Below are 56467 nucleotides of genomic sequence, written 5' to 3'. Positions count from 1 at the left end.
CGCTGCTCTCGGCAACTACGACCGGGACGCCGAAGCCTTCCCTCTCAATATCGAGACGGGCCAGAACCGCAATGCGGTCGTTCTGCGGGGCATGCTGCCGTTCGCCGCTCCGCTGCCCTTTGCCGAATGGCCCCGCCAGCTTGCCATGAGCTTCGATGACGCCCGCGCCTACCTCGACAAAAGAAACAGCGACCGCCATGGCTATATCGCCACCCGCATGACGCTGACCAAAGCGGAAATCGCATCGAAAAGACTGGAATTGTCCTTCATTTACAAAGGCGCCGCTTACTATCGCGACCTGGCTCTTTCCCGGAAGGATATCGATCTGCCGGCCTTCGAGGGGGCCTATGAGGGGCCGGATCGCGCTCCTTCCGCCGACGAGCGGATACCGTTCGTCGCTCTCGCGCCGGATGCCCCCTTCGTCATGTATGTGAAGCAAAATCCGGGCGCGGCGATTCCCGACGAGGTCTGGAGCAGCGTCGCCGCCTCGCGGTTCGGCTATGAGCAATCGTTGCTCGGCAACACCTTGCGCTATGCTTCGGTGCCCGACAAACGCTTTCCCTATACCAAACTGCGCCTGCTGAAAGAGCCGGATGAAAGCCTTGTACAAGCGTACAAAGCCGCGGTAATCGCCGACACGGCGCCGGTTGCGAAGCGGGTTTCGTGCCCGATCGCGCTCAAAGGAGACAATTCGGATGCGCCCGTCACGGAGTTGAGCAGCACTTGTCAGCTTACGCCCGCCCGCTCCATCAGCAATGATGTACGGTCCGACATCGGCGAGCTTCTGAAGAAGGCCGGTTATTTTTCCCTGCTTGAGCACAAGGGGTCATATACATCCATATTGTGGTTTCAGCTCGATGATGATCCCTCAAAATATGAAAGAAAGCTTGAAAAAGACGAGATCACGGCGGCGCCCTATCGCATCTCCTATGAATTCGAGGTGGATCAGGTGGCCGCGAACATCGGGAAAAGGCTCTTTGCGGTGGAAGCCCGTCTGGCCGGGATGCAGATCGGCGACAAGTTCGTCCCTGTCGACAAACCTGCGAATGCGGCGGAAACGAAGAGCCTGCCGGAATTCGCCGATATCGTCGGCCTTCGTCTCGGCATGAAGGAAAGCGACGCGGATGCGTTGCTTGCAGTTCACGCCCAGTCATTGGAGAACCCGGAAACGTTCAAATATCGTCTGTCCATCGATGAGGCCAACCGGAAAGACGATTTCAACCTGGATCAGTTCCATCCATCGGGACTGATTCTCGAGAGCGAACATCATTCAACGCCGGTGACGCCGTCCAACGACGGCACCTCCAGCGGCAGGCCACCCGGAAGGCTCGTCGACCAGACAGGGGTATATTATTCGGAAGAAGGCACGATCGTAGCCGTCACGCGCTATCAGGCGTTTCCAGAACAGGCGAACATCGAGGATATCCGCAAGCTCATCGTCGCCAAATATGGCGATCCCGTCTGGCAGGACGCGCCTTATGCGTGGCATGGTATCTGGGCGCAAGCACCTGCCGCTCAACGGAGTTTTCTCTCCGGGGGAGACCTGGAGAGCATCTGCGGCATCAACATGGGCCGAAGCGTCAGCGATGTGACGCGAAGGGTATCGGGCAACCGCTGGCACGACGATCAGGGCGCGGTCAGACCGGACAACAGAGCTTACTGGAGCATCCCGGTCACCCGGCATCATCGCGCCTGCGGCGGAATTTTGATGGCTTCGGTCGATGCCGATGGCTTCTGGCTCGGCCTCATCGATACCGACTGGTTCACCAAACGGACGCAGGACGTGGCCGCCCATGCCCGGCAGCGCGCCGAAGAGCAAAGCCGGAAAGCCGTGGCCCCGGCACGGTTCTGAAATCATCGACGAGGCACGGGCAGTCGGATGAACATCAACGGTGGTGCGCCTTTCCGGCGCATCATCGACGTTCCGAAAACACGCAACAGCCGGCCAACACACCATCACGGGAGTGACAGGACATGGGCCGGCGACGGAACACCGAGAATATACCAGACAGGAAGAAAGAAGCCCGGATCACGGACAAGGGCAACACCCCGTCACCTTCTCGACACACTCTCCGCAATGATCTGCGGCAGAACGAAAATATCAAGAAGGGAAGGGTGGTGCGGCCGAGAGGACTCGAACCTCCACTGGTTGCCCAACTAGCACCTCAAGCTAGCGCGTCTACCAATTCCGCCACGGCCGCAGCGTGTTCAGAAGGAACATGTCTTCCTGAAGTGAGGTTGGATGTAACAGAACGTTTCAGCGTCCACAAGCCCCTTCCTGCCCGGCCATCACGCAACTTTCACATTATCTGTGGGAAACTTTGCCGGCAGGGGATATGCCGCCACGGGCGGACGGCCCGTCACGGCGGCGGCGGTTGCGTCAAAGTACCGAAGTATTATGGCGATGGCCGCCGCATGAGCCTACATATGGGAAAGAAACGACGACGACACGGCGCCGTCCGCGCGATTCGCACCCGGGACTCCTGTTGTGAGCGCTTGTAAAGTGCGATCAAATCGCTACCGCTTCGGTTGCGGCGCGGGCGGCGCGACTATTTTCAAGAGCAGGTCATGATGAACGAGTTTTCCGACGACAGGCCGCGTCTCCCCCGGCTGGTGGTGTTTTCGGGAGCAGGCATAAGCGCGGAGTCCGGCATCGCGACTTTTCGCGACGCCGACGGGCTGTGGCACGGGCACGATCCGCGCGACGTCGCCAACTACGATACCTGGCGCGACAATCATGCGCTGGTGCATGCGTTCTACAATCACCGGCGCACGGAACTCGGCAAGGTCCTGCCCAATGCCGCCCATGCGGCGGTCGCGGCGTGGGAAAGGGCTTTTCCCGGCCGCGTGCTGAACATCACGCAGAACATCGACGACCTGTTCGAGCGCGCCGGCGTCGAACACACGCTGCATCTGCACGGCTTTCTGCGCAACATCCGCAACATGCGCACGGGAGAGCTGCGCGATATCGGCTACACGACATTCGACCCCGCCGCCGACCCGCAGCGGGTCATCAAGCCGGATGTCGTGTTTTTCGGCGAGATGGCGCCGAACTATCGCGTGCTCGGCGAACTCGCCACCGATCTCGATGAACGGGATACCGTGATCAGCATCGGCAGCTCCGGCGCGGTCGTCAACATTGACGGCCTCGTGGAAGCGACCGGCGCGTTCGGCATCCTGAACGTGCTGGACAACATCGTCGGCGCCATCGACGAAAATGCCTGGCAGGAGCGCATCTTCGAGCCCGCGACGCGCGCCGTGGCGCATATCGACACGATCGTTCGCGCCCGCATGGACGTCGCCGCATGACCGCGCCGCTCTCTTCCGCCACACGCGGCGATCTCGCGGACCGGCTGCCGTCCCGGCCGGGCTGCCCGCCCGTGGAATGGATCGTCAGCGACGCGCCGGTGCCCTATGACACGGCGCTTGCGTTCATGGAGGCCCGCGCGGGGGCGATCGCGGACGGCGCCGCCGCCGAATGCGTTTGGCTGCTGGAGCATCCGCCGCTTTACACGGCGGGCACCTCGGCGCGGCCGGAGGATCTCGTGGAGCAGCGCTTTCCGGTCTTCCAGACCGGCCGGGGCGGGCAGTTCACCTATCACGGCCCCGGCCAGCGCGTGGCCTATGTGCTGCTCGACCTGCACCGGCGCACGCCGGAAGGGCGGACGCCGGACCTGCGCCGTTTCGTGGCCTGCCTCGAAAGCTGGCTGATTGCAACACTCGCGGCCTTCAACGTGCGCGGCGAGCGGCGCGAGGACCGCGTGGGCGTATGGGTGCGCCGCCCGGAGAAAGGCGATGGCGTCGAGGACAAGATCGCCGCCATCGGCATCCGCGTGCGCCGCTGGGTGACTTTCCACGGCATCAGCCTGAATGTGGAGCCGGACCTGTCGCATTATCTCGGCATCGTTCCCTGCGGCATTCGCGGGCATGGCGTCACCAGCCTCGTCGACCTCGGACTGCCGGTCACGCTGGCCGACGCGGACCTGGCGCTGCGCGCCGCTTTCGAGGACGTGTTCGGCGAGACGGCGGCGGGGAGCATGCCTGCATGAGCCGGCTGCATCTCGTCAAGCTGTGCGTAGGTGTCGATTCGGTAGCGGAACTCGTGGCGTGGAACGCGCAACACGAAAGCGGCGAGGGCGGGCACACCACGCGCATGACGCCCCGGCGCGGCGACGAACTGCTGGACGGAGGGTCGCTCTATTGGGTCATCCGGGGCCAGATCGCCTGTCGGCAGCGCCTGTTGGCGCTCCGCCCGGTCACGGACGGCGACGGCATTTCGCGCTGCCGGCTCGTGCTGGACAGCACGGTGGTGCCGGTAGCGCCCCGCCCCTACCGCGCCTTTCAGGGCTGGCGCTATCTCGCCGACAAGGATGCGCCGCCCGATCTGGCGGACGCGCCGGGCAATGCCGCCATGCCGGAGGAGATGAAACGGGAACTCGCGGCGCTCGGCCTCATCTGACGGCGCGATCAGCGTCCGATGCAGACGCGGCGCTTCGGATGCTTTATGATGTGCTGCACACGGGAGCGAAATCCGATCCGGTTGAATCGGATCTTGCTCCGTGATTCTTTCTTTTGAGCGCTTTCCGATCGAATGATTCCGTCCGATCGACAAGCGTTCCAGGAGGATCGCTTGAACAGCCTGACAACCTTGCTGGCCGGTGTATCGGCGCTAACGGCCCTGACTGTCGCTCCCGTTCTCGCGCAAGGCGGCGCGGAAGGGAACTGCATCGCGGTGGAGGGTGCGGCTTCGTCACGCCCCGTCAGCGGCGATTGCCGCGGCGGGCCGTTGAAACCGGGCGATTCGCGGCTTGGCAAGGCGCAGGTGCCGCGCCCCGCCGACCGTCAGGAGCGGCCGGGACACACCTTCCGGATCGGTGGCAGCACCGTGACGATTTCCGGCTCCGTCCGGGTGGAAGGCATCTATTCACAATGACGGACGCGACACCGGGAATGCGCGGGTGGCGCGTCTCCGTCTACCGATGGCGTGACGCATGATCTATTTTCTGGGCGGCATCCTTGTGGTCGGACTGCTCTGGTGGCTGGGAAGAAACTACGCCGACGCCGATCCGAAACAACTGGCGGCTCTGTTGCGCAAGATCGGCGGCTGGAGCGCCATCGGCCTCGCCGGCCTGTTGCTGCTGCGCGGCCGGATCGACATCGCGCTGCTCGTGGGCGGCGCCGGCTGGTGGATGGTGCAGGGGCGCCGTCTAGACGCGTATGTGAACAGCCGTTTTGCCTTCGGGCGAAAAGACGCTCAGGGAAATCCGCACGCGGGGCCTGTCGACCGGGCGCGACCGGGCGAGATGTCCGAGGAGGAAGCTCTTGAGGTGCTCGGCCTTCACGCGGGGGCGAGCGAGGCGCAGATTCGCGAGGCCCACCGGGGCCTGATGAAGAAACTGCATCCCGACCAGGGGGGCACGAACTACCTTGCCATGCGGGTCAATCAGGCCAAGGATGTCTTGTTGAACCGTCATCGCTGATGGCTCCGTAGCGTTGACAACTCCGGCGCGCGGCAGCGCGCTTCCGTTTGAACATCCGTTGCTTCAGAATATCGTCCGTTCGGATTGAAACAGGACATATTCTAGCCACGCGTTGCGAAGCAATCGAACCCGCTGCGCTTGAGCGTCTTGCAGGCGGCCTGCGCCTCTTCAGGCTCGAAGCCGGAGAAGCGCGCCCGAAACAGCGTCACGTTCCCGCGCACGACCTTCTCCGTAAACGGCGATGCGTTGGCGAGCAGACCGCGCGATTTGTTCCTGGCCTGTTGCAGGATGTCGTGGGCCTTGCCTTCGTCCTCCGACGCCCCGAGCTGGATCACCCAACCCACGGAACGAACGACCGGCGCCGCCACCGGCCGAACCGGGATTTGTTCCGACGCGGCGGCGAGCTTCGCCAACGCCTTCTTCTCCAGCGCCTGACCGGGTTGCATCGATGCAAGCGTCACACCGAGGCCCTCCCCGACATCCGCCGGACGCGGCGCGGGCACCGGCGCCTGCTGCGTATAGGCGAGCGCACCGCCGGTCGTCGATTGCACCGCCGGGCCAGACGAGGGCGTGGCGGTCGACCCCGACGCCGATGCGACGACGGGGCGAACGTTCGACAGGTCGATGGGCTTGCCGATCTGCAACGGCACGGTTTCGGACAACGGCTGCGACGGGGGAACATAAGCCGGCTCGGCGTTCGTCACGGCCGCCTTGGCGAACAGGGTTCGCGGAGCGGGAGCCGCCGCCGTCCGCGCGCTCGGCGCCTCGACGACCAGCGCCGTCCGCCGGCGGCCGGCATGAGCGTCGGGCAGGGTTCGCGCCAGCAGCGACTCCATGCGCTGATCGCGCTGCGCGCCGGAGCGCCCGCCCAGCACGGCGGCGACGACATGGCGGTTGTCCGCCCGCAAGGACGTCAGCAGGTTGAAGCCCGATGCGCGCGTATAGCCTGTCTTGATGCCGTCCACGCCCTCGACACGCCCGAGCAGACGATTGTGATTGCCGATCGTCTTGCCGGCATAGATGAAGTTTCTTGTGCCGAAATAGGCGTAGTGGCGCGGAAAACGGTCCTGAATGGCGCGCCCCAGTATCGTCAGATCCCGCGCGGTGGTGATGTTGGGCGGATTGGCCGGCAGGCCGTGCGGATTGCGGAACGTCGTCCTGCTCATGCCGAGCGCACGCGCCTTGGCCGTCATCATGCGGGCGAAATCGTCCTCGGTGCCGGCGATGTTTTCCGCGATCACCACGGCGACATCGTTGGCGGAACGCGTCACCAGCGCCTTGATGGCATCCTCGACGCGGATGGTGGAACCCGCGGAGACGCCAAGTTTGGAAGGGGGCTGCGATGCGGCGTATTTCGTCACCCGCAGACGCGTATCGAGCGTGAAATTGCCGCTCTCGATCTGCTCGAACAGCAGATAAAGCGTCATGACCTTGGTGATGGAAGCGGGAATGCGGGGAGCGTCCTCATTCTCGGCGAACAATGTCCGGCCGGTGTTGACGTCGACGACCATGGCGGCGGAAGGCGGGGCATAAGCCGGGGCAGCGCTTTTTCGCTGGGCTGCCTCCACGGGACCGAGAGCCCCCAGCGCCAAAGCCGCCGCAAGACCGGTTACGCCCGAGATTTCCAGAACGCGATGATGATTCCTGCCAACGCAACCCCAGATCATAGCCGCCGCCCCCTGTAACACCCGACTTTTCCGCGCCTTGTGGCCGATGCGCTCCCACCGCGCGTCGCCCGGCCGGCACAGTCAACAAACCTATAGGGACGCGGTTACGGAGGCGTTAATTCCACGACGGTTCCCGGCGGAACTATTTTGCATTGCACAATGGCGCTTGACAGATTTTGTGCGTCGCACATATATTGTCGGCGATTGACGTGCGGGCAGCGGATCGCCGCGCTGCGAGATTCAGCATATTGTCGCATGTCATGGCGGAAACGCGCGCGGGCACTCGGTTCGGCGGCGTTCTCGTGCATAATTGAAAATCGGGCGGAAATTGATCCGCGTTCAAGGAGAGATGTCATGGCCGCGCAGTACGAAGACCTTCAGAAGGTCGGCAGGGAGCAGATCGAGAGCTCGCTCAAGGTGTTTGGTGCGTTCTCCAAGGGTTTGCAGGGTATCGCCGCCGAACTCGCCGACTATACCAAGAGATCTTTCGAGGAAGGCACGAGCGCTCTTGAGAAGCTCGCCGCCGCCAAGTCGTTCGACAAGGTGATCGAGGTCCAGACGGAATACGCGCGGTCCTCGTATGAGAATTTCATTGCCGAGAGCACCCGGATCGGCGAACTCTACACCGATCTGACGCGCGAAGCATTCAAGCCTTACGAAGGCGCTTTCGCCCGCGTCCGGCCGTTCACCGAGCGGTGAGGCATACCGCGTCGGCGCACCCCGCCGCGCAGGGTGGCAAGACCGGCTCCGGCGAATTTGAGAAAAGCCCGCGCAAGCGGGCTTTTCTTTTGGCGCCTTCAGCGCGCCCCTCGCATCCCGTGAGGCGGATACGCCGCCTGCAACGCAAGCTCTGTGACTGATTTATTGCATAGGGGACTGGCGCGGACAGGCAACCACGACTAGATTGTTGGGTGAGGAGCCGGAACGCCCAGCGCGCGCCGGACGAAGCGGTTGGCCAATATTTCAGACGGGAGCGGCAAGGGTGCTCCAACCGGGAGAATTTTTGGATATTTCGCTCGCATTCCCGGCCAGACGCGAGAGTGCGGAGCCGCACCCCGCGGCGGGCGGAAGCGGCCGCGCGACGTGGGTTCTCGCGGACAAGCCGTCGCGCACGGTGTCGGTGCCGGAAGGACCGGGCACGACGCTGCTGACACGCACGCGCACGCGGACCAAACGGCCGAGCATGTATCGCGTGCTCCTGCTCAATGACGATTACACGCCCATGGAGTTCGTCGTCCATGTTCTTGAGCGTTTTTTTAACAAGAACAAGGAAGATGCGACCCGCATCATGCTGCATGTTCACCAGACGGGTGTCGGTGAATGCGGCGTCTTTACTTATGAAGTCGCAGAAACCAAGGTGACGCAGGTTATGGACTTCTCACGCAAACATCAGCATCCTCTCCAGTGCGTCATGGAGAAGAAATAGGGCCCACCAGCCGGAGAAAGGATTTTCCCTTGCCGACATTCTCCCGCAGCCTTGAACAGGCCCTGCATCGCGCCTTGGCCTTCGCCAACGAGCGTCGGCATGAATATGCCACGCTCGAACACCTGCTGCTGGCGCTGGTCGACGATCAGGATGCGGCCGCGGTCATGCGCGCCTGCAACGTCGACATAGAGGCGTTGCGCCGCAATCTCATCGATTACGTCGACGGCGAACTCACCAACCTGATCATTTCCGGGCGCGAGGACTCCAAGCCCACGGCCGGCTTCCAGCGGGTGATCCAGCGCGCGGTCATCCATGTCCAGTCCTCGGGACGCGAGGAAGTGACGGGCGCCAACGTGCTCGTGGCGATCTTCGCCGAGCGCGAGAGCCACGCGGCCTATTTCCTGCAAGAGCAGGACATGACGCGCTACGACGCCGTCAACTACATCAGCCACGGCATCGCCAAGCGTCCCGGCGTTTCCGAGGCACGGCCGCCGCGCGGCGCGGACGACGAGACGGAGACGGCAGCCTCCAGCAACGAGGAAACCGACGTTCGCGCCAAGAAAAAGGGCGATGCGCTCGATGTTTATTGCGTCAACCTCAACAAGAAGGCGAAGGAAGGCCGCATCGATCCGCTGATCGGCCGCGCCAATGAAATCCAGCGCACCATCCAGGTGTTGTGCCGGCGGCAGAAGAACAACCCGCTGCTGGTGGGCGATCCGGGCGTGGGCAAGACCGCCATCGCGGAGGGGCTCGCACGCAAGATCGTAACCGGTGAAGTGCCCGATGTGCTGCGCGACGCCACGGTGTTCTCGCTCGACATGGGAACGCTGCTCGCCGGCACGCGCTATCGCGGGGATTTCGAGGAACGGCTGAAGCAGGTGATGAAAGAGGTGGAGGCGCATCCCAACGCGATCGTCTTCATCGACGAGATTCATACCGTCATCGGCGCCGGCGCCACCTCCGGGGGGGCGATGGATGCGTCGAACCTGCTGAAACCGGCGCTGGCGGCAGGGTCGCTGCGCTGTATCGGATCGACCACCTACAAGGAATACCGTCAATATTTCGAGAAGGACCGGGCGCTGGTGCGCCGTTTCCAGAAAATCGACGTCAACGAGCCGAGCGTGCCGGACACGATCGAGATCGTGAAGGGGCTCAAGCCGTATTTCGAGGATTTTCACAAGCTCCGTTACACGAATGAAGCCATCAAGGCGGCGGTGGAGCTTTCCGCGCGCTACATTCACGACCGCAAGCTTCCCGACAAGGCGATAGACGTCATCGACGAAACGGGCGCATCGCAGGCGCTGCTGCCGCCGAGCCGGCGCAAGAAGACCATCGGCATCAAGGAGATCGAGGCCACGATCGCGACCATGGCCCGCATTCCGCCCAAGACCGTGTCGAAGGACGACGCCGAGGTTCTGGCGCATCTGAAGGAAACGCTGGAGCGGGTGGTCTACGGGCAGGATGCGGCGATCGAGGCGCTTTCCGCCGCGATCAAGCTGGCGCGCGCCGGGCTGCGCGACGGCGAAAAGCCCATCGGCAGCTATCTGTTCGCCGGTCCCACGGGCGTGGGCAAGACGGAGGTGGCGCGTCAGCTCGCGCATGCGCTCGGTGTGGAGCTGCTGCGCTTCGACATGTCGGAATACATGGAGCGCCACACGATTTCCCGCCTGATCGGCGCGCCGCCCGGCTATGTCGGCTTCGATCAGGGCGGCCTGCTGACGGACGGCGTCGACCAGCATCCCCATTGCGTGCTGCTGCTGGACGAAATCGAGAAGGCGCACCCCGATCTCTACAACATCCTGTTGCAGGTCATGGATCATGGCAAGCTGACGGATCACAACGGCAAGCAGGTCGATTTCCGCAACGTGATCCTGATCATGACGACCAATGCCGGCGCGGCGGAACTGTCGAAGCAGGCATTCGGCTTCACGCGCACGCGCCGCGAGGGCGACGATACGGAGGCCATTTCGCGGCTGTTCACGCCCGAGTTCCGCAACCGCCTCGACGCCGTGATCTCCTTCGGCCACCTGCCGCGGGCGGTAATCGCCAGGGTCGTCGACAAGTTCGTGATAGAGCTCGAAACCCAGCTCGCCGACCGTCATGTGACCATTGCGCTCACGGACGAGGCGCGCGAGTGGCTGGTCGACAACGGCTATGACGAAGCCATGGGCGCCCGCCCGCTCGGCCGCCTGATCCAGACCACGATCAAGACACCCCTAGCCGACGCCGTGCTGTTCGGCCTGTTGAAGAACGGCGGCGCCGTGCGCGTGGTGGTCGTGACCGACGAGGCCGGCAAGAAATCGCTGGCGCTCGACTATCCGCAGGAACCCGCCACGCCCCGGCCGGAGGCGGACATCGCCCGCGCGCGCAGGCGGCGGGGAAAACCGGACGCGCCCGGCGACGCGCCGGATAGCGGCCCCGACACCCCGGAAGGCAGCCCGGACGCGCCCGGCGGTAATCGCGATCCCTCTCCCGAAGCCGGCGCGGATGCTCCGGCGGGCGCGAGCGGTTCCCGGAAGCGGCGCGCCCGAAAGGCGGCTGCGGAAGAAGGCAGCGAGGCGGGTGGCGCAAAGGAAAACGATAAGGTATCAACGCCGGTCAGTATCGTGCCGAAAGTGCCCCTGCAACGGAGTTGATTCGCATGTCGACCGGATTCGAGCGCCGGCGTGAACGCGCACGCCGGCGGCGCCAGTTCGAGGAAGTCGCCGCCTGGGTGATTTTGCCGCTGATCGTGGTCATCACCTGGATCATCGGCCAGCAGGTCTATACCGAACTGGAGGAACCGATCTCGGTTTTCCTGCAAAACATCGATCTCGAACGGTAATCGCGCCGAGGCGGGAAAGCCGGCCTGCCGTCACAACGCCTTCGCGTTTCACCGAAACGCGAAGGCCGATTCATTTGCCGCTTGCAATTCCGCGCCGCATACGCGCTCTTGCCGAGATGCAACCGTATTCCGTTGCAATGGTGATGCTATATTTCAATCCGGGATCGGCCTTCGGGCGGTCGAAGACTTTCATAAAAAACCCTATCGCCGGCCGAAACCTTGATAAAGACCTGCCGTCGAACGGGATAAGCTTATATCCATCCCTATTTGCTAAAAAATATGTGTTATTTCAGTATCGTTTTTAAAAGGTAATATTTACGATGATGATCGAACGCAACAACGCTTCGCTTCCCGTTGTCTCTCCCGCCGTTGGGGACGATGCCCCTGCAACGCCCGCTGCGCGCGGCTTCCTGTACTGGACGGGAGCGGAGAGGCCCTCCAGCCAACACTCCATCAGCCGCGTTGACGGCATTTCGCCGGCCGGGCAGGAAAAACTGCGGCAACATCTGGGCTCGGGAAAATTTGCCAAGCGCGAATCCCGCCACAGTGTGAAGCATTATCAATATGTCCGCGCCGCCTTGGAGAACAATCGCCCGCTGACGCTTCAGGAAGCTGACGCCCGGGCAGGCGGAAGGAAGGGCGCCGCTCGTGACGGCAACATTGCCCATGTCATTCCCAACTCCATGGTTCAAAGGCAGTTGAATCGGGCGATCGTGGCGTTTCAGGAGGGCCGGGAACAGCTCGGCGCGCACATCGCCGCATTCCTGTCGGCAGCCGCGGGCCCCGAACCCGCGTCTTCGTCGGACGAACGGAGGCAGGCTCTCGCGGGACTGGCCAGGCAGGCGGCCGCCGCGGGCGCCATGTGGGGCCTCGGAGATGCCATGCTGCGCGAAGAGCAAGCGCATGAAGGATATGGCCGCCTGATCGCGCATCCGACAGCCGCGCGCAAGCACGCGATGATGGCGGGAGATCTTGCGACGGTGTTCGGCGACGGAAGGGGAAGCACCCCGCAGGAGCGACAGGAGGCCTATGGCAGATTCATGCGAAATACCGCCGATTCCTATGGCAACACCCGTATCGGCAATAAGGAAATCAACTCTGCAATAGGATCCGGCGTCGATCTGGAACTGACGCGGGACATGAAGCCCACCGAGCGCTCGAAGCGCCTTTACCAGGCCGTGGATACTTTCGCCCCGCAAAACGAGATAGCGAACAATACCTTCGCGACCGACGGCATGACATATAACCTCGGGTACTTCGCGACTCATAATGGGCAGCCGCTGTCAAGCAGCATGGAAGCGTGACGCAGGATCATCCCGACAGGCGAACGCCTGTCGGGTTTTTTTGCTAGAGCAGTTTGCGTTCAAATCGATCCATCGAACTGAATGCAAGTTGCGGTAAAATATAGAATTTAGAGCGGCGTGACGATTCCACTTGAATGCACGCCGCTCTAGAAGCTTTGATTTGGCGCGCTTATCGCCGCGACCACCAGCCCGACCGCTTCGGCCGCGTTTCCTCGGGCTCCACTTCCTGCGGAGCCTCCGCGCCGGCAACGTCGGGGAGCGTTTCCGCCGGTGACGGCTCAGGCGTTCCAACAGCCGGCACTTCCGCCGGCTGCGCGGAAGCCGCAGCTTCGCTACTTTCCGCAACGGGAGCAAGCCCGGTTACGGCATCCGCCTCCTCGGCAGCTACCTCGGTTTCCGTTTCAGCCACGTCGGGCCGCACGGGCGCCACGGCATCGCCCTCCGCGCCGAACGCATCATCGCCCTGCGCGTCTTCCACCTCTACATCGTCAGCCTGCGCCTCCTCGGCCGCAAACTCCGTCTGCGCAACGGCGTCCTCCGCTTCGGCACCGTCTTCATCGTCGTCATCGCCGGAGCCGTCTTCCGGCGATGACGAATCCCGATCGCCGTCCGCGACGCCTGCCGACTCGGCTTCACCGCCGCGCCCGCCACGCCGGCGCCGGCGCCGACGCCGACGCCGGCCGCCGGATTCGCTCTCAGCCCCGGAAGCGGCCTCCTGCGGCTTCCCGTTCTCCGCCTCGACATCCTCGTCCTCGGCCTCGTTCTCCTCGACGACGAGGGCCTTGTCCGTATCGGCGTCGGACGGCACGAGGACATCCTCGCGCACGCTCTCGGCTGCGTCGTTCCGCCTGCCGGCGGGCTCGATCGCGCTCATCTGCACGAAACCGGACGCCGCCTGCGGCTCGGGACGAATGACGGCCTCGCCCCGCTCCAGCGCGTAATAGTTGACGCCGGTGAAATTGATGTCGTCAGCCAGGATCGAAATGGTCACGCCGAAACGGGTCTCGAACTCGCGCAGATGCGGCCGCTTCTGGTTGAGGACGTAAAGCGCCACTTCCGTGCGCGTCTTCACCTCGATATCGTAGCCGGCGTTCTTGATCAGCGCCTCCTCGATGGCGCGCAGGATGTGCAGGGCGATGGAGGGCGTCGCCCGCACGAAGCCGGTGCCGGCGCAATGCGGACAGGGCACGGACGAGCTCTCCAGCACGCCGGTGCGGATGCGCTGGCGCGACATCTCCAGCAGGCCGAATGCGGAGATGCGACCGACCTGAATGCGCGCGCGGTCGTTCTTGAGACATTCCTTGAGCTTCTTCTCGACATTGCGGACATTGCGCTTGTCCTCCATGTCGATGAAATCGATGACGATCAGCCCCGCGAGATCGCGCAGGCGCAACTGGCGCGCGACCTCCTCGGCCGCCTCCAGATTGGTGCGGTAGGCCGTATCCTCGATATTATGCTCGCGCGTCGACTTGCCGGAGTTGACGTCGATCGAAACCAGCGCTTCCGTCGGATTGATGACGATGTAGCCGCCCGATTTCAGCGTGACCTGGCTGGAGAACATCGCATCCAACTGGCCCTCGACGCCATGGCGGGCGAAGAGGGGCTGCACATCCTTGTACGGCTGCACGGCCTTCGCATGGCTCGGCATGAGCATGCGCATGAAATCCTTGGCCTCGCGGTATCCCTCGTCGCCGGCCACGAGAATTTCGTCGATATCCTTGTTGTAAAGGTCGCGGATGGCGCGCTTGATCAGCGAGCCTTCCTCATAGACCAGCGCCGGCGCGCTCGAGCGCAGCGTCAGCTCGCGGACGCTCTCCCACAGCCGCAACAGATACTCGAAATCGCGCCGGATCTCCGCCTTGGTGCGCGATGCGCCGGCGGTGCGCACGATGACGCCCATGCCCTCCGGCACCTCCAGTTCCTGCGCGATGGCCTTGAGGCGCTTGCGGTCGGCGACGTTGGTGATCTTGCGGGAGATGCCGCCGCCGCGCGCGGTGTTGGGCATCAGCACGGAATAGCGCCCGGCCAGAGACAGATAGGTGGTGAGCGCCGCGCCCTTGTTGCCGCGCTCCTCCTTCACCACCTGAATGAGCAGCACCTGACGGCGCTTGATCACTTCCTGGATCTTGTACTGGCGGCGCAGCGGGCGCTGGCGGCGGTCGGGAAGCTCCTCCAGCGCGTCGGACGCGCCGCCGACCTGCTCGACGTGATCCTCGTCGCCGTTGCCGTTTCCATTGCTCTCCGTGTCGTCGTCGCGCTCCGCGCTCTCGCCGTTCTCGTCCTCGCCGGCGGAAGCGGAAAGCGCGTCGTCGCCCGACTGGCCGTTGTCGGACCGTCGCGCCGCGCCGCGCGAGCGGCGTCCGCCCGGACGCTCGTCGTCACGGTCCAGATCGCGCTCGGCGCGCGCCTCTTCCTCAAGCAGCGCCTGACGGTCGGCAACCGGAATCTGGTAATAGTCCGGGTGAATTTCGCTGAAGGCGAGAAACCCGTGCCTGTTGCCGCCATATTCCACGAACGCAGCCTGAAGCGACGGCTCCACGCGCGTCACCTTGGCGAGATAGATGTTGCCGCGCAACTGCTTGCGGTTGGCGGACTCGAAATCGAACTCTTCTACCTTGTTTCCACGAACCACGACGACCCGGGTTTCCTCCGGGTGCGAGGCATCGATGAGCATCTTGTTAGCCATGTTGAACTCTCATGAGAGCGCCCGCCATCAATCGCAACGGCAGCCGAAAAGCGGCTGCAACGCCGGCCGCCGTGCCGCGAGGCCGGACGTTTTCCAGGCATTGCATGTTGCACGGGCGCGAATTGCACGGGCGCGAAAGCACCGGAACGGAGCCGGCGCGCAGGACGAATGAAGAAAGAGGAGTGGAAAAACCGGACATGATGCCGACAGCCTGCAACGGCACGGGCTGCCCGCAACGGACGAACCCCTGAACGCAGACCGGATGGGCACACGGCCGGGAAAGAGGGAACTTGCCAACCTTCCGGCGGAACCCGCCACGCCGAATAATAAAACGTGCAGCCCGTTTGCCGGCGGCACGGTTTCAGCGGTGCAATCTCACGCCAGTAGGTCAAAGCCTGTCCCGAAAAAACGCCCGGCCGTCCGGGTGGCACCCGGCAGCCGGCCTGCTCGACTGTAATTCCTTCCGACCGCGCCCTTTTTCCGGCGCAAGACACCGGAAACAAGGCAGCAGCCGCACGACATCACGATGGAACGCCGACGAAAGCCGCCTCGCACGACGGACCGCACCCGTCACACGGCACCGCGAATCACCGCCTCCACCGATCCGGGTCACGGCAGGCGTCAAACGACGGCCGCACAAGAAAACTCTCTCCTGGGCCACCGCGCGGGCGGGCCGGACAGGCGAGGGTGCCGGCCGCCGATGCGTTCGCCCGATGGGGGGAACGACGCATGACGACACCGAAACCGGATCATCTTCATTACAGAACGGGATTGCCATTTGGCAAGTCTTATGCGTGATAACATCAGCGGAATATCCGGCCCGATGACGCAGGCGGCGCATGGCCGCCACGCGCGCCCCGCAGATCCGCGCACACGAATTGTTGATCGCAAAACGGTAAAATGCGGTTAACCATCCTTCGACTATGCTGCATCACGCGGGTGAGCCCGGACGGCAGCAACCTGGAAGAGCGGCGACGCATGGAATTTCGGCACGGTATCGGCGCCATTGCCGGCGGGACGCCGGGGGAAGATATTCGTTCCTGCGAGGTTCATTCCTGCGCGGGTCCATCCTGTTCGGGCAAGTTCCGTCCAGGCAAGTTCCGTCCAGGCAAGTTCCGTCCGGGCGCGCCGCTTTCCCGTTTGTTCCACATCTGCCTTCTCGTCTCCGCGCTGCTGCTGCCCGCAGCGGCGGCAGCCCTGGAGCAACCGGCGGGCGAGGCGCGACAGGAAGCGGTCCGCGCCGTCGCCATCGACATCTCGGGAAACCGTGAGAAGTCCCGCATCATGCTCACGCTTTCCGCGCCGGTGGAAGCGCGGACCTTCCTGCTGGAACGGCCGGACCGCCTCATCATCGATCTGCCCCAGGTGGCGTTCAGCCTGTCGGCCGATTCGCACGCCGGCGCACGGAAGGGCGTTGCGGGCGGGCTCGTGGCCTCCTATCGCTATGGCCTCTTCGCGCAAGGGCGATCGCGCGTCGTCGTCGATCTGAAGGAGCCCGCACTGGTGTCGAAGGTGACGAGCGAGCCCGTGGCCAACGGGGCGATGCTCACCGTCGAACTGTCCCGGACCGATCGCGCCGCCTACGGTCGCGCCGCCATGCAGCCGATGGTGGAGGCCGCGGCGGCTCTCTCGGCGGCGGAGAACGCCCGCGCCGCCGCCGCGCGCGCCTCGGCGCAAGCCGCGGACCGGCAGGACAGCCGCCCTCTCGTCATGATCGATCCCGGACACGGCGGCGTGGATCCCGGCGCCATCCGCAAGGGCATTCAGGAAAAGGATCTCGTGCTGTCGTTTGCCCGCCGCCTGCAGGAGAAGCTCGGAGCGGGCGGGCGCTATCGCGTGCAGCTCACACGCGGCGACGACAGTTTCATCTCGCTCGCGGGGCGCGTGCGCATCGCGCGCGAAGCAGGAGCGGACCTCTTCATCTCGGTGCACGCCGATTCGCTCGGCGGCAACGGCAGCGTGCGCGGCGCCACCGTCTACACCAGCTCGAACACGCCGACCGACGAGGAATCGGCGCAGCTCGCGGCCAAGGAAAACCTGGCCGACCAGATCGCCGGGCTTGAGGCCGCGGAGGAAACCGGCGACGTCGTCGGCATCCTCGCGGAGCTGACGCGGCGGGAGACGCAGGCGCTCTCGCACGTTTTCGCCGAACGCACCATCGAGACATTGCGCGCGCAGGTGCATCTGAACCGCAATCCGCACAGATCCGCCGGTTTCCGGGTGCTGAAGGCGCCCGACGTGCCTTCCGTGCTGCTGGAACTCGGCTATCTGTCCAGCGAGCAGGACGTCGCTCTTCTCACGTCCGACGCTTGGCAGGAAAAGACGGTGCGCGCGCTTGTGGCGGCCATCGACCGCTTCTTCGCGCGGCGCATCGCGGAGCAGGGCAGGGACAAGGGTTGACGGCAAGTGCCGCGAAGCCACATGCTTTTCAAATGCCGTTGAACGGGTGTTTTCCTGAACCATGTCTTCATGATAAAGGCATATATGAAAGTTCGAGCGCGTTTCCGGCACAGCCGGTACGATGGCGGAACGGTTCTCCGGTGCCCTTTCCCTGAATTGGGCGACAGGCCTTAACATATGAGATTTCTACTTCGGTTCGTCGGCTTCGCCTTTGCGTCTCTCGTGCTGACCTTCGTGATCGGGGCGGCGGCGGTCGGATTCTTCATCTGGAAGTACTCCCAGGACCTGCCCGACTACTCGCAGCTCGCCAACTACCAGCCGCCTGTCACGACGCGCGTGCACGCGGGCGACGGCAGCCTGCTCGCCGAATATTCCCGCGAGCGCCGGCTTTATCTGCCCATCTCCGCCACGCCCCGGCGGCTGATCGAGGCGTTCCTGTCGGCGGAAGACAAGAGCTTCTACAAGCACGCGGGCGTCGACCCGGAGGGCATCGTGCGCGCCCTCGTCTCGAACCTGCGCAGCGGCGGGCGGCCGCAGGGCGCCTCCACCATCACCCAGCAGGTGGCCAAGAACTTTCTCCTGACGAACGAGCGCAGCTACGAACGCAAGATCCGCGAGATACTCGTCGCCCTGCGCATGGAGAACGTCTATTCGAAGGACATGATCCTCGAACTCTATCTCAACGAGATCTATCTGGGCATGGGCAATTACGGCATCGCCGCCGCCGCGCTCAATTATTTCAACAAGTCCGTCAACGAGCTGACCCTGCCGGAAATCGCCTATCTCGCGGCGCTGCCCAAGGGGCCGAACAACTATAACCCCTATACGCGCAATCAGGCGGCGGTGGACCGGCGCAACTGGGTGCTCGACCGGATGGCCGACAACGGTTACATCACCGCGGCCCAGGCGGCCGAGGCCAGGGCGACGCCGCTGAAGCCGACGCCGCGGTCGCTCTCGCCCAACACCTATGTCGCCGGCTATTTCGCCGAGGAGGTCCGCCGCCAGATCGCCGAGCGCTACGGCGAGAAGGAGCTTTACGAGGGCGGGCTTTCCGTGCGCACCACGCTCGATCCCAAGTTGCAGGCCGCCGCCCGCAAGGTGCTGACGGACGGTCTCGTGCGCTACGACGAAGCGCGCGGCTGGCGCGGCGCGGACGACCGGATCGATCTTGACGGCGACTGGGGCGAATTGCTCGCGAAAAAGCCCAGGCTCGGCGATATCAAGCCGTGGGAACTCGCCGTGGTGTTGTCTGTGGACAACCAATATGCGCGCATCGGCCTGCAACCGGGCCTCGACCCCGGCGGACGGGTGAACCCGGAGCGGCGCACCGGCGTCGTTTCGGCGGAGGGCGTGCGCTGGACGCGCCGGCGTCTCGCGCAGGTGTTCTCCGCCGGCGATCTCGTTTATGTGGAGCCGATGGCCGGACGGTCCGACAGCTATCGCCTGCGGCAACTGCCGGAGATTTCCGGCGCCATCGTCGCTCTGGACGCGGCGACGGGACGCGTCTTCGCCATGGTCGGCGGCTTTTCCTTCGACCAGAGCGAGTTCAACCGCGCCATTCAGGCGCTGCGTCAGCCGGGCTCCGCCTACAAGCCCTTTGTCTACGCCACGGCCATCGACAACGGCTATACGCCGTCCAGCATCGTGGTCGACGGCCCGATCGAGATCGATCAGGGGCCGGGCATCGGCATATGGCGGCCGGAAAACTACGAACGGCGCTTCGCCGGCCCGCGCACGCTGCGCTACGGGCTCGAACGCTCCAAGAACCTCATGACCGTCCGCCTCGCGCGCGACATCGGCATGCCGCTGATCATCGAATACACGAAGCGCTTCGGCATCATGGACGACATGCCCGCCATGCTGTCGATGTCGCTGGGCGCCGGCGAAACCACGGCGCTGCGCCTGACGGCGGCCTACGCGATGTTCGTCAACGGCGGTCGCCACATCCGGCCGACGCTGATCGACCGCATTCAGGACCGCTGGGGCAAGACATTGTTCCGCCACGACCAGCGCACCTGTGACGCCTGCGCCGCGACCTATTGGCAGGGACAGCCCGAGCCCACGCTCACCGACAACAGCGAGCAGGTTCTCGATCCGCTCACGGCCTATCAGATCGTCTCCATGCTGGAGGGCGTCGTGGAGCGCGGCACGGGACGCCTCGTCTCCGAGGTCGGCAAGCCGCTCGCCGGCAAGACCGGCACGACGAACGACGCCAAGGATGTGTGGTTCGTCGGCTTCTCGCCGGATCTGGCGGTGGGCGTCTACATGGGTTACGATCGCCCGCGCTCGCTCGGCGCCAAGGCGCAGGCCGCGACCTACGCCGCGCCGATGTTCCGCGACTTCATGAAGATCGCGCTGGAGGACAAGCCGGCGACGCCGTTCCGCGTGCCGCCCGGCATCAAGCTGATCCGCGTCGACGCCACGACGGGCAAGCGCACGTCCGGCAGCGGCAACGGCGTCATCCTGGAAGCGTTCAAGCCGGGCACCTCGCCGCCCGATACCGTTGCCTCCAGCAACTCGCGTTCGTCGCCCCCGCGCGGGAGCGCGCCGCCGCCGGCGGCGCCGGCTGAAGGATTCGCCGCCGGCGGCCTCTACTGACGGTTATCCCCACCGTTTACTTTGCGTCACGGGGCCTGTATGTCCCGTGTTCATATCCGTCATGGACAAGTTCGTTCGTGGACAGTTCGTTCGCCGCCATCAGGAAGCCATGCGCGCAGAAATCGAAAATCTCATCGAGAACGTCAAGCAGTCCGTGGGACTGCTGAGGAGGCATCTTTGACTGGGATGTCGCCCGGAAACGCCTTGCGGAGCTGAACGCCCTCGCCGAAACGCCGGACCTGTGGGACGATGCGGAGAAGGCGCAGAAGATCATGCGCGAACGCACCGATCTCGACGAGGCGGTCGCCACCATCCTGCGTCTCGAACGCGATCTCGCCGACGCGATCGATCTCATCGAACTCGGCGAGGCCGAGGGTGACGACGGGGTTGTCGCCGACGGCGAGGAAACCATCCGCGTCCTCGCGGCCGAGGCGGCGCGTCGCCAGGTGGAAACGCTGCTCTCCGGCGAGGCGGACCAGAACGACACCTTCCTCGAAGTGCATTCGGGCGCCGGCGGCACGGAAAGCCAGGATTGGGCGCTGATGCTGATGCGCATGTATACGCGCTGGGCGGAGCGCCGCGGCTTCAAGGTGGATATGCTGGAAGTCACGGACGGCGAAGAGGCCGGCATCAAGTCCGCCACCTTGCAGATCAAGGGGCACAACGCCTACGGCTGGCTCAAGACGGAATCGGGCGTGCACCGGCTGGTGCGCATTTCGCCGTTCGACTCCAACGCGCGCCGCCATACCAGCTTCGCCTCGGTCTGGGTCTATCCCGTGGTCGACGACCGCATTCAGGTCGACATCAAGGAATCGGACTGCCGGGTGGATACGTTCCGCGCCTCGGGCGCGGGCGGTCAGCACATCAACAAGACCGATTCCGCCGTGCGCATCACGCACATGCCGACCGGCATCGTCGTGTCGTGCCAGGCGGAGCGCTCCCAGCACAAGAACCGCGCGACGGCATGGAACATGCTGCGTGCGCGCCTCTACGAGCTGGAGTTGCAGAAGCGTGAGGAAAAGGCGAACGCGGAAGCCGCCAGCAAGACGGATATCGGCTGGGGCCACCAGTTGCGCTCCTACGTGTTGCAGCCCTACCAGCTCGTCAAGGACCTTCGCACGGGCGTGACCTCCGGCACGCCGTCCTCGGTGCTCGACGGCGATATCGATCCGTTCATCGAGGCCGCACTGGCGCAGCGTGTCTACGGCGGCGGCGGCGACGTGGAGGATATCGACTGATCCGATGCTCCGGCAGGATGCAAGCGGACGTATTCGGGGGACGAGGGGCCGGCATGCCGTTTTCCCGCAACGTTGCCGCTTGCGCATTTTATGTTGTGATGCAACATTGACGTTCGGACTCGGATTTCACGTTCCCGGAACGACTCGGGACGACGGGTAATAACAACAACAATATCGTCGGCGTTCCGTCGGCGATCGGCTCATGAGGGCTCAACAATATGGCGGGCGAACGCGCGCAAAACCTTCAGGACACCTTTCTCAATCATGTCCGAAAGAACAAGGTTCCGCTGACGATCTTTCTCATCAACGGCGTCAAGTTGCAGGGTGTCGTCACCTGGTTCGATAATTTCTGCGTGTTGCTGCGCAGGGACGGCCACTCGCAGCTCGTCTACAAGCACGCCATCTCCACCATCATGCCCGGCCAGCCGGTGCAGCTTTTCGAACAGGCGGACGAGCTTGGCGACAGGGCTTGAGGTTTTTCAGCTTCCGCGCCGGATGAACGGCCGGGCCGGCATTCTCCATCGATGACACTCACAGAACAGCAAGGGCCTACGGCGGGCGGCACCCGCACCTTCGTCGTCGGCGCCTATCAGACACGCCGGGGCAAGCCTGCGGCGGGGGTTCCTCTCACCGAAGATCCCGCCGCCGTGCGCGATCCGCAGGCACGCATCGACGAGGCGGTCGGTCTTGCGCGCGCCATCGATCTGGAAGTCGTGCGCCCGATCCTGATCGGGCTCGATGCCGTGCGTCCCTCGACCTATCTCGGCAAGGGGCGCGTCGAGGAAATAGCGGAGGCGGTGAAGGACGACGATGTCGGCCTCGTGGTGATGGATTGCGCGCTGTCGCCGGTGCAGCAGCGCAACCTCGAACGCGCCTGGGGCGTCAAGGTCATCGACAGGACGGGCCTCATTCTCGAAATCTTCGGCAGCCGCGCCCATACCCGCGAGGGCACGTTGCAGGTGGAACTGGCGCATCTCGCCTATCAGAAAAGCCGGCTCGTGCGCTCGTGGACTCACCTTGAGCGCCAGCGCGGCGGCTTCGGGTTTCTCGGTGGCCCCGGCGAAACGCAGATCGAGGCGGACAGGCGCGTCATTCAGGAGCGCATGACGCGCATCGAGCACGATCTCGAAACGGTCAAGCGCACGCGCTCGCTGCATCGCGCCAGCCGCAAGCGTGTGCCGTATCCGGTCGTCGCGCTCGTCGGCTACACGAACGCGGGCAAGTCGTCGCTCTTCAACCGCCTGTCGGCGGCGGAGGTGATGGCGGAGGACATGCTGTTCGCCACGCTCGACCCGACGGCGCGCGCGGTGAAGTTGCCGCACGGCGGCAAGGCGATTCTGTCCGACACGGTCGGCTTCATTTCCGACCTGCCGACCATGCTCGTCGCCGCGTTCCGCGCCACGCTCGAAGACGTGATCGAGGCGGACGTGTTGCTGCACGTGCGCGACGTCTCCCATGCCGATACGTCGTCGCAGGCGGCGGATGTCCATGCGATCCTTCAGGAACTCGGCATCGACGCGGACGGCGGCGCGCGCATCGTCGAGGTCTGGAACAAGGCGGACCTGCTGGACGAAGCGGAACGCGGGCGCCTGCTCAACGTGGCGGCCGGACGGCCGGCCGATCAGCGCCCGGCGCTGATCTCCGCGCTCACCGGCGAGGGCGTGGACCGGCTGCTGGCGACGATCGAGGAACGGATCGCGCGCGGGCGCAAGGTCTATCTGGTGACGCTCGATCCCGCCGACGGGGGCCTCGCGAGTTGGCTTCACGAGGAAACGGAAGTGCTGGAACGGCGCGCGGACGAAAACGGGCGCCTTTCCATTGTCGTGCGCGTCGCCCCGGAGAAGGAACCGCGGCTGCTGAACCGCTTCCCCGGCTGCCGCCAAATTCGCTGATTTCTCAATGTATCAGCCACCTTTCTTCAGGGAATCGCTCAACAGCGCCTGTTTGGCCTCGCACCACAATGCCTCCATCTCGTCGAGCGTTGCTTCGGATATCGTTTTTCCATACCTTTCAATGTGATCTTCGATATATCGGAAGCGGGACGTGAACTTGTCATTGGTTGCGCGCGCCGCCGCTTCCGGGTCGATGTCGAGATGGCGGGCGAGGTTGGCCACGGCAAACAGCAGGTCGCCGATCTCCTCTTTCACCGCCGCGCGGGCGCCCGGCTCGTGTTCGGCCCTGGTGGCGGCCTTGGTGGCGGCCTTGGCGATGGCCTCCTCCACCTCGGCCAGTTCCTCGCGCACCTTGGCGATGACGTCGCGGGTGTCGGTCCAGTCGAAGCCGACGCGCGCGGCCTTGCGCTGCAACTTCTCGGCGCGCGTCAGGGCGGGCATGTTGGCGGGCACGCCGTCGAGAAGGCTTTCCCGCCGCACGTCACCGCCGCGGGCGGCGCGGGCGTTCTTTTCGGCAGCCTTGATGTTCGCCCACAGGGCCTTCACTTCGTCGGGCGTGAGGTCGCGGGCGTTGCCGAAGACATGCGGATGGCGGCGGATAAGCTTTTCGGTGATGGCCTGCACCACGTCGCCGAAGGCGAAATCGCCACGCTCTTCCGCCATGCGGGCGTGAAACACCACCTGAAGCAGCAGATCGCCGAGTTCCTCGCGCAGATCGTCGAGATCGCCGCGCGCGATGGCGTCGGCCACCTCATAGGCTTCCTCGATGGTGTAGGGGGCGATGGTGGCGAAATCCTGCTCCAGATCCCACGGGCATCCGGTGCCGGGCGTCCGCAGCGCGGCCATGATCTCGATCAGACGGGATATTTCACGCGAAGGGGTCATGTCAGCCCTCGAAAACGCCGGGCGAGGAACCACCTGGCAGGTTGGCGGGATGGCGTTTGCCGCCGCCGTATGATCTTCTGCCGGCCATCATAGTTGATTCCCGCCGTCCGATACCGGAATGTGCGGCGGGGGAGATTGAGTTGCCATGTCGAACGATCCCAATCCGCCGCCATCCGGGCGCAGACCCGCCGCGCGGCTCGACGGCGTTGCCGCGTTTCTCGCCATGGATATGCTCTCCGAGGCCGGCGCCATCGAGCGGGCCGGCGGCAGCGTCATCCATATGGAACTCGGCGAGCCGTCGGCGCCGACGCCGGGCGTTATCCGCGACGCAGCCCGGCGGGCGCTGGAGGCGGGCAGGGTGACTTATACCGAAGCGCTCGGACGCGGCGCGCTGCGGGAACGCATCGGCCGGCATTACCGGGACGCCTATGGCGTCGCCGTCGATCCGGGGCGCATCGTCATCACCACGGGTTCCTCGGCCGGCTTCGTGCTGGCCTTTCTCGCCCTGTTCGAGCCCGGCGCGCGCATCGCCCTGTCCGCGCCCGGCTATCCCGCCTACCGCAACATCTTCGCCGCGCTGGGCCTCGTACCCGTGCCGGTGCCGCTCGACGACGCGAACGGCTGGGAGATCACGGGCGAGGCGATCGCGCGCCTTCACGCGCAAGCGCCGCTCGCGGGCGTGCTCGCCATGAGCCCCGCCAACCCGCTCGGCGTCACCATGACGCGCGCGACGCTCGCCGACCTCGCCGATACCTGCCGCCGGCTCGGCCTGTGGCTCGTTTCCGACGAAATCTATCACGGGCTGACCTATGGCGGCACGGCTGAAACGGCGCTTGCTTTCGATGACGAGGCCGTCATCGTCAACTCTTTCTCCAAATATTACTGCATGACGGGCTGGCGCATCGGCTGGCTCGTGCTGCCGGAACGGCTGGTGCGCGGCGTGGAGCGGCTGGCGCAGAACCTCTACATCTCGCCGCCGTATCTGTCACAGATCGCGGCGGAAGCCGCCTTCGACGCCACGGAGGAACTGGAGGCGATCAAGGCCGGCTACGCCGCCAACCGCGACCTGCTGCTCAACGAGTTGCCAGGCATCGGGCTGGGGCGCGGACCGGCGGCGAATGGCGCGTTCTATCTCTACATCGACGTCAGCCATCTGACGGACGATTCGCTGGCGTTGAGCCGCGCCATCCTGCACCGGGCGGGCGTCGCCGTCACCCCGGGCCTCGATTTCGATCCCGATGACGGCGGCCGCTTTATCCGCCTGTCCTACGCCGGCTCGTTCGCCGATTGCCAGGAGGCCGTGGCACGGTTGCGCGGCTTCATGGCCTCCGGCTGAGGCGCTTTCCGATCACACGCTTCCATTTAGAGCATTTCGGCGTTTCGTTGAAACGCCGAAATGCTCTATCTTATTGACTTGACGCGTTTTCCTCACGCAAAGCGGTATCCGCTTTGCTTGAAAACGCTCTAATCGCTCCGGATCAGGAGGCAGGCCCGGCATTGTCCGCATCGAGCGCAGCACGGATGCGCGCGGCGTGTTCGGCCAGCACGGCGCGGTCCGCGAACGTGCCCGCGGCATGGCCGCGCAGCGGAACGCCCTCGAACCGGGGGATGATGTGGACGTGCAGATGAAAGACCGTTTGTCCGCTCGCCGGCTCATTGTACTGGCTGACGAAAACGCCATCCGCGCCGAAAGCCGTCCGCACCGCGCGCGCGATTCGCTGCACCGCCCTGAACAGGGTGGCGACGGTCGCCGGATCGGCATCGAGCAGATTGCGCGACGGCGCCTTGGGAATGACGAGCGCATGACCGTCGCCCTGCGGCATGGCGTCCATGAAGGCCAGAATGTCGGCGTCTTCATAGATCTTCACGGCGGGAATCTCCCCGCGCAGAATCTTCGCGAACACGTTGTCGGAATCGTAAACGGTCATGGCAAGCTCACCCTTCTAGAGCGGGATGGCGATTCAACCTGATCGCATCCCGCTCTAAATTCCATGTTCTACCGCAACTTGCGTTCAATTCGATGAATCGACTTGAACGCAAACTGCTCTAGCGGCTGCAAGACGCAGATGTCGTGCGGGAGAGGCATCGCAATCCGGCGCGAAAACGTCAACGGGCAAAACGTGCGCCGGTAGGAAAGGCCGGAAACGAGGCTGGCCGGGAGCGGGGGCGGAAACCGCACGCACCGCTCACCGGCCAGCAACCCCACGGACCCAGGAGATGCGGCGGACCTGAGCACTCCGCAGGGTAAACGGATGATTCTTTATAGCCGATCCGTATCAGGAGTAAATCTTTAAACAGAATAATCTTGCCGGCGAACGACAAGGGGCGGGCGGTTTCAGGGGGCCGGAATATAGACGCGGACGGTTTCGAGAAATTTGGCCACGGAAATCGGCTTCGACAGGTAAGCCTCGCATCCGCTGGCGCGGATACGCTCCTCGTCGCCCTTCATGGCGAAGGCGGTGACGGCGACGACGGGAATGGCGCGCAGCCGGTCGTCGGCCTTCAGCCATTGCGTGACCTCGATTCCCGAAACCTCCGGCAACTGGATGTCCATGATGATGAGGTCCGGCATATGATCGCGCGCGAGTTCCATCGCCTCCCTGCCGTTCGTGGCCTTGAGCGTGGCATAGCCATGCGCCTCCAGCAGATCGCCGAAGAGCTTCATGTTCAACTCGTTATCCTCGACGATCAGCACCGTGCCGGCCATACCCCAACCTCGCCCCCTTTTGCCGGCATCATCCCGCCGCCGGATGCCGGAACCCTCAACCCCATTGCATATTCGACGTGTTTTCCCGATTCTTCCAACAGAAAAAGCGCAGTATTCCCCGGACGCAGCGATTCCTTGCGCCGGAAACGCCGCGCCCGTCAACAGAGAAAGGCAAGTCCCGACATGCGCCGCCCCCTTCATCCACGCACGGACGCCCCGACCGCCGCAGACCCGGAAACGCTCGCCATCGCGGCGCTGTCCTTTCTTGCCGGCGAACCGGAGCGGCTCGGCCGCTTTCTCGCCGTCACGGGCCTGGGGCCTGAAACGATTCGGGAGGCGGCCACGACTCCCGGCTTTCTCGTCGCCGTGCTCGACTATCTCGCCGGCGACGAGAGCCTGCTCGTGGCCTTCGCCGCCAATGCCGGCATCGCGCCGGAGGCCGTAGCGGCGGCCCACGCGAGAGCGCTTTCGGACCGGACGGAATCGTCCGAATAACGAGAGTTCGCGCAAAGTTAAGGAAACGCGGGTCCGATCGGACCGGATGTCACTCAAGGCTCGCCGGGCCGCCGGCATGAGCGGCGCGGCGAGCCTTCGGCGTTCGCGCTTGTCATGCCCGGCCCGATGAGCCAAAAATGTCGGGCGGCGTCGCTACGGCCCCGCGCGCCGTTTTTGTTTGTCTTCAACCGATAGAGAGATCGAGCCATGAGCGCCATCGATACGAAACTCGCCGAACTCGGCATCACGCTGCCGACGCCTTCCGCCCCCGTCGCCAATTACGTTTCGTTCGTCCAGTCGGGCACGCAGCTCGTCATCTCCGGTCAGTTGCCGCTCGGCGCCGATGGCACCGTCGATGCCCGCTTCAAGGGCAAGGTCGGCGGCGATGTCACGCCCGAGGTCGCGGCCGAAGCGGCGCGGCTTGCCGCCATCAACGTGCTGGCGCAGGCGCAGGCCGCGGTGGGCGATCTCTCGCGCATCGTGCGCATCGTGCGTCTTGGCGGCTTCATCAATGTCGCGCCCGGCTTCACGGCGGTGGCGCCGGTGATGAACGGCGCGTCCGATCTCGTCGTGGCCGTGCTGGGCGACGCCGGCCGTCATGCCCGCTCCACCGTCGGCGTGGCCGAACTGCCGCTCGGGGCCGCCGTCGAGGTGGAAGCGCTGATCGAGGTCGCCTGATGGCCGCGCCCGACTGGCTCGTCGCCAGGCCGGTGGCGCACCGGGGCCTGCACGACAGCGCGCGCGGCGTGATCGAGAACACGCCCACGGCCGGCGAGGTCGCGGCGCGGGCCGGTTTCGCCATCGAATGCGACGTGCAGCTTTCCGCCGACGGGGAGGCGGTCGTGTTTCACGATTTCACCCTCGACCGGCTGACGACGGGGCAGGGGCGCGTCGACGATCTCGGCGTGGCGGAGCTGGCGGCGCTCTCCTACAGGGGAGCGGCCGACCGCATCGTAACCCTCGACGCCTATCTCGATCTGATCGGCGGCCGCGTGCCGCTGATCGTCGAGATCAAGAGCCGGTTCGACGGCGACCTGCGCCTGACGCGCCGGACGGCCGACATCGTGAACCGCCGCAAGGAGCCTGTCGCCCTGATGTCCTTCGACCCGGACGTGACCGAGGCGTTGCGCACGCTCGCTCCGGCGCATCCGCGCGGCGTCGTCGCCATGGCCGCCTACACGCACGACGAATGGGCGGCGCTCACCGACGAGCAGCGGCTTGAGCTGACGCATTTCATGCATGTCGGCCGCAGCCAGCCCGATTTCATCGCCTGGCACGTGAAGGATTTTCCGCATCCGACGCTGGCGCTCGCGCGCCATCTGGGCCTGCCCGTGCTCACCTGGACGGTGCGCGGCCCGGAAGATCGCGAGGCGGCCGCCGGCTTCGCCGACCAGATCATCTTCGAGGGCTTTCATCCTTGAGGATCGGCGTCGCGGGAGCCATCGACGACATACCGGCGGCGGAATGGGATGCCTGCGCATGCGACAACGCCCGGCTGCCGCCGGGCGGCGATGCCGATAACCCATTCGTCCGGCACGCCTTTCTGCGTGCGCTGGAGGTTTCGCGCTCCGCCGCGCCCGCAGCCGGCTGGCAACCGCTGCACCTTCTCGTCCACGACGACGAGGGGCGGCTCGCCGCCGCCGCGCCATGCTACCTGAAAGGCGATTCGCAAGGCGAATACGTGTTCGATCACGCCTGGGCCGATGCCTATGAGCGGGCCGGCGGGCGCTATTACCCGAAGCTGCTCGTCGCCGTGCCCTTCACGCCGGCGACGGGGCCGCGCCTGCTCGCCCGCGAGGGACCGCGGCGGGAGGAGGCGCTCGCATCGCTCGTGGCGGGGCTGCGCGCGCTGCGGGCGGAAACGCGGGCATCCTCCGTCCATGTCAACTTCGCGCAGGACGATGAGGTCCAACGGCTGTCACAAGCCGGCTTCCTGCCGCGCATCGACTGTCAGTACCATTGGCTCAACGAGGGCTACGGCTCGTTCGAGGATTTTCTGTCCGTTCTCGCATCACGCAAGCGCAAGGCGATCCGGCGCGAGCGGCGCGAGGCCGTGGCGGCGGGCGTCACCATCGAACGCCTGCGCGGCGGCGACATCCTGCCGGAACATTGGGACGCTTTTTTCAGGTTCTACCGAAACACCGGCATGCGCAAGTGGGGCCGGCCGTATCTGACGCGCGCGTTCTACGACGAGATCGGCCGCACTTTCGCGGACAGGGTGCTGCTGGTCATGGCCCGGCGCGAGGGGCGCTACATCGCGGGGGCGATCAATTTCATCGGCCGCGACACCCTGTTCGGCCGCCATTGGGGCGCGGTCGAGGAGCACCCCTTCCTGCATTTCGAGGTCTGCTATTATCAGGCGATCGATTTCGCCATCGAAACCGGGCTGAAACGTGTGGAGGCGGGCGCGCAGGGCGAACACAAGCTGGCGCGCGGCTATCGGCCCACGCTGACCCGCTCCGCCCACGATATCGCCGATCCCGCGCTGCGCTGCGCCGTCGCCGACTATCTCGCGCAGGAACGCCCGGCGGTGGAACGCGAGATGCAGGCCCTGGAAACGGAAACGCCGTTCCGCAAGCAGGAACCGCACGGCGGCTCACATTCGGCCTGAACGTCCCAATTCGGCCTGAACGTCCCAAGCGACGCGGATCGCCGGAACCGAGGACGCCCGAGCAGCCCTGCCGAAAGGCCGTGGGTCGAACCTTCGGCTTCGGATGACATGCAACCGCCCCCGGGAGCGATGCCGCGGGGGCGGTGCGAAAGCCACGCTGAAATTCCCGACGCGTTCTTCGTCGGAAAAGGACGTCACTTGATCTTCGTTTCCTTGAACTCGACGTGCTTGCGCGCGACGGGATCGTACTTCTTGAGCGCGAGCTTGTCGGTCATGGTGCGGGAGTTCTTCTTCGTGACGTAGAAGAAACCCGTGCCCGCGGTCGAGGCGAGCTTGATCTTGATAGTCGTGGCCTTGGCCATGGCGTAACCTCTTCGGGTCGACGCCGCAGCGGGCGTCCTTTAAAAATGCAAAAAAGCCGGAAACCCGGCTATTCATGAAATTGACATGCCGCATCGCAAGGCCGGTGTCAAGGCCGCTCGCGCCCTCTTGCGGCTTCTTGTTTTCACACCGGCGGAAACGACGGGGAAGCGGCGGGACGAAAATCTTGTTTTCACCTTCCGGCGCACCTAGTTTAAATGCCTGTGGCGGCAAGAACGGCGGACGACGTAAGTTCGATTCGTTATGGAAGGGTTTCGGCGGGAGAGTTTCGTATGGGTGGATTTGGAAGTATCTGGCACTGGATCATCGTCGGCGGCCTCGTGCTGCTTCTCTTCGGCGGACGCGGCAAGATCTCCGACCTGATGGGCGATGTCGCCAAGGGCATCAAGGCGTTCAAGAAGGGCCTGTCGGATGACGACAAGCCGGTGGACGGCGCCGCGGCGGCGCAGAAGCCCGTGACGCACCAGGAAGCGGTCAAGCAGGGCGCTCCCGAGGAAAACAAGGTCGGCTGAAGGCCCCGCCTGCATCCGGCCGGCGGGCTTCGCATGATTCTGTAGCAGGTTTCCGGGGCTGCCATCGGCGCCGGGAGGGCAGGGCACGGCATGTTTGATCTGAGCTGGAGCGAGCTTCTGCTGGTGGGAGCCATCGCGCTGGTCGTCATCGGCCCGCGGGAGCTGCCGCGCGTGCTGCGCACCATCGGGCAGTCGCTGGCGAACATACGGCGCATGGCAGGTGAGTTCCGTTCCCAGTTCAGCGCCGCCATGCGCGAGGCGGAGCTGGACGAGATCCGTTCCGCGGTCAACGACGTGCGCGACACCGCGCGGCAGGCGGGAGGGAAAGCTGGCTCCATGCTCGATCCGCTGCGGGAAGTGCGTAACGAGCTGCGCGAAGCGTTGGAAAAAAACGCAAATCCCGCGTCTGACGCGGCATCTTCCGTCGTCGACCGGTTCGATGCGGCTACGCCCGCGCCGGGGGTGAAGTCTCCCGCGTCGGTTCCCGACATCGCGTCGCCGGCCATTTCCGCACCAGAGATCTTTTTGCCCGAAGCGCGCTCCGCAACCCTTTCGCCCGTCCGCCGTTCCAAGCGGGCGCGCGTGATCGTGGCGGCGCCTCGCGAGGCGGTGAAGCCGCTGGCCCGGCCATCGGCCGGCCGGGCGCGTCTTTACAAGATGACGAAATTTTCCGCCTATCCCGCGCGGCCCGAGAAGCGCAAGTCATCGCCCGGCGCGCCGGAGGCGCCCGCGCCAGCCGTTGACGGAGAGGGCGGACAATGAGCACGCAAGCGAGCCGAACGAGCGAAGACGTGAACGCCCATCCTGCCGAGGAAGACGAGATCGAGGCCTCCCGCGCGCCTCTCATGGACCATCTCATCGAGTTGCGCTCGCGCCTGATCAAGGCGCTCGTGGCGTTCATCGTGATGTTCTTCGTTTCCTTCGCTTTTGCGAACGAAATCTACAACATTCTGGTGTGGCCGTATGTTTTTGCCGCGGGCGAGGGTGCGGACGTGCGCCTCATCTACACGGCGCCGCTCGAATATCTGTTCACCCAGATCAAGATCGCGGCATTCGGCGCGGCCTTCCTGTCGTTCCCGGTGGTGGCGGCGCAGATCTACATGTTCGTCGCGCCGGGCCTCTACAGGAACGAACGCCGCGCCTTCCTGCCCTATCTCTACGCGACGCCGTTCTTTTTCGTCCTCGGCGCGCTGGTGGTGTATTTCATCGCGATGCCGATCGTGATGCAGTTCTCCATCGGCCAGCAGCAGACCGGAGAGGCGGGGCAGGCGGCCATCGAACTGCTGCCGAAAGTCAGCGAATACCTGTCGCTGATCACCACGCTGATCTTCGCCTTCGGTATCTGTTTCCAGCTCCCCGTGATCCTCAACCTGCTGGCGCGGGCGGGCATGATCGATTCGGCCTTCCTCAAGGCGAAGCGCCGCTACGCCATCGTCATCGTGTTCGCGATCGCCGCGGTTCTCACCCCGCCGGACGTCATCAGCCAGATCGCGCTTGCGGTCCCGACACTGCTCCTTTACGAGCTTTCCATCGTCTCCGTTCGCGTGATCGAGAAGAGGCGCGCCGCCGCGGATGCGGCACGGGCCGATGAATAGCCTCCCCGACGCGGAGGGGTTCGGGATCGACCCGGACGGAGCGGTTTGGGCAGCTTGAGAAGGAGAGGCGGCGTCCCGCGCCGCCGGTCGGGAAAGTCATGCACGATATCCGCATCATTCGCGATAACCCCGAAGGTTTCGACGCGGCGCTGGCGCGTCGCGGACTGTCGGCGACGGCGCATTCCCTCATCGCGATCGACGAGCGGCGCAAATCCGCCATCGCCTCGTTGCAGGTGTTGCAGGAGAAGCGCAACGCCCTTTCGAAGGAAGTCGGACAGGCGAAGGCCGCGAAGGATGAGGCGCGGGCGCAGGAGCTGATGGCCGAGGTGGCGGCCCTGAAGGACGCCATGCAGGACGCCGAGGAGGCGCAGAAGGCCGCCGTCGCCGAGCTTGACGTGACGCTTGCCGCCATTCCCAACGCGCCGCTGCCGGACGTGCCGGACGGTCCCGACGAGAGCGCCAATGTCGAGCGCCATACCGCCGGCCAGCGCCGGGAGTACGATTTCACCCCGCGCCAACATTTCGAGCTGGGCGAAGATCTGGCGCAGATGGATTTCGAGACGGCGGCGAAACTGTCCGGCTCGCGCTTCGTGGTGCTGCGGGGGCGGCTGGCGCGTCTGGAGCGCGCCATCGGCCAGTTCATGCTGGACATCCACACCCAGCACCACGGCTATACGGAAGTGAGCCCGCCGCTGCTCGTCAACGACGGCCCGATGTTCGGCACGGCGCAATTGCCGAAGTTCCGGGACGACCAGTTCGCCGTCTCCGACGACAAATGGCTCATCCCGACCGCCGAGGTGCCGTTGACCAACCTCGTGCGCGAGAGCATTCTCTCCGAGGCGGAGCTGCCGCTGCGCTTCGCGGCGCTCACGCCCTGTTTCCGGCGGGAGGCCGGAGCGGCCGGGCGCGATACGCGCGGCATGTTGCGTCAGCACCAGTTCAACAAGGTGGAACTCGTCTCGATCACCACGCCCGAGACCTCGCGCGACGAGCACGAGCGGCTGCTGACCTGCGCCGAGGCGGTGCTGAAGGCGCTGGAGCTGCATTACCGCGTCGTGACGCTGTGCACCGGCGACATGGGCTTCGCCTCGCAGAAGACCTACGACATCGAGGTGTGGCTGCCGGGGCAGCAGGCTTATCGCGAGATTTCGAGCTGTTCCGTGTGCGGCGATTTTCAGGCGCGGCGCATGAACGCGCGTTATCGGCCCGACGACGAGAAGACTTTCGGCAAGGGCGCGCGCTTCGTGCACACCCTCAACGGGTCGGGCACGGCGGTGGGGCGCGCACTCATTGCTGTCATGGAGACGTGGCAGAACGGCGATGGATCGGTCACGGTGCCGCCCGTGCTGAGGCCGTACATGGGCGGCGTGGAACGAATCGCGGCGGCCTGACCGCTCCGACGGCAATCTCCGGGGCTTGCGGCGTTTCCCTGTTTCGCTGAAACGGAGAATGCCGTAGCCTTCTGATCTGATGCGTTTTCTTCAAGCAGCCCGGTATCTGCTTCCCTTGAAGACGCTTTAAGGAATCGAGCGATGCGCGTTCTCGTAACGAATGACGATGGTATCAATGCCGATGGCCTCGCCATCCTGACGCAGGTGGCGGGCGAAATCGCCGACGACGTATGGGTCGTCGCGCCGGAGACCGACCAGAGCGGCGTGTCGCATTCGCTCTCGCTGCACGATCCGCTGCGGCTGCGCGATCTGGGCGGCCAACGGTTCGCCGTTTCCGGCACGCCCACCGATTGCGTCATCATGGCGGTGCGCCATCTCTTTCAGGATACGCTGCCGGATCTCGTGCTGTCGGGCATCAACATCGGCCAGAACGTCGCCGAGGACGTCATCTACTCCGGCACGGTGGCGGGCGCGATGGAGGGCACCATTCTGGGCATTCCCTCGATCGCCCTGTCGCAGGTCTACGGGCCGCACGGGCGCGAACAGGCTTTCTGGGAGTGCAGCGCGGCCCATGCGGTGCCCGTCGTCAAACGCGTGATCGCCGCCGGCATCGAGCCGGGCATCCTGATCAACGTGAACTTCCCGAGCTGCCCGGCCGACGAGGTGGCGGGCATCGCCGTCACCGCGCAGGGGCGGCGCAACCTGGCCTTCATGAAGGTCGACGAGCGACACGACGGCCGCGGCCGGCCGTATTACTGGCTGATGGGCGCGCGCAATCCGCATGAGCCCGTGGACGGAACGGATCTGTGGGCGGTCCGCAACAACCGCATCTCGGTGACGCCGCTCCAGATCGACCTCACCCACGAGCCGACCATGACGCGGTACGCGAGCCTGTTCCACGGGTCCCGCGAGTAGCCGGCTCAAGGTCGAGATTCGAACAGGCATGTCTGCGGGCGATTTTCAACAGCCGGACCGGGCGGCGGAAGAAACGGTCGCTTTCCTGCTTGCGCTGAGAGAACGCGGCATTCGCGACACCGCGCTGTTGCGGGCCATGGAGATGGCCCCGCGCCCGTTGTTCGCGCCCCGGCGGCTGGGTGATCTGGCGCGTGCGGACATCTCTCTGCCTCTCTCGTGCGGCCAGACGATGACCGCGCCGCGCATCATCGCCACCATGGTGGCGGCGCTGAAGGTCCTGCCCGAACACAGGGTGTTCGAGGTGGGCACCGGCTCGGGCTATCAATCGGCGGTGCTCGGACGGCTGGCGGCGCAGGTGGTATCGGTGGAGCGCTATCGCACGCTTGCGCTCGCGGCCGCCGAGCGGCTCGCGACCATCGGGCTTTCCCAGGTGCTGGTGTTGCCGGGAGATGGCCTGTCGGCGGAAACCGTCGCCGGCCAGCGCTTCGACCGCATCATGCTGAACGGCTCCGTCGCCGGCGAGATTCCCGTTTCGCTGCTCGCGCGCCTTGATCCGGGCGGGCTCCTCGTGGGCGCGCAGATGCATGGCGGCGAACCTCAGCTTGTGCGTGTGACGCGGCAGGAAACGGAGGAGGGCGAGCCGGCGTTCGTGCGCGAGATTCTGGGCACCATCCGCCTGCCGCCGCTGGCGCACGGTGTCGCCCGCGTGCTGTGAAACGGAGAGGACGAACGCCCGCATGACGCCGTGATGGCGTGCGCTGAAAAAACGTTGCTCAAGGTGAATCAATCTCACCCGAACGCCGGTTTGGCAACGCTTGCTTAACCAGAATCCGATCTTATTGGCGGCATGGAGATTCACGGGTACGGGTTAGGTGGGGCGATGTCTGAGAGCGAAAAAACGTTGCTGCCGGCGGTTCATGCGGGGCCTATCCAGCGCCTGGCCGTCGCGGGACTGCTCGCCGGCGCCGTTGCGGCATGCAGTTCCGATACTTTGCGTTTCGGCGACAATCCTTTCGCCAACCCCTTCGGCGAAACCCGCGCCGACAACACGACGACGGGCAGCCTCGGCGCCTCGCCGACGATGCCCGTGCAATCCGCGCCGCTCGATCCGCCCGTGCCCGTCCGCCAGGCCGCGGCGCAGCCGGGCTACGGCGCCCCGGCTACGCCTTCGGCACGGCAGACGGCAAGCACGGTGGAGGCTATCGGCGGATCGGCGAAGGGCTGGTCGGCGCAAGGCGGATCGCCGATCTACGTCGGCACCGGCGATACGCTGGCCACCTTGTCCGGGCGATATAACGTGCCCTCGGCCGCCATCCTGGCGGCGAACGGCCTTTCCAGCGCCAGCCAGATCGCGCCCGGCCAGCAGCTCGTAATTCCGGTGTACAATCCCGGCAGCGGCGCCTCGCCCGGCGTGGCCGCAGCCGCAGCCGCGCCGGTGCAGCATGCGGCGGCGCAGGTTGCGCCCCGCGTGGCGACCGCAACGACGCAGGCGGTTGCCAAGCCCGTGGCGCGAGCCGAGGCGGCGGCCGGATCGCTGAACGAACAGGCGTCCCGCATGAGCGGGGCGGTCCCGCCCGTGGCAAGGCCCCCGGCGCGTCAGACGGTCGCCTCCCTGCCGCCGGCAGCGGTTCCGCCGGCGGTGGTCGCGCCGAGGACGGAGGCGCCCAGACCTGTCGCAACCCCCGCACCGGCGCAGCCCAAGCCGGCTGTGCAGGAAAAGCCCGTCGCGCAGGAAAAGCCGGCGGAAACGACTGCAAACGCGGCGGCCGACGACGGCGCGGGCTTCCGCTGGCCGGCGCGCGGGCGCGTCATCAGCGGCTTCGGCGGCAGTAACGAGGGCATCAACATCGCGGTGCCTGAGGGCACGCCGGTGAAGGCCGCCGAGGGCGGCGTCATCGCCTATGCCGGCAACGAACTGAAGGGCTACGGCAATCTGGTGCTGATCCGCCATGACAACGGCTGGGTGAGCGCCTATGCGAACAACGGCGAACTGAAGGTCAAGCGCGGCGACAAGGTTTCGCGCGGCCAGACGATCGCGAAATCCGGCCAGACGGGCAACGTGACCTCGCCGCAGCTTCATTTCGAGCTGCGCAAGGGCTCGAAGCCGGTCGATCCGCTGCCGCATCTCGCCGGGCTGTAAGGACGGAAAACGGGCAGAGTGGCGGCACGGTTTCGTCCCGCCGCCTTCCTCATTCGCGCGTTTCCTCCCGGTCGAGCGCGTCAGGCGTCGATATGAACGCCCAGGCGTCCGGCAAGATCCGAGATATATTGCCATGCGGTGCGGCCCGACCGCGCGCCGCGTGTCGTCGCCCATTCGAGCGCGTCCCGCCGCAGCTCCTCCGGCGGCACATCGAGGCCGAAGCGCCGCGCGTATCCCGACACCATGTCGAGATATTCGTCCTGGCTGCATTTGTGGAAGCCGAGCCACAGCCCGAAACGATCGGACAGCGAGACTTTCTCCTCGATGGAATCGCCGGGATTGACGGCGGTGGCGCGCTCGTTGTCCAGCATGTCGCGCGGCAGCAGGTGGCGGCGGTTGGACGTGGCGTAGAACAGCACGTTGGCCGGCCGTCCCTCGATGCCGCCCTCCAGCACCGCCTTGAGCGATTTGTAGGAGGTATCGTCCGTATCGAACGACAGATCGTCGCAGAAGACGATGAATCGGTGCGCATCCCTGCGCAGGATGGTCATCAGCGCCGGCAGGCTTTCGATATCCTCGCGGTGGATTTCCACAAGTTTGAGCGGTCCGCCCTCGGTGCCGGCCCGCGCCGCGTTGACCTCGGCATGCACGGCCTTCACCAGCGACGACTTGCCCATGCCGCGCGCGCCCCACAGCAGCGCGTTGTTGGCAGGCAGCCCTCGCGCGAAACGCCCGGTGTTATCGAAAAGCGCATCGCGCAGCCGGTCGATGCCGCGCAACAGGCCGATCTCGACCCTGTTGACGCGCGCCACGGGCGCGAGCGTGCCCGGCGGTTGCCAGACGAAGGCATCGGCGGCGGCGATGTCCGGCGCCGGCGAAGGCGCAGGCGCGAGCCTTTCCAGCGCATCGGCGAGACGGCGAATCTCGCGCAGCAGCGCCCCGTCCGGCTGCACCGCAGCCCGTTCATCCGTCCTCGCACCCATGTTCCCGTCCGCCATCGGTCCTTTTCCTCATTGCCGTTTTCGCCCCGGCCGCGCAAAACCGGCGCAGGGCGTTTGATTTCGCTTGCGCGATGGTTATAGTCCCCGCAACTTTTCGACTCCATATCCATGCCGGATTGGCGCGATATTTCTGTCTGGAGGATGACCCTTGATCTCGACGGCCTTCGCCCAAGGCGCAGCTCCCGCTCCCAGTGGCGGCGATATTCTCATCCAGTTCATCCCCTTCATCCTCATCTTCGTCGTGATGTGGTTTCTGATTCTGCGCCCGCAGCAGAAGCGCGCCAAGGCGCATCAGGAAATGGTGAAGGGCGTGCGGCGCGGCGATACCATCGTCACCTCGGGCGGCTTCATCGCCAAGGTGACGCGGGTCATCGACGATAACGAAGTCGAGGCGGAAATCGCGGAAGGCGTGCGGGTTCGCATCGTGCGCTCGACCATCGCCGACGTCCGCGCCAAGAGCGAACCGGTGAAGAGCGAAGGCGAAGCCGCCGGCAAATGATAACCGGACGGGAGTAATGGACCGGACAGGAAGGCCGGGCAGGCAACCGCCCGGCCCATATGGCCGGCGCAGGGCGGGCGAGGGGCGATTCGCTGGCGATCGCCCTTGTCACCCGCCGGCCCCGCCGGGAAAAGTTTTCATCGGCATCAGGAAGGCCGCCCGACAATGCTCCGCTATTCGACCGGCAAGGTCGTTGCCGTTCTCGTGCTCACCGTGCTGGGCTTTCTCTTCGCCGCGCCCAGCCTGTTCTCGCCCGCCCAGCGCGACGCCTTCATCGCGGCGGTGCCGTCGTGGATTCCGCGCGCGCTCGTGCCGCATCAGGGCGTCGTGCTCGGTCTCGATCTGCAAGGCGGATCGCATGTCGTGCTGGAGGTCGACACCAACGATCTGCTGCGCACGCAGGTGAACCTGCTGCGAGACGACGTGCGCGCCATTCTGCGCGAGGAACGGGTGACGGCGCAGGGTGGCATCGTGGTGCAGCCGCGCGGCGTGCAGGTCCGCGTCGCGGACGAAACGGCGCGCAACACCGTGCTGCCGCGCCTGCGCGCCCTGTCGCAGCCCATCGGCAACCCTTTGCTGGGACAGGCGGGAGCCTCGACCATCGACGTCGCCGCGGAAGCGGACGGGCTGATCAGGCTCACGCTGTCGGAGGCCGGCATCAACGACCGCGTTCGCCGCGCCGTCGACCAGGCGATCGAGGTGCTGCGCCGGCGCGTCGACGCGCTGGGCACGACGGAGCCCAACATCCAGCGCGAGGGCGCGGACCGCGTTCAGGTGCAGGTGCCCGGCCTTCAGGACCCGCAGCGGCTCAAGGACATTCTCGGCCGCACGGCCAAGCTCGAATTCCGCTTCGTGTCGGAAACGGGTTCCGGCGACGTCGACAACATCCCGTCGCAGGAGTTTCCCGGCCAGACGCTTCCCGTGGAGCGTCAGCAGGCCGTCGACGGCGCCGATCTCGTCGACGCACAGCCCTCGTTCGATCCGCAGACCGGCCGCCCCATCGTCAATTTCCGTTTCAACATGCGCGGCGCGCAGCGCTTCGGGCAGGCGACGACGGAGAACGTAGGCCGCCTCATGGCCATCGTGCTCGACAACGAGGTGATTTCCGCCCCGCGTATCCAGACGCCGATCACCGGCGGATCGGGCATGATCTCCGGCAGTTTCACCGTGGAGCAGGCGAACAACCTCTCCATCCTGCTGCGGGCGGGCGCGCTGCCGGCGAAGCTCACCATCGTGGAGGAGCGCACCGTCGGGCCGGGTCTGGGGCAGGATTCCATCGAGGCCGGCAAGGCGGCCGTGCTGGTTTCCGCGGTCTTCGTCATCCTGTTCATGTTCGCCACCTACGGTCTGTTCGGGCTCATCGCCAATATCGCGCTCATCGTGCATGTCGTCTTCATTTTCGCGCTGATGTCGCTGCTCGGAGCGACGCTGACGCTGCCGGGCATCGCGGGCATCGTGCTCACCATCGGCACGGCGGTCGATTCGAACGTGCTGATCTACGAGCGCATGCGCGAGGAGTTCAGGGCGGGGCGCTCACTGGTATCGGCGCTGGAAGCGGGCTTCAACCGGGCGTTCGCGACCATCATCGACTCGAATTCCACCATGCTCATCGCCGCGCTGATCCTGTTCTTCCTGGGGTCGGGGCCGGTGCGCGGCTTCGCCGTCGTGTTCATTCTCGGCATCCTGACGACGGTGATCACCGCCGTCACCATGACGCGGATGATGGTGGCGCTCTGGTACCGCACGGCGCGGCCGAAAAAGCTGCCTTTCTGAGCCGTAGGCCATATTGAGGAGAAACGAGAGTGCGCCTGCTTCGCATCTACCCCGACGACACCCGGTTCGGCTTCGTCCGTTTCCGGCGCGTCACGCTGCCGTTGTCGGCGGTGCTGGTCGTGCTCACGGTGCTTCTCGGCATGACGGTCGGCCTCAACTTCGGCATCGACTTTCGCGGCGGCACCCTCATCGAGTTGCAGGCGAAATCCGGGCATGCCGACGCCGCCGCCATCCGGCAGGCGGCGGAGGGACTAGGCTTCGGCGGTGTCGAGGTGCAGGAGTTCGGGGCGCAGGGCGGCGTTTCACTGCGTTTCGCCATCCAGGAGGGAGGCGAGGAAGCGCAGGGCAATGTCGTGCGGCAGGCGCGCGCGGCTTTTGAGGCGGACTACGAGTTCCGCCGCGTCGAGACGGTGGGGCCGCGCGTGTCGGGCGAACTCGTGCGCTCGGGCACGCTCGGCGTGGTGCTGGCGATCGGCGCGGTCATGGCCTATCTGTGGTTCCGCTTCGAGCTGCAACTGGCGATCGGCGCCATCATCGGCACCATTCACGACATCATCCTGACGGTCGGTTTCTTCATCGTCACGCAATCCGAGTTCAACATGACCTCGATCGCGGCGATCCTGACCATCGTCGGCTACTCGCTCAACGAAACCGTCGTCGTGTTCGACCGCACGCGCGAGTTGATGCGGCGCTACAAGAGCATTCCGGTGGAGGAACTGCTCGACATCTCCGTCAACACCACGATGTCGCGCACCGCCATGACGGCCACCACGACCTTCCTCGCGGTGCTGGCGCTGGTGCTTTTCGGCGGCGAGGCGATCCGCGGCTTCGCCGAGGTCATGCTGTTCGGTGTGGTGATCTGCACCTATTCGGCGATCTTCGTGTCCTCGCCGATCCTGATCTATCTCGGCCTGCGGTCGCGTCCGGTCGAGTCGGAGCAGGAGACGGCGGTCGCGGCGGCGGAGCAGAGGCCCTGATGCCGAAGCCGGAGGCGCGATACGACGGGTTTCTGCCGGGACAGCATCGCATCACGGCCTACGGCGACGGCGGCTTCCGTTTCGCGGAGATGTCGCACCGGGGCTCCCTGCTCCTGTTACCATCGGGAATCGCCGCCATCGAGGCGCGGACGGTCGACGATCTTTCCGCGACGCTGCTGGCGCGGGCCGTGGCCGAAGGCGAGGCGGTGGATCTCCTGCTCGTCGGCACCGGCCGCGCCCTGCGCCCCTTGCCGACAGGGGCGCGCAGCTATCTGGCGGAAGCGGGCGTCCGCTACGAGATCATGCAAACGGGCGCCGCAATCCGCACCTACAATGTGCTGCTTGAGGAAGACCGGCGCGTCGCCGCCATCCTGATTCTCGTCGATTGACCCGGAACCCGGTCATGGCACCCACCGTTTCCGCATCCGTCGCCGCCCATTGCGAGGCGCTCGTGCGCGCGCAGGACCCGGATCGCTACTGGGCCGGCCTGTTCGCGCCGCCGGACAAGCGGCCGTTCCTTTATGGGCTCTACGCCTTCAACCTCGAAATCGCCCGCGTGCGCGAATCGGTCAGCGCGCCGCTGCCCGGCGAAATCCGCCTGCAATGGTGGCGGGATGTGCTCGACGCGATCGACGGCGGCGCGCGCGGCGACCCGGTGAGCGAGGCGCTTGCCGCCGCCATCGCACGATTCTCGCTGCCGGTGCAGGCCTTCCACGACCTGATCGATGCGCGCGTCTTCGACCTCTACGAAGATCCCATGCCCTCGCTTGACGATCTGGAGGGCTATTGCGGCGAAACGTCATCGGTGCTGTTCCGTCTCGCGGGCATCGTGCTTGCGGACGGGCGCGACCCCGGCGGCGCGGACGCGGCGGGGCACGCGGGAGTCGCCTATGCGATTACCGGCCTGCTGCGGGCGCTGCCGTGGCATCTGCGGCGGGGGCAGGTTTTTCTGCCGGCGGATATCCTCGAGACGCACGGCATCACCCGCGCCATGCTGATGTCGCCGTCGCCGGACAGCCCCGCGCTGCGCTCGGCGCTCGCCGACATGCGGCGGATCGCCCGCGACCATTTCGCACAGGCGGAATCAGCCATCGCCGCCCTGTCGACCGAGGCGCGCGCGGCGCTCTTGCCGCTGGCGACCGTGCCCGGCTATCTCGCCCGCATGGAAAGGCGCGGCTACCAGCCCTCCCGCACGCTCATCGACCTGCCGCAATGGCGCCGGCAATGGGCCATCTGGCGCACGGCGGTGCGCTGGCGCCGACTGGTTTGACGCCAGAGCAGCTTGCGTTCAAGTCGATTGATCGATTTGAGCGCAAGTTGCGGTAAAATATAGAATCTAGAACGGCGTGACGATTCCGCTTGAATGCACGCCGCTCTATTATAGCGCCGCCAGCCAGGCGGTCATGTCCCGCCGCGCCCGCGCGGTGAGCGCGTGCTTGCGCGCAAGCGCCTTCGCCGAACCGCGCAGCCGCTTGCCGTCCTCTGACCGCAACGCCTCCGTGAGCGGGGGAAACAGGCCGAAATTGACGTTCATCGGCTGGAAGGAAGACGGCTTCGGCACAGACGCCCCGGCCTCGTCTTCATCCGCATCGCCATCGGCGACTTCCACGGAGACATGACCGCCGGTGATATAGTCGAGCAACGCGCCGATGGCGGTCGTGCGGGGCGGCAGGGGCAGGACGGCACCCGTCATGTCGGCGGCAGCGAAACGGCCGGCGATGAGTCCGATCGCGGCGCTTTCCACATATCCCTCGCAGCCCGTAATCTGCCCGGCGAAGCGCAGGCGCGGCAGCGCCTTCAGCCGCAGCGTGCGATCGAGCAGGCGCGGGGAGTTGATGAACGTATTGCGGTGCAGCCCCCCGAGACGCGCGAACTCGGCGTTTTCGAGACCGGGAATCATGCGCAGGATACGGGCCTGTTCGCCATACTTCAGCTTGGTCTGAAAGCCGACGATATTGTAAAGCGTCGCCGAGGCGTTGTCCTGGCGCAATTGCACGATGGCGTAGGGCTTCACGTCCGGGTTGTTCGGATCGGTCAGACCGACGGGCTTCATCGGCCCGAAGCGCAGCGTCTCGCGCCCGCGCTCGGCCATCACCTCGATCGGCAGGCAGGCGTTGAAATAGGGCGTGTTCTTCTCGAACTCACGAAAATCCGTCTTTTCGCCGGCGAGCAGCGCATCGACGAAAGCGTCGTACTGCTCCCGCGTCATCGGGCAGTTGAGATAATCCGCCCCGGTGCCGCCCGGTCCCGCCTTGTCGTAGCGCGACTGCGCCCAGACGATGCCGCGGTCGATGGTGTCGGCGTGGACGATCGGCGCAATCGCGTCGAAAAAGGCCAGCGATCCCTCGCCTGTGGCGGCCTGCACCGCTTCCGCCAGCGCCGGCGAGGTGAGGGGACCGGTGGCAATGATCGTCGCGCCCCAATCCTCGGGCGGCAGGCCCCTGATCTCTTCCCGCGCGATGGTGATGAGCGGATGCGACTCGATGGCCGCCGTCACCGATTGCGCAAAGCCCTCCCGGTCGACCGCGAGCGCTCCGCCCGCCGGCACCTGATGCGCGTCCGCGCGCGTCATGATCAGCGAGCCGAGCGCGCGCATCTCCTGATGCAGCAGGCCGACGGCGTTGGTTGACGCGTCATCCGAGCGGAAGGAATTGGAGCAGACCAGTTCGGCCAGCGCGGCGGTCTTGTGGGCGGGCGAGATATTGCCAGGGCGCATCTCATGCAGCACGACGGGCACGCCCTGCGCGGCGATCTGCCACGCTGCCTCGCTCCCCGCGAGGCCCCCGCCGATGATGTGAACCGGATTCGTCATCCGGGATTTGTGTCGCGCCGCGAGGCAAGCGTCAAGCGGGGCCTGCGGAAGAATCGCCCGGAAGAATCGCCAAAGCAAAACGCCCGCCTGAGCACAGGGCGGGCGTTCTACCGGGGACGATGCGATTTGCGCATCGCGCATTCCTGCGTCACGCTTGCGCGTGCGCGGATGTCAGGCATTGGAATACTTCTTGGCGACGTAGGGGATTTCCCAACGCGACAGGCCGACATCGTTCAGCTCGCGATCCGAAAGCTGCGACAGCTCGCGCACGGTTTCGCGATAGAGGCGCCAGGCCCGGATTTTGGACAGAATATAAGAAACGATCATCACACTCTCCTGATGCAGTCTCGCGGAAGGAACGAACCCTCTGCGTTATTGCGATGCAATATACGTCATCGCCGCATGATGAGAGAGGGGGCAATCGGAAGATCTGTCAGGCATAGAATGCATGGCTTGAGGGCATATTTTTCACGTTTTGCCCACAATTATGGCAAAATCGAGGATAGTTTCAGACGCAAGCATTGCGCTGACATCATTCCGCCGCCTCTGTGCGTTTGCGAAGAGGACGGCGGGCGAGCACTTCCCGCAGGAAGCGGCCGGTATGGCTCGCCTCGTCGCCCGCGATCGCTTCCGGCGTGCCCTGCGCGACGATGGCGCCGCCGCCGTCGCCGCCTTCGGGCCCCATGTCGATCACCCAATCGGCCGTCTTGATGACCTCCAGATTGTGCTCGATCACGACGACCGTGTTGCCCTGTTCGACAAGCTCATGCAGCACTTCGAGCAGCTTGGCGACATCGTGGAAATGCAGGCCGGTGGTCGGCTCGTCGAGAATATAGAGTGTGCGGCCGGTCGCGCGTTTCGACAGCTCCTTGGAGAGCTTGACGCGCTGGGCCTCGCCGCCCGACAGCGTGGTCGCCGGCTGGCCGACTTTCACGTAGCCGAGCCCGACGCGCGAGAGCGTCTGCAAGCGGTCACGAATCGCCGGCACCGCCTTGAAAAGCTCGAGCCCCTCGTCCACCGTCATGTCGAGCACGTCGGCGATGGACCGGTCGCGATATTTTACTTCCAGCGTCTCGCGCTCGTAGCGCTTGCCCTTGCAGACATCGCAGGTGACGTAGACATCGGGCAGGAAATGCATCTCGATCTTGATGACGCCGTCGCCCTGGCACGCCTCGCAGCGCCCGCCCTTGACGTTGAAGGAGAAGCGACCCGGCTGATAGCCGCGCGCCTTCGCCTCCGGCAGGCCGGCGAACCATTCGCGAATGGGGGTGAAGGCGCCCGTGTAGGTCGCCGGATTGGAGCGCGGCGTGCGGCCGATGGGCGACTGGTCGATGTCGATCACCTTGTCCAGATGCTCAAGCCCTTCGATGGCGTCGAACGGAGCGGGATGCGCGACCGCGCCGTTCAGTTGCCGGGCCGCCGCCTGATAGAGCGTGTCGATGACCAGCGTCGATTTGCCGCCGCCCGAGACACCGGAGACGCAGACGAAGCAGCCGAGCGGGAAGGAAGCCGTGACATCGCGCAGGTTGTTGCCGCGCGCGCCCTTGAGCGTCAGCATGCGGCTCTTCTGCGGCTTGCGGCGTTTTTCCGGCAGCGGCACGGAGAGTTCGCCGGTCAGGTATTTCGCGGTGAGCGAATCGGGACTTTTGAGCAATTCCGCCGGCGTGCCCTGCGCCACGATGCGCCCGCCGTGCACGCCCGCGCCCGGTCCGACATCGACGACGTAATCCGCTTGCAGGATGGCGTCTTCGTCGTGCTCGACGACGATCACGGTGTTGCCGAGGTCGCGCAGGCGCTTCAGCGTTTGCAGCAGCCGTTCGTTGTCGCGCTGGTGCAGGCCGATGGACGGCTCGTCCAGCACATAGAGCACGCCCGTGAGGCCCGATCCGATCTGCGAGGCGAGGCGGATGCGCTGGCTCTCGCCGCCCGACAGCGTGCCCGAGGCGCGTGCGAGCGTGAGGTACTCCAACCCCACATCGAGCAGGAAGGTCAACCGCTCGCGGATTTCCTTCAGGATGCGGTAGGCGATGGCGTTCTGCTGTTCCGTGAGCGTCGCCGGCACCGCCTCGAACCAGTCGCGCGCTTCGCGCACCGACAATTGCGATACCTCGCCGATATGCTTGCCCGCGATCTTCACCGCCAGCGACTCGGGCTTGAGGCGGAAGCCGCCGCAGGCCGCGCACGGCGTCTCCGACATGAAGCGGGCGATGTCCTCGCGCGCCCATTCGCTGTCCGTCTCCTTGAAACGGCGTTCGAGATTCGGAATGACGCCCTCGAACGGCTTGTCGACCTCGTAGCTGCGGCTGCCGTCCGCATAGAGAATGCGCACCTTCTGCCGCCCGGTTCCGTAGAGAATGGCGTTGCGCAGCGCCTCGGACAGTTCCGACCATTTCGTCGCCATGCCCTCGCCGAAATGGGCCGAGAGCGCATCGAGCGTCTGGGCGTAATAGGGCGAGGTCGATTTCGCCCACGGCGCGACGGCCCCGTCGCGCAGGGTGCGGCCGGGATCCGGCACGACGAGCGCAGGCGACACGTGCATCTCGCGCCCGAGGCCGTCGCACACCGGACATGCGCCATAGGGGTTGTTGAACGAGAACAGCCGCGGCTCGATCTCGGGGATCGTGAAGCCGGAAACGGGGCAGGCGAATTTGGACGACAGGATGAGACGGCGCGGCGCCCCGGCGTCGTCCGTCTCGTCGGCGAATTCCGCGACGGCGATACCGTCCGCGAGATCGAGCGCCGTCTCGAGCGATTCGGACAGGCGCGCGGCCATGTCGGCACGCACCACCAGACGATCGACCACGACGTCGATGTCGTGCTTGAGCTTCTTGTCGAGCGCGGGCGCATCCGCGATTTCATGAAACGTGCCGTCGATCTTGACGCGCTGGAAGCCGCGCTTCAGGAACTCGGCCAGCTCCTTGCGGTACTCGCCCTTGCGCCCGCGCACGACCGGCGCAAGCAGATAGAAGCGCGTCTTCGCCGGCAGCGCGAGGATGCGGTCGACCATCTGGCTCACCGTCTGGCTCTCGATCGGCAGGCCGGTGGCGGGCGAATAGGGCACGCCCGCCCGCGCCCACAGCAGGCGCATATAGTCGTAGATTTCCGTCACCGTGCCGACGGTGGAGCGCGGATTGCGCGATGTCGTCTTCTGCTCGATCGAGATGGCCGGCGACAGACCGTCGATCTGGTCGACATCCGGCTTCTGCATCATCTCCAGGAACTGGCGCGCATAAGCCGACAGCGATTCGACATAACGGCGCTGCCCCTCGGCATAGATGGTGTCGAACGCCAGCGACGATTTGCCCGAGCCCGACAAACCGGTAAACACCACGAGCCTGTCGCGCGGGATGGTCAGATCCACATTCTTCAGGTTGTGCTCGCGCGCGCCGCGGATGCTGATCACGTGACGCGAGGCGGCGGCCGGCGGGGCGGAGCCGTCGAAAAGATCGTCAAGAGAAGGCATCAGCCGGCATCCGGTCGCTGGAGGAAGCGCGCCGGGCCATCGCCCCGGAAAAGCGCCGCGGGAAGATCGGTCATATCGGTATCCGTCGTTCGGGCTCGTTTCATTGCAGCGTGTGCGCTCGCCGAAAAGCGATCTTGCATTCAGTGTCGCATTGCATTAGGAACGTTTCAAGAACAATTTTTGCGTCTCATACAATGCAGGCCATCGGGACAGCCGGGCGTTGCGCGCGGGCGTTTTCAGGGCATAAGCGCTTGCGGGCCGGGCGTCGACGCTGGCCGTGGGGACGGATTGGCGTATTGTCCGGGTTCGCGAGCGACACCCGCAGCAGGAGGATATCGTTATGGCAGGCAGCGTGAACAAGGTCATTCTGGTCGGCAACCTCGGGCGCGACCCGGAGGTCCGGCGTCTCAATTCGGGAGAGCCGGTCGCGAGCCTGCGCATCGCCACGTCGGAGAGCTGGCGCGACAAGGCGACGGGCGAGCGCCGCGAGCGGACCGAGTGGCACAACGTCGTGATCTTCAACGAAAACCTCGCGCGCATCGCCGAACAATATCTGCGCAAGGGCACGAAGGTCTACGTCGAAGGCCAGTTGCAGACGCGCAAGTATCAGGACAAGGACGGCCATGAGCGCTACACGACGGAGGTGGTGCTGCAACGCTTCCGCGGTGAACTGACGATTCTCGACAGCCGCGGCGGCGAGGAAGGCGCGGGCGCCGGCTACGGCAGCGGCAGCGGCAGCTTCGCGGGCGCCGAGCCGTCACGCCCGGCTGTCAGCGACAGGTCGTCGGGCTCGGGCAGCGCCGGCGGTTTCGGCGGCGGCGGGCAATCGGGTTACGCCGGCGATCTCGACGACGACATCCCGTTCTAAGCAACCGGCCACCGCTGACGCAGCCCGGATACGACCGGGCTGCGCATACGACGTGGCGCTGCATGGAAGCCGCGCATCAGGTTTCCTGGCGTCTTGATTTTGCAGCGTCGTCTTGATTTTGCGGCGTCCCGGTTCCATGGCATTTTGGTTCCATAACGTGCATTATCGGATTCGCGTGTAAGGGCGTGTGTCCGGCATGCCGCTTTCGGACGAGTCGCAGATTCGGGAAATCGCAGTCCGCCGATCGTGTTCGGCTGTCGCCTGAATGAAATGTTATTACGATACGTATCTCCGCGCGACGCAACCGCCGTCCCATACGTGGAGACCGATCATGTCCCTTCTCAAAAAAATCGCCCTTAACCTTGCGCTCGCCTCGGCGCTTGTTTCTCCCGCCCTTGCGCAGGCCCCGCAGGCGAAGAACGTGATCGTGCTGATCACCGACGGCGCGGGCATCGAGACCTGGCGCGCGGCCAGCTTCTTCCGCCATGGCGCTCTCGGCCACGAGGCCTATGACGATTTCGACGTCAAGGTCTTTGCCTCGACCTATCCGCTCAACACGTCCAACGAGCCGACCAACACCAACGAGGGTTCGGTCACTTTCGATCCGGCGAAGCTGTGGGATGCGACGAAGGTCGATACCGTGTTCGAGGGCACCATCGGCAATTTTCCCGGCTTCTTCGCGGGCTATGACTACAGCCGCGCGGATTACACGGACAGCGCCGCCGCCGCGACCGCGCTCGCTTCCGGCACCAAGAGCTACAACAACGCCATCAACTGGTCGAACAATGGCGAGAAACTGAAGCATATCGGCGAGTACACGGTCGAAACCGGCCGCGCGCTCGGCGTCGTTTCCTCCGTCGAATGGTCGCACGCGACCCCCGCCGGCTTCCTGGCCCATAACGTCAGCCGCAACGACTATGTCGGCATCGGCACGGAGGTCGTGAACAGCGGCCTCGCCACCGTGGTGTTCGGCACCGGGCATCCCCATTACAAGGGCGACGGCAGCTATGTCGAAAAGCCCGACGACAAGGCGTTCCGCTTCGTCGGCGGCCGCGAGACGTGGGAGCGCCTGACCTCCGGCAAGACCGACTATGCCCACATCGAGAAGAAGGCCGATTTCGAGGCGCTCGCCAAGGGCGACATCGACCTCAAGGGCAAGTCCAGGGTGATCGGCACGGCCCAGAACATCCAGACGCTCCAGTTCAACCGTCCGGGCGTCACCGCCGGCAACCTGCTCGACAACACGCCCGACCTCAAGACGCTGACGAAGGCCGCCATCAACGTTCTTGAAAAGAACGACAAGGGCTTCTTCCTGATGGTCGAGGGCGGCGCCGTCGACTGGGCCGCGCATGCCAACAACCTGCCGCGCCTCATCGAGGAGCAGATCGATTTCAACGAGGCCGTCGAGGCCGTCGTCGATTGGGTCGAGAACAAGAGCTCGTGGGACGAGACGCTGGTGATCGTCACCACCGACCACGGCAACGGCCTGTTGCAGGGGCCTGACTCCAACGTCAACGCCTACAGCCCCGTCGTCAACCAGGGCGCGGGCGCGCTGCCGCTGGTGCGCTGGCACACCGACACCCATACGCGCGAACTCGTGCCGGTCTACGCTCACGGCGTCGGCGCGGACTACTTCACGAAGAACGCGCAGAAGGATCCCGGCCTCGCCACCTACGGTGTGCCGGAGGAGAACCGCGTCTACGTCGACAACACCGACGTGTTCCGCGCCGCCGCCCATGCCTTCGGCATCGAAGTGCCCGCCAAGAACTGAGCCGCGCACGCCGACATTCCCGGAGGGCCGGCGCGCCGGCCCTCCACCGATTCCCGAGCCGTCGAGGCTCTTTCCTCTTCCCCGGAGGCCGGTCATGTTCCTGCGCCGCGTATTTCTCGCCAGCGCCCTGCTCTTCTCCGCCGTCTGCGCGCCCGCTCATGCGCTTGACGCGACGAAACCGACAACGGAAAGCGGCAAGGCGTGGGCCACCGTCCGCAAGGCCGTCAGGCAGGGCGACGTCGTATCGGTCGAACTGCGCTTCGAGACCGATTATGAGGGCTACTCGGGCGAGACGATCTACGAAAAACCCGCCGACGACGCCATCTATCTCACGGCAGGCGGCAAGCGTTTCCCGCTGCTGCAAGAGGACGGCAAGCTCGCCGCGCCGGCGGAGCTCAAGCTCAAGTTCAACTACGATCCCGGCAAGAACCCGCGCGTCGGCGACTGGAAGGCGCGCTTCTCCGCGCCGCCGGCCGATGCGGCGGACGTCATGCTGACGCTTCCCAAGGTCGCGCCGATCGGGCCGATCACGATCAGGGAACAATAAGGGCCATCGGCCCGCGAACCGGAGGCCCGTCATGAGCAACACCGAACGCAGCAAGACCTTTCGCGCGCAAGGCGACACCGGCGTCGTCTACACCGTCGTCGAGACGCACGCCGTCACCGACGCCGGCGAGAAGCTGACCACCTATGCCCTTGCCGATGGCCGCAAGGTGGAGAAGGTCGGCGACGAGCAGTTCGAGATCGTCGAGACGAAAGAGCTGATCACCTGGATCTGACGCCGCACGGCCGAACGGATCGATCCTCTCGCACGGATCGATCCTCTCGCCATGCCTCGGGCCGAAAAGTGCGCGCATTTTTCGGCCCGTCGTGCTTATCATTCCGAGCGAATATTTACCGATCGGATGATTCCCATTCAATCGGAACGCGCTGCGGGGCAACACGCCCCCTCGCCTCACCGCCGCCGGCGCTTTCCGCCCGCGGGCGTGATGCTCTTGCGCGAACGACAACAATCTGACATAAACCCCGCTTCATCAGAGTCGCCCGGCTAAAGGGCTGCCGTGGCGGCTCGGTGTGCTTTCGAGCAACATCATGCCGGCACACCCTCGCCCGCGCGGGGAGAGCCGGCTTTACGAAAGGAAGCCAAATGCCCAAGCTGAAGACAAAATCGGGCGCGAAAAAGCGCTTCAAGATCACCGGCACCGGCAAGGTCGTCGCGGCCCAGGCGGGCAAGCGTCACGGCATGATCAAGCGGACCAAGAAGTTCATCCGCAACCAGCGCGGCACCATGACCCTCTTCGAGGGCGATGCCAGGAACGTGAAGCAGTACTTCCTGCCCAACGGCTGAACCTTTATCCGTTTCCACCCGGTATTTTGAGGAGCCAGAACGATGGCCCGCGTCAAACGGGGCGTTACCGCCCACGCCAAGCACAAGAAGGTTCTCAAGGCGGCCAAGGGCTTTTACGGCCGCCGCAAGAACACCATCCGCACCGCAAAGGCCGCCGTCGACCGGTCGATGCAGTACAACTACCGCGACCGCAAGGTGAAGAAGCGCACGTTCCGCGCGCTCTGGATCCAGCGCCTCAACGCGGCGGTGCGTGAATACGGCCTGACCTACAGCCGATTTATCGACGGTCTCGGCAAGGCGGGCGTCGATGTCGACCGCAAGGTGCTGTCCGATCTCGCGATCCGCGAGCCGGAGGCTTTCCGCGCGATCGTGGAGAAGGCGAAGTCGGCGCTTCCCGCCGCGGCCTGATCATCCGATGCAGAAGGGCCGGGCATTCCGCATGTCCGGCCCGCCCCCTTTCCGGGATCGATCCAGCGTGAACGCGGCGGCGCCGTGAAACGCATCGATGTGGCCGGAAGGGCTTGACGGTTCCCCGGTCATTGCCGACAAGCGGATAGCCTGCGCCTCCCGGCGCACCGCAGGCAACCTGCGCCATCCGGCGCGCCGAGGAACAGATGTCCGATATTGCCAATCTCGAAAATTCGCTGATCGAAGCCGTCAACGCCGCAGCCGACGAAGCGGCGCTTGAGACCGTGCGCGTCGCCGCACTCGGCAAGAAGGGCTCGGTGTCCGAGCTTCTCAAGACGCTGGGCGGCATGAGCCCGGAGGAGCGCAAGGAACGCGGCCCGCTCATCAACGGCCTGCGCGACCGTGTGGCCGCGGCGCTGGCCGCCCGCAAGACGGTCCTGGCGGAAGAGGCGCTCAACGCCCGTCTGGCGCAGGAGCGCGCCGACGTGACGCTGCCGGTGCAGGAAGGCCCCCAGACGCGCGGGCGCATCCATCCCATCAGCCAGGTCATCGACGAACTGACGGCGATCTTCGCCGACATGGGCTTTTCGATCGCCGAAGGGCCGGATGTCGAAACCGATTTCTACAACTTCACCGCGCTGAACTTCCCGGAAGGGCACCCGGCGCGCGAGATGCACGACACGTTCTTCTTCGCGCCGGACGAGAAGGGCGAACGCAAGGTGCTGCGCACGCACACGAGCCCGGTGCAGGTGCGCACCATGCAGGGCGCAAAGCCGCCGATCCGCGTCATCTGCCCCGGCCGCACCTATCGCTGCGATTCGGACCAGACGCATACGCCGATGTTCCATCAGGTCGAGGGGCTCGTCATCGACCGTTCGGCCCATTTCGGGCATCTGAAGTGGATTCTGGAGGAATTCTGCAAGGCGTTCTTCGAGGTGCCGAACGTGAAGATGCGCTTCCGCCCCTCGTTCTTCCCGTTCACGGAGCCGTCCGCGGAGGTGGATATCCAGTGCGCGCGCAAGGGCGGCGACATCCGCTTCGGCGAGGGCGAGGACTGGCTGGAGATTCTGGGCTGCGGCATGGTGCACCCCAACGTGCTGCGCAATGTCGGGCTCGATCCCGACGAGTATCAGGGCTTTGCGTGGGGCATGGGCATCGACCGCATCGCCATGCTGAAATACGGCATGCCGGATTTGCGCCCGTTCTTCGAGGCCGATGTGCGCTGGCTGTCGCATTACGGCTTCCGCCCCCTCGACATGCCCTCGCTCGCGGGCGGCCTGAGCGTCTGATCCGCATATTCCAGAGAAAGAAGCAACGGCAATGAAGTTCACTCTCTCCTGGCTCAAGGATCACCTGGCGACGGAAGCCTCGCTCGACGACATCCTCGACGCCCTCAACCGCATCGGCCTTGAGGTCGAAGGCGTCGAGGACAAGGCGCAGGATCTCGCCGCCTTCCGCATCGCGCGCATCGTCACGGCGGAGCAGCACCCCAACGCCGACCGGCTGCGCGTCTGTTCCGTCGACACCGGCGAGGATGCCCCGGTTCAGGTGGTGTGCGGCGCGCCGAACGCGCGCGCCGGCCTCACGACGGTGTTCGCGCCGCCGGGCAGCTACATTCCGGCCAGGGACATCACCATTTCGGTCGGCGCCATTCGCGGCGTCGAAAGCAGGGGCATGATGTGCTCGCCGGAGGAACTCGGCCTGCCCGGCGATGCCGACGGCATTTTCGAGCTGCCGGACGATGCGCCGGTCGGCGCGCCCTATGCCGTATGGGCGGGGCTCGACGATCCGGTGATCGACATCGCCGTCACGCCCAACCGCGCCGATGCGCTGGGCGTCGCCGGCGTCGCGCGCGATCTCGCGGCGGCGGGGCTCGGCACGCTGATCTCGCCGGCTGTGACGCCGGTCGCCGGCGAAGGCGCGAGCCCGGTCCGGGTCATCCGCGATCTCGCGCCCGGCGACGAGAAGCTCAATCCCGCCTTCGCGCTGCGGCGCGTCACGGGGGTGAGGAACGGCCCCTCCCCGGCCTGGCTGCAAAAGCGGCTGACCGCCATCGGGCTGCGGCCGATCAACGTGCTGGTCGACATCACCAACTACATCACCTTCGATCGCGGCCGCCCGCTGCATGTGTTCGACGCCGGCAAGGTGAAGGGCGATCTCGTCATCCGCCGCGCCCGAAAGGGCGAGGAACTGCTGGCGCTCGACGGCAAGACATATGCGCTCGACGAAAGCCATGTCGTCATCGCCGACGACAACGGCCCCGAGTCGCTTGCGGGCATCATGGGCGGCGAGCATTCGGGCTGCGACGAGACGACGACCGACGTGCTGATCGAATCGGCGCTGTGGGACGAACTCACCATCGCCCGCACGGGCCGCGATCTCGGCGTCGTCACCGATGCGCGCTATCGCTTCGAGCGCGGCGTCGATCCCGCGTTCACCGTGCCGGGGCTGGAACTCGCCACGCGCATGGTGCTGGAGCTTGCCGGCGGCGCGCCGTCCGAGGTCAAGCTCGCCGGCGCGGTGCCGGATGCGGCGCGCACCATCGCCCTGCCCTGGGCGGAGGTGAAGCGCCTGACCGGGCTCGACGTCTCCCGCGAGCGGGCGCGCGCCATTCTCGTCTCGCTGGGCTTTTCCGTCGCCGGCGAAGGCGAGGCGGCCGATGTTACGCGGCCGTCGTGGCGCGCCGACATCGAGGGCAAGGCCGATCTCGTGGAAGAGATCCTGCGCATCGCCGGCATCGACAACGTGGTCTCGACGCCGCTGCCGCGCATCGATCCCGGTGTCGTCAAACCGGTGCTGACGCTGTTGCAGAAGCGCACGCGCCTGGCGCGGCGTCTCTATGCCGCGCGCGGGCTGGTCGAGGCCGTCACCTGGTCCTTCGTCAGCAAGGCGGAGGCGGAGCTTTTCGGCGGCGGCGATCCGCGCCTCGCGCTCGCCAACCCGATCGCGGCCGATCTGTCGGACATGCGCCCCAGCCTGCTTCCGGGCCTGATCCGCGCGGCGCAGCGCAATGCCGACCGTGGTCTCGGCGATGTCGCCCTGTTCGAGGTGGGGCAGGTGTTCGCCGACGACACGCCCGAGGGCCAGTCCATCAGCGCGGTGGCGCTGCGCCGCGGTTCCGCCCACGCGGAGAGCGTCGGCAAGCACTGGGACGGCCGCGGCGCCAGCGTCGATGTCTTCGACGCCAAGGCGGACGCCTTCGCCCTGCTCGCGGCGCTGGGCATCGCCACGGCCGGCGTGCAGATCGTGCCCGGCGGCCCGGCGTGGTTCCATCCCGGCCGCTCCGCGACCCTGCAATTCGGGCCGAAGGCCGTCATCGGCGCGTTCGGCGAATTGCATCCCAGGGTGTTGCAGGCGCTCGACGCGAAGGGGCCGCTCGCGGTGGCCGAAATCGCGCTTGACCGCCTGCCCGCTCCCAAGGAGCGCCCGACGAAGGCGCGGCCGAAGCTCGCGCTATCGGAATTCCAGCCGCTCAACCGCGATTTCGCCTTCGTGGTCGGTGCAACGGTGCCGGCGGGCGATATGGTCAAGGCTATTCAGGGCGCGGAACGGACGCTGATATCGGACATCCGCGTGTTCGACCTCTACGAGGGGCCCGGCGTGGAAGCGGGCAAGAAGTCCGTCGCCATCGCCGTCACCTTGCAGCCCACCGGCAAGACGCTGACGGAGGCCGAAATCGAGGCCGTGTCGCAGCGCATTGTAGAGGCAGTTGCCAAAAAAACCGGCGCCGTTCTGCGCGGATAGAGCGGTTTGCGTTCAAGCCGATCCGTCGAATTGAACGCAAGTTGCGATAAAACTATGGAGTTGAGAGCAGGATGGCGATTCAGCCTGATCGCATCCCGCTCCAGCCCTTTCGCCGGCGCCGGCGGAGTGACACACCGGGAAAAGGCCATGATTCCGCCGGCCTTTTCCCATCCCGCCGGAGACAGATGAGGCCGATGAACACGCCGCGCGCCGCCGCCCACGAAACGAAAGCCGTCGCGCAATTGCCGCTGCGGCTTGCGGAGATCGAGGAGCGTCATCGTGACGGCGAGCGCCCGGCGCTGCGGGCCGCGCTGCTGGACCTGCTGCGCCGGACCCTCGACGAGGGCCGCGCCGAGATCGAGGCGACGCTGATGCAGGACCAGAACGGTCTCGGCTGCGCGCGCCGGCTGTCGCGCCTGACGGACGCCGTGGTGCGCGCCATCCATGCGGTGACGGTGCGCCATTTTCACCATATCGGCAATCCGTCGATGGGCGAGCATCTGGCGGTGGTGGCGGTGGGCGGCTACGGACGCGGCACGATGGCGCCGCATTCGGACGTCGATCTGCTGTTCCTGCTGCCCTACAAGCAAACGGCCTGGAGCGAGAGCGTCGTCGAGACGATGCTGTATATCCTCTGGGATCTGAAGCTGAAGATC

At 65.5% G+C, this 56467-nt stretch carries 52 protein-coding genes and 1 tRNA gene (2 of these 53 only partly in view); 42 read left to right on the top strand and 11 right to left on the bottom strand.

The window, feature by feature from the left end; all coding sequences use genetic code 11:
* Positions 1 to 1852, top strand: partial view of a hypothetical protein gene (locus ACOYJQ_RS07665; RefSeq protein WP_433457447.1) — the 3' portion only. 527 nt of this gene lie to the left of the window's left edge; the window shows 1852 of its 2379 coding nt (coding positions 528-2379); its start codon lies beyond the left edge, outside the window; the stop codon is at positions 1850 to 1852.
* Between the two features lie 264 nt (positions 1853 to 2116).
* Here the strand turns inward: ACOYJQ_RS07665 and ACOYJQ_RS07660 are convergent.
* Positions 2117 to 2201, bottom strand: a tRNA-Leu gene (locus tag ACOYJQ_RS07660).
* Positions 2202 to 2568: 367 nt separating this feature from the next.
* Here ACOYJQ_RS07660 and ACOYJQ_RS07655 point away from each other — a divergent pair.
* The 5 genes from ACOYJQ_RS07655 (at position 2569) to ACOYJQ_RS07635 (ending at position 5480) form a co-directional block, all read left to right on the top strand.
* Positions 2569 to 3309, top strand: coding sequence for an SIR2 family NAD-dependent protein deacylase (locus ACOYJQ_RS07655; RefSeq protein ID WP_433457446.1), 741 nt, complete (start codon positions 2569 to 2571; stop codon positions 3307 to 3309).
* On the top strand, positions 3306 to 4049 hold the full coding sequence (lipB, locus tag ACOYJQ_RS07650; protein WP_433457445.1) for a lipoyl(octanoyl) transferase LipB: 744 nt from the start codon (positions 3306 to 3308) through the stop codon (positions 4047 to 4049). Before ACOYJQ_RS07655 ends, lipB begins: the two co-directional genes overlap by 4 nt.
* Positions 4046 to 4459, top strand: coding sequence for a DUF1489 family protein (locus ACOYJQ_RS07645; protein ID WP_433457444.1), 414 nt, complete (start codon positions 4046 to 4048; stop codon positions 4457 to 4459). Before lipB ends, ACOYJQ_RS07645 begins: the two co-directional genes overlap by 4 nt.
* Before the next feature lie 171 nt (positions 4460 to 4630).
* Positions 4631 to 4933: a hypothetical protein gene (locus ACOYJQ_RS07640; protein WP_433457443.1), complete on the top strand. Its 303-nt coding sequence runs from the start codon at positions 4631 to 4633 to the stop codon at positions 4931 to 4933.
* Between the two features lie 58 nt (positions 4934 to 4991).
* On the top strand, positions 4992 to 5480 hold the full coding sequence (locus ACOYJQ_RS07635) for a DnaJ domain-containing protein (protein ID WP_433457442.1): 489 nt from the start codon (positions 4992 to 4994) through the stop codon (positions 5478 to 5480).
* A gap of 101 nt (positions 5481 to 5581) precedes the next feature.
* Here ACOYJQ_RS07635 and ACOYJQ_RS07630 read toward each other — a convergent pair whose 3' ends face one another.
* A complete protein-coding gene (locus tag ACOYJQ_RS07630) occupies positions 5582 to 7147 on the bottom strand; it encodes a D-alanyl-D-alanine carboxypeptidase (protein WP_433457441.1) in 1566 nt (521 codons plus the stop codon).
* 354 nt (positions 7148 to 7501) lie between these two features.
* On the opposite strand from ACOYJQ_RS07630, the gene ACOYJQ_RS07625 reads away from it, so the two are divergent.
* The 5 genes from ACOYJQ_RS07625 to ACOYJQ_RS07605 all read left to right on the top strand — a co-directional run bounded on the left by ACOYJQ_RS07625 (position 7502) and on the right by ACOYJQ_RS07605 (position 12701).
* Positions 7502 to 7846: a phasin family protein gene (locus tag ACOYJQ_RS07625; RefSeq protein ID WP_433457440.1), complete on the top strand. Its 345-nt coding sequence runs from the start codon at positions 7502 to 7504 to the stop codon at positions 7844 to 7846.
* 415 nt (positions 7847 to 8261) lie between these two features.
* Positions 8262 to 8573 carry an ATP-dependent Clp protease adapter ClpS gene (gene clpS, locus ACOYJQ_RS07620; RefSeq protein ID WP_433457504.1) on the top strand — a complete coding sequence of 104 codons (312 nt, stop codon included), beginning with the start codon at positions 8262 to 8264 and terminating at the stop codon, positions 8571 to 8573.
* A 29-nt stretch (positions 8574 to 8602) separates the two neighbouring features.
* Positions 8603 to 11209 carry an ATP-dependent Clp protease ATP-binding subunit ClpA gene (gene clpA / locus ACOYJQ_RS07615; protein WP_433457439.1) on the top strand — a complete coding sequence of 869 codons (2607 nt, stop codon included), beginning with the start codon at positions 8603 to 8605 and terminating at the stop codon, positions 11207 to 11209.
* 5 nt (positions 11210 to 11214) lie between these two features.
* Positions 11215 to 11397: a hypothetical protein gene (locus ACOYJQ_RS07610; RefSeq protein WP_433457438.1), complete on the top strand. Its 183-nt coding sequence runs from the start codon at positions 11215 to 11217 to the stop codon at positions 11395 to 11397.
* Between the two features lie 320 nt (positions 11398 to 11717).
* A complete protein-coding gene (locus ACOYJQ_RS07605; protein WP_433457437.1) occupies positions 11718 to 12701 on the top strand; it encodes a hypothetical protein in 984 nt (327 codons plus the stop codon).
* 169 nt (positions 12702 to 12870) lie between these two features.
* Here ACOYJQ_RS07605 and ACOYJQ_RS07600 read toward each other — a convergent pair whose 3' ends face one another.
* A complete protein-coding gene (locus ACOYJQ_RS07600; protein WP_433457436.1) occupies positions 12871 to 15387 on the bottom strand; it encodes an Rne/Rng family ribonuclease in 2517 nt (838 codons plus the stop codon).
* Positions 15388 to 16365: 978 nt separating this feature from the next.
* Here ACOYJQ_RS07600 and ACOYJQ_RS07595 point away from each other — a divergent pair.
* The 5 genes from ACOYJQ_RS07595 to hflX all read left to right on the top strand — a co-directional run bounded on the left by ACOYJQ_RS07595 (position 16366) and on the right by hflX (position 23515).
* Entirely contained in the window at positions 16366 to 17787 is a 1422-nt protein-coding gene (locus ACOYJQ_RS07595; RefSeq protein WP_433457435.1) for an N-acetylmuramoyl-L-alanine amidase, read from the top strand.
* Between the two features lie 177 nt (positions 17788 to 17964).
* Positions 17965 to 20385 (top strand): penicillin-binding protein 1A, encoded by a 2421-nt coding sequence (locus ACOYJQ_RS07590; protein WP_433457434.1) that lies wholly within the window; start codon positions 17965 to 17967, stop codon positions 20383 to 20385.
* Between the two features lie 109 nt (positions 20386 to 20494).
* Positions 20495 to 21623, top strand: a protein-coding gene (gene prfB, locus ACOYJQ_RS07585; protein ID WP_433457433.1) for a peptide chain release factor 2 whose coding sequence is annotated in 2 segments (ribosomal slippage) — positions 20495 to 20563 and positions 20565 to 21623 — 1128 coding nt in all. Because the reading frame shifts where the segments join, the coding sequence is not laid out codon by codon here.
* A gap of 218 nt (positions 21624 to 21841) precedes the next feature.
* Positions 21842 to 22096 (top strand): RNA chaperone Hfq, encoded by a 255-nt coding sequence (gene hfq, locus ACOYJQ_RS07580; protein WP_433457432.1) that lies wholly within the window; start codon positions 21842 to 21844, stop codon positions 22094 to 22096.
* Positions 22097 to 22147: 51 nt separating this feature from the next.
* Complete coding sequence (gene hflX, locus ACOYJQ_RS07575) at positions 22148 to 23515, top strand: GTPase HflX (RefSeq protein ID WP_433457431.1); 1368 nt, start codon at positions 22148 to 22150, stop codon at positions 23513 to 23515.
* Between the two features lie 12 nt (positions 23516 to 23527).
* Here hflX and mazG read toward each other — a convergent pair whose 3' ends face one another.
* A complete protein-coding gene (gene mazG, locus ACOYJQ_RS07570; RefSeq protein WP_433457430.1) occupies positions 23528 to 24400 on the bottom strand; it encodes a nucleoside triphosphate pyrophosphohydrolase in 873 nt (290 codons plus the stop codon).
* 145 nt (positions 24401 to 24545) lie between these two features.
* Here mazG and ACOYJQ_RS07565 point away from each other — a divergent pair, with 145 nt between their 5' ends.
* On the top strand, positions 24546 to 25736 hold the full coding sequence (locus ACOYJQ_RS07565; protein WP_433457429.1) for a pyridoxal phosphate-dependent aminotransferase: 1191 nt from the start codon (positions 24546 to 24548) through the stop codon (positions 25734 to 25736).
* A 142-nt stretch (positions 25737 to 25878) separates the two neighbouring features.
* Here ACOYJQ_RS07565 and ACOYJQ_RS07560 read toward each other — a convergent pair whose 3' ends face one another.
* A complete protein-coding gene (locus ACOYJQ_RS07560) occupies positions 25879 to 26328 on the bottom strand; it encodes an HIT family protein (RefSeq protein WP_433457428.1) in 450 nt (149 codons plus the stop codon).
* Positions 26329 to 26735: 407 nt separating this feature from the next.
* Positions 26736 to 27107 carry a response regulator gene (locus tag ACOYJQ_RS07555; RefSeq protein ID WP_433457427.1) on the bottom strand — a complete coding sequence of 124 codons (372 nt, stop codon included), beginning with the start codon at positions 27105 to 27107 and terminating at the stop codon, positions 26736 to 26738.
* Positions 27108 to 27290: 183 nt separating this feature from the next.
* Here ACOYJQ_RS07555 and ACOYJQ_RS07550 point away from each other — a divergent pair, with 183 nt between their 5' ends.
* The 4 genes from ACOYJQ_RS07550 (at position 27291) to ACOYJQ_RS07535 (ending at position 30213) form a co-directional block, all read left to right on the top strand.
* Positions 27291 to 27602, top strand: coding sequence for a DUF3572 domain-containing protein (locus ACOYJQ_RS07550; RefSeq protein ID WP_433457426.1), 312 nt, complete (start codon positions 27291 to 27293; stop codon positions 27600 to 27602).
* Between the two features lie 207 nt (positions 27603 to 27809).
* Complete coding sequence (locus ACOYJQ_RS07545; protein WP_433457425.1) at positions 27810 to 28280, top strand: RidA family protein; 471 nt, start codon at positions 27810 to 27812, stop codon at positions 28278 to 28280.
* Positions 28280 to 29023, top strand: coding sequence for a glycerophosphodiester phosphodiesterase family protein (locus tag ACOYJQ_RS07540; protein ID WP_433457424.1), 744 nt, complete (start codon positions 28280 to 28282; stop codon positions 29021 to 29023). The genes ACOYJQ_RS07545 and ACOYJQ_RS07540 overlap by 1 nt, the downstream gene beginning before the upstream one ends.
* Complete coding sequence (locus ACOYJQ_RS07535) at positions 29020 to 30213, top strand: GNAT family N-acetyltransferase (protein WP_433457423.1); 1194 nt, start codon at positions 29020 to 29022, stop codon at positions 30211 to 30213. Before ACOYJQ_RS07540 ends, ACOYJQ_RS07535 begins: the two co-directional genes overlap by 4 nt.
* A 194-nt stretch (positions 30214 to 30407) precedes the next feature.
* Here ACOYJQ_RS07535 and rpmG read toward each other — a convergent pair whose 3' ends face one another.
* Positions 30408 to 30575 (bottom strand): 50S ribosomal protein L33, encoded by a 168-nt coding sequence (rpmG, locus tag ACOYJQ_RS07530; RefSeq protein ID WP_433457422.1) that lies wholly within the window; start codon positions 30573 to 30575, stop codon positions 30408 to 30410.
* A gap of 291 nt (positions 30576 to 30866) precedes the next feature.
* Between rpmG and ACOYJQ_RS07525 the strand changes: the two genes are divergently transcribed.
* The 7 genes from ACOYJQ_RS07525 (at position 30867) to ACOYJQ_RS07495 (ending at position 37147) form a co-directional block, all read left to right on the top strand.
* Positions 30867 to 31106, top strand: coding sequence for a twin-arginine translocase TatA/TatE family subunit (locus tag ACOYJQ_RS07525; RefSeq protein WP_433457421.1), 240 nt, complete (start codon positions 30867 to 30869; stop codon positions 31104 to 31106).
* A gap of 90 nt (positions 31107 to 31196) precedes the next feature.
* The gene (gene tatB / locus ACOYJQ_RS07520; protein ID WP_433457420.1) at positions 31197 to 31868 is read left to right on the top strand and encodes a Sec-independent protein translocase protein TatB; all 672 of its coding nucleotides are present in this window, start codon (positions 31197 to 31199) and stop codon (positions 31866 to 31868) included.
* Positions 31865 to 32701, top strand: coding sequence for a twin-arginine translocase subunit TatC (gene tatC / locus ACOYJQ_RS07515; protein ID WP_433457419.1), 837 nt, complete (start codon positions 31865 to 31867; stop codon positions 32699 to 32701). The genes tatB and tatC overlap by 4 nt, the downstream gene beginning before the upstream one ends.
* A gap of 98 nt (positions 32702 to 32799) precedes the next feature.
* Positions 32800 to 34092 (top strand): serine--tRNA ligase, encoded by a 1293-nt coding sequence (gene serS, locus ACOYJQ_RS07510; RefSeq protein WP_433457418.1) that lies wholly within the window; start codon positions 32800 to 32802, stop codon positions 34090 to 34092.
* 141 nt (positions 34093 to 34233) lie between these two features.
* Positions 34234 to 35007 (top strand): 5'/3'-nucleotidase SurE, encoded by a 774-nt coding sequence (gene surE, locus ACOYJQ_RS07505; protein ID WP_433457417.1) that lies wholly within the window; start codon positions 34234 to 34236, stop codon positions 35005 to 35007.
* A 28-nt stretch (positions 35008 to 35035) separates the two neighbouring features.
* The gene (locus ACOYJQ_RS07500; RefSeq protein WP_433457416.1) at positions 35036 to 35722 is read left to right on the top strand and encodes a protein-L-isoaspartate O-methyltransferase family protein; all 687 of its coding nucleotides are present in this window, start codon (positions 35036 to 35038) and stop codon (positions 35720 to 35722) included.
* Between the two features lie 165 nt (positions 35723 to 35887).
* Positions 35888 to 37147, top strand: a complete 1260-nt coding sequence (locus ACOYJQ_RS07495) for a peptidoglycan DD-metalloendopeptidase family protein (RefSeq protein ID WP_433457415.1) — start codon at positions 35888 to 35890, stop codon at positions 37145 to 37147.
* Positions 37148 to 37227: 80 nt separating this feature from the next.
* Here the strand turns inward: ACOYJQ_RS07495 and ACOYJQ_RS07490 are convergent, their stop codons facing one another.
* A complete protein-coding gene (locus ACOYJQ_RS07490; RefSeq protein WP_433457414.1) occupies positions 37228 to 38145 on the bottom strand; it encodes an ATP-binding protein in 918 nt (305 codons plus the stop codon).
* 151 nt (positions 38146 to 38296) lie between these two features.
* Between ACOYJQ_RS07490 and yajC the strand changes: the two genes are divergently transcribed.
* The 5 genes from yajC (at position 38297) to ACOYJQ_RS07465 (ending at position 42667) form a co-directional block, all read left to right on the top strand.
* Positions 38297 to 38647 carry a preprotein translocase subunit YajC gene (yajC, locus tag ACOYJQ_RS07485; RefSeq protein ID WP_433457413.1) on the top strand — a complete coding sequence of 117 codons (351 nt, stop codon included), beginning with the start codon at positions 38297 to 38299 and terminating at the stop codon, positions 38645 to 38647.
* A 165-nt stretch (positions 38648 to 38812) separates the two neighbouring features.
* Positions 38813 to 40420: a protein translocase subunit SecD gene (gene secD / locus ACOYJQ_RS07480; protein WP_433457412.1), complete on the top strand. Its 1608-nt coding sequence runs from the start codon at positions 38813 to 38815 to the stop codon at positions 40418 to 40420.
* A 29-nt stretch (positions 40421 to 40449) separates the two neighbouring features.
* On the top strand, positions 40450 to 41397 hold the full coding sequence (gene secF, locus ACOYJQ_RS07475; RefSeq protein WP_433457411.1) for a protein translocase subunit SecF: 948 nt from the start codon (positions 40450 to 40452) through the stop codon (positions 41395 to 41397).
* Positions 41397 to 41786: an Mth938-like domain-containing protein gene (locus ACOYJQ_RS07470; protein WP_433457410.1), complete on the top strand. Its 390-nt coding sequence runs from the start codon at positions 41397 to 41399 to the stop codon at positions 41784 to 41786. Before secF ends, ACOYJQ_RS07470 begins: the two co-directional genes overlap by 1 nt.
* A gap of 14 nt (positions 41787 to 41800) precedes the next feature.
* The gene (locus ACOYJQ_RS07465) at positions 41801 to 42667 is read left to right on the top strand and encodes a phytoene/squalene synthase family protein (RefSeq protein ID WP_433457409.1); all 867 of its coding nucleotides are present in this window, start codon (positions 41801 to 41803) and stop codon (positions 42665 to 42667) included.
* 108 nt (positions 42668 to 42775) lie between these two features.
* On the opposite strand, the gene trmFO is transcribed toward ACOYJQ_RS07465, so the two are convergent.
* From trmFO to uvrA, 3 genes are all read right to left on the bottom strand, one after another.
* Positions 42776 to 44209, bottom strand: a complete 1434-nt coding sequence (gene trmFO, locus ACOYJQ_RS07460) for a methylenetetrahydrofolate--tRNA-(uracil(54)-C(5))-methyltransferase (FADH(2)-oxidizing) TrmFO (RefSeq protein ID WP_433457408.1) — start codon at positions 44207 to 44209, stop codon at positions 42776 to 42778.
* Positions 44210 to 44380: 171 nt separating this feature from the next.
* Complete coding sequence (locus ACOYJQ_RS07455; protein WP_433457407.1) at positions 44381 to 44536, bottom strand: DUF1127 domain-containing protein; 156 nt, start codon at positions 44534 to 44536, stop codon at positions 44381 to 44383.
* A 205-nt stretch (positions 44537 to 44741) separates the two neighbouring features.
* Entirely contained in the window at positions 44742 to 47672 is a 2931-nt protein-coding gene (gene uvrA / locus ACOYJQ_RS07450) for an excinuclease ABC subunit UvrA (protein WP_433457406.1), read from the bottom strand.
* Positions 47673 to 48012: 340 nt separating this feature from the next.
* Here uvrA and ssb point away from each other — a divergent pair, with 340 nt between their 5' ends.
* From ssb to ACOYJQ_RS07405, 9 genes are all read left to right on the top strand, one after another.
* Positions 48013 to 48540: a single-stranded DNA-binding protein gene (gene ssb / locus ACOYJQ_RS07445; protein WP_433457405.1), complete on the top strand. Its 528-nt coding sequence runs from the start codon at positions 48013 to 48015 to the stop codon at positions 48538 to 48540.
* A gap of 331 nt (positions 48541 to 48871) precedes the next feature.
* The gene (locus ACOYJQ_RS07440) at positions 48872 to 50311 is read left to right on the top strand and encodes an alkaline phosphatase (protein ID WP_433457404.1); all 1440 of its coding nucleotides are present in this window, start codon (positions 48872 to 48874) and stop codon (positions 50309 to 50311) included.
* 94 nt (positions 50312 to 50405) lie between these two features.
* On the top strand, positions 50406 to 50858 hold the full coding sequence (locus tag ACOYJQ_RS07435) for a hypothetical protein (protein WP_433457403.1): 453 nt from the start codon (positions 50406 to 50408) through the stop codon (positions 50856 to 50858).
* Positions 50859 to 50889: 31 nt separating this feature from the next.
* A complete protein-coding gene (locus ACOYJQ_RS07430) occupies positions 50890 to 51090 on the top strand; it encodes a hypothetical protein (RefSeq protein ID WP_433457402.1) in 201 nt (66 codons plus the stop codon).
* 368 nt (positions 51091 to 51458) lie between these two features.
* Entirely contained in the window at positions 51459 to 51659 is a 201-nt protein-coding gene (gene rpmI, locus ACOYJQ_RS07425; RefSeq protein ID WP_433457401.1) for a 50S ribosomal protein L35, read from the top strand.
* 42 nt (positions 51660 to 51701) lie between these two features.
* On the top strand, positions 51702 to 52067 hold the full coding sequence (rplT, locus tag ACOYJQ_RS07420) for a 50S ribosomal protein L20 (protein WP_433457400.1): 366 nt from the start codon (positions 51702 to 51704) through the stop codon (positions 52065 to 52067).
* A gap of 206 nt (positions 52068 to 52273) precedes the next feature.
* Complete coding sequence (gene pheS / locus ACOYJQ_RS07415; RefSeq protein ID WP_433457399.1) at positions 52274 to 53356, top strand: phenylalanine--tRNA ligase subunit alpha; 1083 nt, start codon at positions 52274 to 52276, stop codon at positions 53354 to 53356.
* 31 nt (positions 53357 to 53387) lie between these two features.
* Entirely contained in the window at positions 53388 to 55811 is a 2424-nt protein-coding gene (pheT, locus tag ACOYJQ_RS07410; RefSeq protein ID WP_433457398.1) for a phenylalanine--tRNA ligase subunit beta, read from the top strand.
* Between the two features lie 194 nt (positions 55812 to 56005).
* Positions 56006 to 56467, top strand: partial view of a [protein-PII] uridylyltransferase gene (locus ACOYJQ_RS07405; RefSeq protein WP_433457503.1) — the 5' portion only. The gene runs 2307 nt beyond the window's last position; the window shows 462 of its 2769 coding nt (coding positions 1-462); the start codon lies at positions 56006 to 56008; its stop codon lies off the right edge, out of view.

This window comes from Pseudochelatococcus sp. (genome assembly GCF_050946405.1).
Lineage (GTDB): Bacteria > Pseudomonadota > Alphaproteobacteria > Rhizobiales > Beijerinckiaceae > Pseudochelatococcus.
Note: the sequence above shows the minus strand (reverse complement) of the source record. Positions and strands in the feature narration are given on the sequence as shown.

Excerpts from the sequence above, each read along its gene's own strand:
- ACOYJQ_RS07655 (WP_433457446.1), top strand. The coding sequence starts at position 2,569 with ATGATGAACGAGTTTTCCGACGACAGGCCGCGTCTCCCCCGGCTGGTG.
- lipB (WP_433457445.1), top strand. The coding sequence starts at position 3,306 with ATGACCGCGCCGCTCTCTTCCGCCACACGCGGCGATCTCGCGGACCGG.
- ACOYJQ_RS07645 (WP_433457444.1), top strand. The coding sequence starts at position 4,046 with ATGAGCCGGCTGCATCTCGTCAAGCTGTGCGTAGGTGTCGATTCGGTA.
- ACOYJQ_RS07635 (WP_433457442.1), top strand. The coding sequence starts at position 4,992 with ATGATCTATTTTCTGGGCGGCATCCTTGTGGTCGGACTGCTCTGGTGG.
- ACOYJQ_RS07630 (WP_433457441.1), bottom strand. The coding sequence starts at position 7,147 with ATGATCTGGGGTTGCGTTGGCAGGAATCATCATCGCGTTCTGGAAATC.
- ACOYJQ_RS07625 (WP_433457440.1), top strand. The coding sequence starts at position 7,502 with ATGGCCGCGCAGTACGAAGACCTTCAGAAGGTCGGCAGGGAGCAGATC.
- ACOYJQ_RS07610 (WP_433457438.1), top strand. The coding sequence starts at position 11,215 with ATGTCGACCGGATTCGAGCGCCGGCGTGAACGCGCACGCCGGCGGCGC.
- ACOYJQ_RS07605 (WP_433457437.1), top strand. The coding sequence starts at position 11,718 with ATGATGATCGAACGCAACAACGCTTCGCTTCCCGTTGTCTCTCCCGCC.
- ACOYJQ_RS07600 (WP_433457436.1), bottom strand. The coding sequence starts at position 15,387 with ATGGCTAACAAGATGCTCATCGATGCCTCGCACCCGGAGGAAACCCGG.
- ACOYJQ_RS07595 (WP_433457435.1), top strand. The coding sequence starts at position 16,366 with ATGGAATTTCGGCACGGTATCGGCGCCATTGCCGGCGGGACGCCGGGG.
- ACOYJQ_RS07590 (WP_433457434.1), top strand. The coding sequence starts at position 17,965 with ATGAGATTTCTACTTCGGTTCGTCGGCTTCGCCTTTGCGTCTCTCGTG.
- hfq (WP_433457432.1), top strand. The coding sequence starts at position 21,842 with ATGGCGGGCGAACGCGCGCAAAACCTTCAGGACACCTTTCTCAATCAT.
- hflX (WP_433457431.1), top strand. The coding sequence starts at position 22,148 with ATGACACTCACAGAACAGCAAGGGCCTACGGCGGGCGGCACCCGCACC.
- mazG (WP_433457430.1), bottom strand. The coding sequence starts at position 24,400 with ATGACCCCTTCGCGTGAAATATCCCGTCTGATCGAGATCATGGCCGCG.
- ACOYJQ_RS07565 (WP_433457429.1), top strand. The coding sequence starts at position 24,546 with ATGTCGAACGATCCCAATCCGCCGCCATCCGGGCGCAGACCCGCCGCG.
- ACOYJQ_RS07560 (WP_433457428.1), bottom strand. The coding sequence starts at position 26,328 with ATGACCGTTTACGATTCCGACAACGTGTTCGCGAAGATTCTGCGCGGG.
- ACOYJQ_RS07555 (WP_433457427.1), bottom strand. The coding sequence starts at position 27,107 with ATGGCCGGCACGGTGCTGATCGTCGAGGATAACGAGTTGAACATGAAG.
- ACOYJQ_RS07550 (WP_433457426.1), top strand. The coding sequence starts at position 27,291 with ATGCGCCGCCCCCTTCATCCACGCACGGACGCCCCGACCGCCGCAGAC.
- ACOYJQ_RS07545 (WP_433457425.1), top strand. The coding sequence starts at position 27,810 with ATGAGCGCCATCGATACGAAACTCGCCGAACTCGGCATCACGCTGCCG.
- ACOYJQ_RS07540 (WP_433457424.1), top strand. The coding sequence starts at position 28,280 with ATGGCCGCGCCCGACTGGCTCGTCGCCAGGCCGGTGGCGCACCGGGGC.
- rpmG (WP_433457422.1), bottom strand. The coding sequence starts at position 30,575 with ATGGCCAAGGCCACGACTATCAAGATCAAGCTCGCCTCGACCGCGGGC.
- ACOYJQ_RS07525 (WP_433457421.1), top strand. The coding sequence starts at position 30,867 with ATGGGTGGATTTGGAAGTATCTGGCACTGGATCATCGTCGGCGGCCTC.
- tatB (WP_433457420.1), top strand. The coding sequence starts at position 31,197 with ATGTTTGATCTGAGCTGGAGCGAGCTTCTGCTGGTGGGAGCCATCGCG.
- tatC (WP_433457419.1), top strand. The coding sequence starts at position 31,865 with ATGAGCACGCAAGCGAGCCGAACGAGCGAAGACGTGAACGCCCATCCT.
- serS (WP_433457418.1), top strand. The coding sequence starts at position 32,800 with ATGCACGATATCCGCATCATTCGCGATAACCCCGAAGGTTTCGACGCG.
- surE (WP_433457417.1), top strand. The coding sequence starts at position 34,234 with ATGCGCGTTCTCGTAACGAATGACGATGGTATCAATGCCGATGGCCTC.
- ACOYJQ_RS07500 (WP_433457416.1), top strand. The coding sequence starts at position 35,036 with ATGTCTGCGGGCGATTTTCAACAGCCGGACCGGGCGGCGGAAGAAACG.
- ACOYJQ_RS07495 (WP_433457415.1), top strand. The coding sequence starts at position 35,888 with ATGTCTGAGAGCGAAAAAACGTTGCTGCCGGCGGTTCATGCGGGGCCT.
- ACOYJQ_RS07490 (WP_433457414.1), bottom strand. The coding sequence starts at position 38,145 with ATGGCGGACGGGAACATGGGTGCGAGGACGGATGAACGGGCTGCGGTG.
- secD (WP_433457412.1), top strand. The coding sequence starts at position 38,813 with ATGCTCCGCTATTCGACCGGCAAGGTCGTTGCCGTTCTCGTGCTCACC.
- ACOYJQ_RS07470 (WP_433457410.1), top strand. The coding sequence starts at position 41,397 with ATGCCGAAGCCGGAGGCGCGATACGACGGGTTTCTGCCGGGACAGCAT.
- ACOYJQ_RS07465 (WP_433457409.1), top strand. The coding sequence starts at position 41,801 with ATGGCACCCACCGTTTCCGCATCCGTCGCCGCCCATTGCGAGGCGCTC.
- trmFO (WP_433457408.1), bottom strand. The coding sequence starts at position 44,209 with ATGACGAATCCGGTTCACATCATCGGCGGGGGCCTCGCGGGGAGCGAG.
- ACOYJQ_RS07455 (WP_433457407.1), bottom strand. The coding sequence starts at position 44,536 with ATGATCGTTTCTTATATTCTGTCCAAAATCCGGGCCTGGCGCCTCTAT.
- uvrA (WP_433457406.1), bottom strand. The coding sequence starts at position 47,672 with ATGCCTTCTCTTGACGATCTTTTCGACGGCTCCGCCCCGCCGGCCGCC.
- ssb (WP_433457405.1), top strand. The coding sequence starts at position 48,013 with ATGGCAGGCAGCGTGAACAAGGTCATTCTGGTCGGCAACCTCGGGCGC.
- ACOYJQ_RS07440 (WP_433457404.1), top strand. The coding sequence starts at position 48,872 with ATGTCCCTTCTCAAAAAAATCGCCCTTAACCTTGCGCTCGCCTCGGCG.
- ACOYJQ_RS07435 (WP_433457403.1), top strand. The coding sequence starts at position 50,406 with ATGTTCCTGCGCCGCGTATTTCTCGCCAGCGCCCTGCTCTTCTCCGCC.
- ACOYJQ_RS07430 (WP_433457402.1), top strand. The coding sequence starts at position 50,890 with ATGAGCAACACCGAACGCAGCAAGACCTTTCGCGCGCAAGGCGACACC.
- rpmI (WP_433457401.1), top strand. The coding sequence starts at position 51,459 with ATGCCCAAGCTGAAGACAAAATCGGGCGCGAAAAAGCGCTTCAAGATC.
- rplT (WP_433457400.1), top strand. The coding sequence starts at position 51,702 with ATGGCCCGCGTCAAACGGGGCGTTACCGCCCACGCCAAGCACAAGAAG.
- pheS (WP_433457399.1), top strand. The coding sequence starts at position 52,274 with ATGTCCGATATTGCCAATCTCGAAAATTCGCTGATCGAAGCCGTCAAC.
- pheT (WP_433457398.1), top strand. The coding sequence starts at position 53,388 with ATGAAGTTCACTCTCTCCTGGCTCAAGGATCACCTGGCGACGGAAGCC.